The sequence below is a fragment of the Thiomicrospira microaerophila genome (assembly GCF_000934765.1).
Taxonomy (GTDB): domain Bacteria; phylum Pseudomonadota; class Gammaproteobacteria; order Thiomicrospirales; family Thiomicrospiraceae; genus Thiomicrospira; species Thiomicrospira microaerophila.
The window spans coordinates 1-57,671 of the sequence record NZ_JYNN01000002.1; the positions used below are offsets into that span (position 1 = coordinate 1).

Genomic DNA, 57,671 nt, shown 5'->3' on the forward strand with positions numbered 1-57,671 from the left:
CTAGGAGCCTGTTTAGTCCAGCAGGCTCCTGGTTAGTCAGGTGTGTTATTTATTAGTTTGATAGAGTTCGGCAACTTTGTTCCAGTCAACGATATCCCACCACGCGTTAATGTAGTCTGGGCGGCGGTTTTGGTAGCGTAAGTAATAAGCATGCTCCCAAACGTCAAGGCCAAGAATTGGTGAGCCTTTGATTTCAGCAATATCCATTAGAGGGTTGTCTTGATTCGGTGTTGAAGTAACCTGTAGTTTACCTTCGGTGTTGACAATTAGCCAAGCCCAGCCCGAGCCAAAGCGTGTCAAACCTGCTTGAGTGAATTGGGTTTTAAATGTTTCAAAATCGCCAAACGTTGATTTGATGTCATCGGCGAGTTCGCCTTGTGGTGCGCCCATGCTATCGGGCGTCATTAGGTCCCAAAAAAAGCTGTGATTCCAATGGCCGCCGCCGTTGTTACGCACAGCAGGAGAGATGCTGCCCGCATTTTGAATCAGGTCAAGCAAGTCTTTTCCTTCATTCTCTGTTCCAACGATCGCATTGTTTAAGTTGGTAATGTAGGTGTTGTGGTGCTTAGTATGGTGGATCTCCATCGTTTGTGCATCCACCGCGCTTTCAAGTGCATTGTAGTCATATTTCAATTCTGGAAGTATAAAACTCATGTTTGTGTGTCCTTATGTTAAATGAATGAAGCTTTTTTATTTTAATGAATATTTGTTCATAAGTAAATCTTGACAGCTTTGGTCGGAAATTAAAATAAAAATGGATGGGTTATAAGGATTTCTGATGGCGAACTCTTGTTAGGAGTTGGTGCGGTGTTTATCGAGGTTGTGGGTGCTTAAGGGGCTGGTTTTTGTTGGCCAATTGGTGTTTGTGAAATTAGTATGCATGTTTGGGTTAGGTTGTAAATTAGGTTTAAGTATAGTTGTTGTTATCAATAGTTGACTTAATGTATTGATTAAATACTATGGGTTGCATAAGTTATTTCAATTGGTAACAAGGTGGCGGCTTGAGTATGATGGCTCTTGAGTTCGTAACAACCTTTAAATTAGAGGTATCATAAGTATGGCAAATCAAACATTTAATGCCGGTGTACAGGATTACAAGTTAACCTATTGGACACCGGACTACACTCCACTTGACACAGACCTATTGGCTTGTTTTAAAGTTATTCCACAAGCTGGCGTACCTCGTGAAGAAGCCGCTGCGGCTGTTGCTGCAGAATCTTCAACGGGTACATGGACTACTGTTTGGACTGACTTGTTAACAGACATGGAGTTCTACAAAGGTCGTTGCTACAGAATTGAAGACGTACCTGGTAATAAAGACGCGTTTTATGCATTTATCGCTTACCCGCTTGACCTTTTCGAAGAAGGTTCTGTTGTTAACGTACTAACTTCATTAGTTGGTAACGTATTTGGTTTTAAAGCCGTTCGTTCTTTACGTCTTGAAGATATTCGCTTCCCTGTTGCTTACATTAAAACATGTGGTGGCCCGCCTGCTGGTATCCAGGTTGAGCGTGATCGTTTAAATAAATACGGTCGTCCTATGCTAGGTTGTACTATCAAGCCTAAGCTAGGTTTGTCAGCTAAGAACTACGGTCGCGCTGTTTATGAGTGTTTACGTGGTGGTTTGGATTTAACCAAAGACGACGAAAACATCAACTCACAGCCTTTCCAGCGTTGGAGAGATCGTTTCTCATTTGTTGCGGATGCAATCAATAAAGCAGAAGCTGAAACGGGCGAAGTTAAAGGTCACTACCTAAACGTAACAGCGGCAACTTGTGAAGATATGATGGAGCGTGCTGAATATGCTAAAGAGTTAGGTGTGCGTATTATTATGCATGACTTCCTAACTGGTGGTTTCTCAGCTAACACGTCATTGGCTAACTGGTGTCGTAAGAACGGTATGTTGTTACACATTCACCGTGCAATGCACGCTGTAATTGACCGTAACCCTAACCATGGTATCCATTTCCGCGTACTAGCTAAGTGTCTACGTTTGTCAGGTGGTGATCACTTGCACACAGGTACTGTTGTAGGTAAGTTGGAAGGTGATCGTGCGTCTACTTTAGGTTTCGTTGATCAATTACGTGAAGCGTTCGTTCCAGAAGATCGTTCACGCGGTATCTTCTTTGACCAAGATTGGGGTTCAATGCCTGGTGTATTCGCCGTAGCTTCTGGTGGTATCCATGTATGGCACATGCCAGCGTTGGTTAACATCTTTGGTGATGACTCAGTGCTTCAGTTCGGTGGTGGTACGCAAGGTCACCCAGGTGGTAACGCAGCGGGTGCCGCAGCTAACCGTGTAGCCTTGGAAGCCTGTGTTAAAGCACGTAACGAAGGTCGTGAACTTGAGCGTGAAGGTGGAGACATTCTTCGTGATGCAGCGCGTCATAGCCCAGAGCTTGCAGTTGCACTAGAAACTTGGAAAGAAATTAAGTTTGAATTCGACACTGTCGATAAACTTGACGCTTAATTTTCACCAATATTATTAGATTAAGGAGAATTCTATGTCAGTAATGGCTTCAGGTGATTTCCGCACAAAGCGCACCTATGAAACTTTTTCGTTCTTGCCACCTTTAACTCAAGACGAAATTTACGCACAAATCGTTTACATGATTAACCAGGGTTGGGCACCTTCACTTGAGCATGATACACCTGAAAATGGTGGTGCTTACTACTGGGGTATGTGGAAGCTACCTTTCTTCGGTATGCGTGATCCTAACCTGGTTCTTGCTGAGCTTGAAGAGTGTAAACGTGCTTATCCTGATCATATGATCCGTATCGTTGGTTATGACAACTATACTCAGTGCAAAGGTCACGAGTTTGTTGTTTACCGTCCACGTGGTCTGTAATTAGAAAGGCCAACTCTTAGGAGGCTATGCATGAGTGATAATACTCAAGCCTTGTCGGGTCGTGCATTATCTCGCGCGAGAAGACAAGCATTAACAAAGGGCAAAGGCGCAAAGATTGATTATGCTGCTCTTGCTCAGAGTACCTCTGCACCTGTAAAGAGTTCGGCGCCTGCGCGGAGTGAACCTTCGTTCGCTCCGTCTAGTCCCGCAAGATCATTTGATGTCAATCCGCAGCAGGCTATTTTGTCTGCCGGTAGAAAGGCATCGATTGAGCGTCGAAAACAACAGGTAAAAGGTAATTCACGTAACAATACCCAGCCGACTCGTCAGCCTAGAAAGCCGATTGAGCCAGTTATTGAGACGACGCCTACTCAAGCCGTCGCTAACGTTGAGCGCAGTTTTGTTCCGCCTATGAGTGCGAATACAAGCCGTGCAAAAGTTAATCCTGTAAAGTCTAGTGCAACCAATCAACCTAAAGGGCGATTAATTGCGCGTTCATACAGAAAAGCGGCTTGTGAAGGTAAAGCTAAATTGCAAGCGAAAATGAGTCAAAACAGTGCATTAACTTGCATTGCAACCTCAATGGATCCAGATGCAAGCTGTCGTGATATTGCACGCCAAATTCGTGAGCAACGTGCTACACAAGGTAAGGTTAAAGCTACTTCTTCTGCGCGCCCGACAGGTCGCATGTCAAAAAAGCCCGAGAGCAACTCACCTAGTAAGGTTGGGTTTGCGATGACGTCTCACGAACAAGAAGTAAGTGGTACTGTTTTAGCAACTACACAAAAAATGACAGGCTCGGAAGCGGGTTCATGTCGTGTAATTTCTGGAACAGAATATACCGGTCCTGATGAATATCAAGCAAAATGTAGTTTTAAACCTGATCCATCTATACGGAAGGTTGCGATGACCTCGACTATTTCTGGCAGAACAGTGAGTGGTACTGAAGTCGGTTTATCTGAATCAGTTACGGGTACTGAGCCAGGGCAGTGTCGTCATGTAACCGGCACCGAATATATGCCTGCTGATCAAGGTGAAATTTTTTGCGGTACAAGAGCGCCAGCGGGTGTATCTAAAGTCAGTCAATCACGCACAGCGAAGAACCAAGTGATCTCTGGTCCCTCAATGAATAAACGTGAAGACATGACAGGTATGGACGCAGGGGAGCAGCGTCATATCACGGGTAGTCAGTATGTGTTTAATAATTCACCTATTGTCAACAAGCAAACACGTGAAATGCGCAGTTCTATTATGTCGGCACCAAGTAAGGGTGATTCAAACTCTACGGGTGCGGGTAATAATGTTTCAGGTACTAATGTAAATTTTAATGCGCCTGTTACAGGCGATGATGCTGGTTTTTGCCAAAGTTTAACTGGCGGTGAATATCAATCACAGCAAATTCGTCAAGAACGTTGCGGTGACTCACTGACGGCGGCAGTTAAGAAAAGCATCGAATCACAAACTTTCAACGGTCAAAAAATCACCGGCGATCGTGCAGGGCTTGGTGGTAAAATCACTGGAGCAAATGCGGGTTTGTGTAAGAGTGTAACAGGCTCGTCTTATTTAAGTTTTGATGCTACGGAAGGTTGTGCTGTTAACAAGACAGCCCTTAAGCCTGATGCACAAGCAAAATCAACGCAATCCAATGTAGGTCGTCCAATGACCGGCATTCAGCCAGGTCCTTTAGGTTTAACAGGCGCTCAAAAAGGCGTGTGTCAACCCGTGAGTGGTACGGCTTATGTGGGTTCAGATCATGCTTCTGCGTTATGTCAGGTAGGTGCGCCAGCCAGCATGGGCGATTCAGATTTTCCAGTAATGATGAATCAGCAAATGCCGATGATGGCTTTAAGCATGCCAATGCATAATTATGGTTATGTACCCCCTTTGCAACAGCCCGAAAATATTTTGGTAGGTTCTGAGGAGTTAAGTGAAGCGGACAAGGTAGTCTCTAAAATAACCGGAGATGGTTCAGATAGTGGGCATTCCATTACTGGCGATTCTTGGGGTAGAGACGCGAAGGTCAGTGGAACAGGGGGACGTTCGGCTCAAAAACGTAATGTTTCGATTCCTGGTAACCGTTCAGTAATGAATGCAGGCGCGAGCAGTTTTCGACCTAATGAGAACCCAAAAGTAGCAGAAATTAGTCCGATAACCGGTTCCTCTGGTAACACTAGAAATGGTGCATCAGTAACGGTATCTGGCGGTGCTAGAGCTTAATAGGCAAGATTGTTAAGTAGGTTTTTATGAAGCTTAGAGCACCTTCGGGAAGAGTTATAACGAATAAGTTTATAAAGTCTAAGCTTCAAAAAAGACAAGAAAAGTTAAGCTATTCATCCAGTTTTACAAGCCCGCTTGTTTTGAGTGACTTGATTTGGGTGAATAGTCATCTTATAAATGCAGCACTGTTTTTGAAGTTTAAGACTGTGCAGGGAAAAACATCAGATTGTGTGATTAAACAGCTTATTACGTTACTTAATCAAACGCAGTATGATGAGTTTTTTATTGAAAATGCTAAATCCAAAGTTTTTCGTTCTACGGGTATAAAAGTGCCCTCAGACGATTTAAGAGGTGCATGGTTTAGATCTGTTAACTTATGCTCTTTGCAGGCAAAGCTAGTTTTTATCAGCCAGTTAGCCTTTTTAATAGAAAACTCTGTGGATTCAGAACAAACAATGAATCAAGATGGTCTACTTTATTCATTTAGTGGTAAACATTGGCAAGCTAAAGGCTTGTTACCTTCTGGTTTTCAGGAGGGGCGTGCCGTTTTAATTGAGATTGTTTTGAGTGTATTTAGCCAAGTAGATAGCTTGATAAAACAAAAAAAGCCAGTAGATATTAAAGTGTCGAGCGGTAAAGATGTGATATGGATTTCGCTAAACGAACGAGCCGATAAAAAGCTACAGGGGAGGCAACATTCTTCCGATGGCTTGTGTATGATGTTAAGTTCATGTCGGAGTGAACACCTGGTCGAATTGTCACTGGGCGAGCAATCCATAGTCGTTGACCTGGGTTTGCTTACTAGGTTGTTTGTCGATTTTCCTGATGATAACCAGTTATTATTGACTCAAGGATTTGTACAAAAAATGTTAGCGAATTTGGCTTTGGTGTTAAGTTACGATCAGCGTAGATTCATATTTATGTTCGTTCATCTTTTAGCTTTGAGTATTTTAATTAATCGCAAGAATTAACATTCTAGCTGTTGCTTTAAGGAAAGAGTTTAGTTATGAAAATAATGTTGGTTGATAAAGCCATAGTGTCAACAAATCGTATTCCAACGATGGACCATAAACCATTGTTAGTCGTTCGGGATAAGCCGGGCAGTACCCCAATGGTCGCGGTTGATGCGGTCGGTTGTAAGCCGGGAGATTGGGTTTTGTGCGTAGGCTCATCCGCCGCAAGGGACGCAACAGGTACTAAGGCTTATCCGAGTGATCTAACAATTGTTGGAATTGTTGATTATTGGGAGACCGAATAGTGGAGATTCATCAGGTAACGGGTAACTTAATTTTAACAAGTCGGCTTGATAACTTAGGTCACTTACCTGTAAAAGTTTTAAAAAGTGTATCCGGTAGTCGATTGGCTGCGGTCGATCCTATCGGATGCAAAGTTGGCGAGTGGGTATTTACCATCGCCAACTCTGCGGCTCGCACAGCTTCCGGTGATGAGAGAACCTTAACAGATTTGACCATCAGCGGAATAATCGATAACTGGGTAATGGATTAACTTGGTTTTTTTGATGTGTTTGATTTTTAATCATTCACACATTGCAGGACGTAAATAACGTTGTTATTTAACTTTTTTAACAGTTACGAACTCACTTTTTAATGTAATTTGTTAAATTAATCTTTTAGGAGAAAATTATGTCAACTGAATATGGTATTGCTTTAGGTATGATTGAAACGCGTGGTTTGGTTCCGGCTATTGAAGCGGCGGACGCTATGACTAAAGCAGCTGAAGTACGTTTAGTATCTCGTGACTTCGTTGGTGGTGGTTATGTAACTGTGATGGTTCGTGGCGAAACAGGTGCGGTAAACGCAGCGGTTCGTGCGGGTGCGGATGCGTGTGAGCGTGTAGGTGATGGTCTTGTTGCTGCGCATATTATTGCACGCCCTCACAAAGAAGTTGAACCGGTTCTTAACGGTAACCTAGTTCAAGCTTAATTTTAGCAATTTTGATTTTAACTCTGTTACGAACTCAAACATTACAGCGTTTACTATCAATATGGAGATTTTAGAATGGGACAAGAATACGGTATCGCGTTAGGCATGATTGAAACACGCGGTCTAGTACCCGCTATTGAAGCTGCTGACGCAATGACTAAGGCGGCTGAAGTTCGCTTAATTACGCGTGAGTTTGTGGGTGGTGGTTATGTGACCATTATGGTTCGTGGTGAGACGGGTGCGGTTAACGCAGCCGTTCGTGCCGGTGCAGATGCGTGTGAGCGCGTTGGTGACGGTCTAGTTGCTGCACATATTATTGCTCGCCCTCACAAAGAAGTTGAGCCGGTTCTAGTTGCAGGCATTAGCCCAGCTACCCGTCTATAATGTGATTGAACCTAGATGTATTTTCTAGGTTTAAGGAGTAGTTATGACTTATCAGAAACAAGCTAGAGCTAGTGTGATGGCCGGAGTAGGTCAGTATGCTAGACCAGAGATGCGTTCAATGGGGACAATGAATCCTCAAGTTCTTGGCTTTCTCGGGCGTGCGATGAGTCTTGAGTTTAGTGCTGCTCAGCAATATCTTGCTCATGCTGCGCTTTGTCAGAAGCGTACTGAAATGGATTTTGCAGAACAGTTTGTACAGCTTGCAAATGAAGAGTTCCGCCATGCCTCTGAATTAACAGAGCGTATGGTCGATCATGGGGCCTTGCCGTCAGGTTCAATTCTGAGTCCGGCAAAACCGGCTTTTAATATTATTGAAGCCTTATCAATTTGTGAACTCAATGAGTTGCAGTTGATTAATCTTTATGAGCAGGCTTATGGATTAAGCTCAAATCTTGGTATGGTTGCTGATGCGGAATTATTCGGTCGCTTATATGAAGAAGAAGTAGCACAATTAAACCGTATTCGTCATTGGTCAGCTGATTATGTGGCCAGAATGCATGCGCCTCAGCCTATGACCAAAGGTTTTGCAGTATGAGTAGCTGGAAATTATCGAGAAACGGCTTAAGTTTGGAAGTGAAATATGTGTTTGATGGTTATAGTTCGTTAAGAGACTTTTTAGATGAGGTCGCTAATGTAACAGAGTCATTAAACATTCACCCAAACATGAGTTTTGGTCGAGATTATGCCAGTCTTATCATTTATGCAGCCGGTGAAGGCTTATCTGATGCTGAAAAAGCACTTGCTGAAAAAATTGATTTAATTTATCAACAATTTAAGTAGTGTTTATTGGTATTTAAAAGGCTGGCTTGTCCAGCCTTTTTTATGAACAACGCTTTTTTATGAATTTGATGAGAACCTGGTTTGGTGCTTAAAAAGAATGCCAAATCAGCTTTATAAGAAACACTTATTGGTAACACCAAATTAAATGTTTTTAGCCCGACGGCATCGGGTGTTAGCCTGTGGAGCAAAATCGTTGGATTTCGTTGTGAAGCAGGAACCGGTTTTAATTGAAAGGCATGCCGCTATAAAGTTGAAACGCTCGGATACAAAGCGTATTTGAGAAATCCTGTCTTTTTTGGGGGGAGGGTGCCAATGAATTGCAATCAAACTAAGCTAAAAGCTTAATGGATTCACCTAGGTGCTAAAGGATGTTTTTAGCAGTTAAAACCCATACAGTGACTTTACGAAGCTGTTGATTTTGATAAATTATTGGGAATCTTTTTATGGCTACAACAGAATTAGAACAAAAAACAGAACAAAATACGAATCTGTGTGCAGGCAAATCATGCGCTGCATTTCAAAAAAAATACGTCGTACGTGACGTTCAAGCGGGTGTGATTACCGCAGCTATGGCTATACCCCTTTCGATTGGTATTGCTATCATGTCAGAGTATCCCATTCAAGTAGGTTTAGCAACGGTTGCATTTGCATCGTTTATTGGTTGGATGTTTGCCTGGTTTAGACCCGGTAACTTTATTGGCGCACCGGGTATTGCAGCAGGTTTAGCGCCCATTCTTGCCATGGGTGTGTCGATGTTTGGCATAGGGAATATGGCTTTTATTATCTTCTTGACGGCTACTTTTCAGGCCATTATTTGGAAGTTTAATTGGCAGCGTTATATCTTGCAGCTGGTTCCGACTTATTTGGTGGAGGGGTTGCTTGCAGGTATCGGATTAAAAATTGTACTCGCCTTTTTACTTTTTACCTATGAAGTGCCCGTTGAATTTGCATCGGCGGATTCTTTTTTCACGGCTGAGCGTTGGATTGTAATTGGACTGTCTTTAGTTGGTGCCGCCTTGTTCTTATTTCTGTTTAAAAAGTTTAAGGACCGCCAACCTGCGGTGCCTTATTTTGCGCTTATTGTCTATGGGATAGTGGCTTCTTTAGTTTTACCTGTAACCATGTTGCATGTTGAAGATGCCGAGCTTGCTTTAGCTTTGCCCATACCTGATTTTGGTACACCTGCTCTATGGGCTTATGCGATCGGCTTTGCGTTAATGCTCGCTATTATTGATGTGATTGAGCAGGTGATGAGTAATGCGGCGATTGAGAAAATAGATCCGTTAAAGCGTAAGTGTGATAGTAATAACAGTCTACTCTCTATCTGGGTATCCAATATGGGCTCGAGTTTTTTTGGCGGGATGACCAACCTAGATGGGTTGGCTAAAAGCTCGACTAACCGTTTAGCTGGTGCGTATACTAAGTTATCTGTATTGGTGATTGCGTTAGTTATCAGCTTTTTTGTAATCAATATTCAATACCTTGATTTTTTACCTAAATTTGCGCTTGGTATTATTATGATTTTTGTGGGTATCAAAATGATTTTGGGCTTGATGCATGTTGCCCATCACGGGCGCTATGCATTGTTGCTAGCGGTGCTCTGTGGCTTGTTGGTTTATTGGGTAGGGATATTTGAAGGTTTACTGATTGCCTTGGCCGTGCATGCATTTATCAACTTTGTGATCTTCAAAGAACGCGACAATATTGGTACAAATGATATGGTAAGAAACTATATTAATAAGTTTAAAGAGGAAGACGGTTTAAATTAATATTGATAACCTATTTATTTTAGTCAATGATTAGGTAGTGAAATACCAATTTTACTTGATATGTTTTTTAGAATAATATGCTAAACCATTAGGTCAACTGCTTTATTTGGCCTAATAGACTCAGGGGGGGCAAACGCTTTGAGTCTTTCACTATTTTTTTAGGGGGTTAGTATGGGTTTAGATGCAATATTAATACCGGCTATATTGTTTTTTGCCTTGGGCGTGTTCGCTAAGGTCATTAAATCGGACTTAAAATTTCCCGAAGGTTTATCTAAGGGTTTATCGCTTTATCTTTTAATTGCTATAGGTTTAAAAGGTGGTGCGGAGTTAGCCAATGCCGAATTAGGTCTGGCGATAAAATCTATTATGTGGGCCATCGTGCTGGGCTTCCTAACGCCGATTATCGGCTATATGATTTTGCGTTTCCGTGACAAGATTGACAGAATGAATGCGGCGGCCATTACCGCGCACTATGGTTCAGTGAGTGCAGGTACGTTTCTTACTGCGATTGCCTTTTTAGATGTTAGTGGCATTGAGTATGAGACCTACCCGATCATTATGATGGTGGTGATGGAAACCCCAGCTATTATTATCGGTTTGCTATTAGCGGCGCTTGCTCGAAAGCAATTGCAGCAGCAAGAGGCGGGTGAAACGGTAGCGACGCCTTGGAAATCGTTATTACACGAAGCCTTAACAAATGGTAGTGTGGTGCTTTTGATTGGTGCGATGGTGATTGGTGCTATCTCAAGCCCTGAGGCGATGGAGAAAGTGTATCCTTTTTCACATGAAATTTTTATGGGCGTTCTATGTCTGTTCTTGCTTGATTTGGGTATGGAAGCGGCACGTCGAATGAAGGCTTTTAAAGAGGTCGGTGTCACACTGGTTGCTTTTGGTATCATTATGCCGTTAATCGGTGGCACCATTGGTATGGTTGTAGCCGCTAGCTTCCTCGGCTTTGGTGTCGGTGGTACGCTATTGGTCGCAATACTGGGCGCGAGTGCCTCTTATATTGCTGTGCCACCTGCCATGCGCATGGGTGTGCCTGAAGCGAATCCTTCGTACTACCTGACTTTGGCGTTAGGCGTCACGTTTCCATTTAACGTGTTAGTCGGCATTCCGTTGTTTTATAACTTATCAATTTGGTATATAGGCTAAAGGGAGGGGGACCATGAGTTGCGAACAGAGATTAATTCAGATTATTACATCGAATATCTTAGAAAACCGGGTCAAGAAGTTGTTTAAAAAGCTAGGTATTAAATCGTTTACTAGTTTTGGTGTGAACGGTGAGGGTGATACCGGGCTTCAATCTGGGCATTTTGATGCCGATAGCAATGTACTTTTTATGTTATTGCTTTCGGAAGAGAAGATGCTTGAATTGGTCGAAGAGTTAAACAAAGATATTCAAAAGGGTTATCATCACTTTGTGTTTAGTTTGAATGCACAAATGCATACACCTTATAAATGTAAATCTGAAGTTTAATGAAGGTGGCCTGACATGAAGGACGATAAAAAAAACTTATCCAATTATCTTGTCAGGCATCTTACCTTACGACAAATTCAAGTGTTTGAGGCTGTAGCACGTTATCAAAGCTTTACCAAAGCCGCGGACGCTTTACATCTAACGCAACCGACAGTGTCTACTCAAATCAAAAGTTTTCAAGAGTCTTTAGGTGTAGCGCTTTATGAGCAAATTGGGCGCAACATTTTTTTAACCGAAGTGGGTGAGCAAGTTGCACTTGCTTGTCGTGAAATGTTAAGTAACCTGTCCAATCTTGAAATTAAGTTAAATGATTTTAAAGGGAAGCGAAAAGGTCGATTAAGAATTACCGCAGTCACCAGTGCGAAGTATTTTTTACCTTTGGCATTGGGTGAGTTTGTGAAGAGTTATCCAGAGATTGAGCTTGAATTTACGGTCTGTAATCGTGATAGTTTATTGAAGCGGATTGAGGAGAATCTGGATGATCTGTACATTATGGGGCAAAAGCCGCCTAGCAACTTGGATGTGGTTGATATTCCTTTTACCCCTAACCCTTTGGTATTGATTGCGCATCAAGATCATCCTTTTGTAGGGCGACGTGCGATTCCTTTATCAGAGATTGCCAAAGAGCCTATCTTGATGCGTGAAATTGGTTCCGGAACACGCTCTGCGGTAGAGGATAAGTTTCATCAAGCGGGCTTAAAATTAAATGTACGCTTAACATTGGAAAGCACTGAAACCATTAAACAGGCCGTGTTTGCGCATTTGGGTATTGCTGTTGTGCCCATGCATGCGGTGTATTTGGATGGGGCGAAAGGGCCGATATCGATTTTGGATGTAGAAGGTTTTCCACTTGAAAAAGAGTTGAATATTGTGTATCCAACGGGAAAATCCTTGTCGATTATCGCCAGAGCATTTTTAGATTTGTTGCAACAAAAAGGTGCTCAGTATTTTCAGCTCCCTCGCGCTTGAATATTTATAGTTTAATGCTTGAATATCTTGAATGTGATAGACTGAAAACGAGTAAAATAAGCAAATAGTTTGTATAAGGAAAGCTGAATGAGAAATCAATCTATTAATATTACCGGCACAGCGGGTATTGAGTCTTCTAGACAAAGTCGTGTGAGCTTAAATAGTGCATTACGCAATCCATCTGAAGCCGTAACAGGCGTGTCAAGACGTCCTATTGATACCGTGGTAGCCGTTGAACAAAGTTTTTGCGCGCCTATGGATGAAAAATTGGCAACGGAATTGTTCAAAAAATGGAATGAAGCGTTGCAAACGGGTAATCCTAAAGCCGTGGCGGCGCTTTATTCTGAGGACGCGGTATTGTTACCAACTGTATCAAATTTAGCGCGCACTAATTTAGCTGAAATAGAAGATTATTTCGCTCACTTTTTAGAAAAGAAGCCGTATGGCACTATTATTCAGCGAAATGTCAAAAAAGGTTGCAATAAGTTAACGGATGCAGGTATTTATTCATTCCGTTTGACAGATCATACCGGCACAAAAGATGTCGCCGCACGCTACACTTTTGTGTATGAGCATCGCAACGGTGGTTGGAAGATTGCCCATCATCATTCATCGGTTATGCCAGAGTAATTATGCTACGAAAACGCCATTATTCACAAGCAGGCCTGGTTGCTCAGCCCCAAAAAAAGCTGGTGCTTGCTTCGCGCAATCAAGGCAAGCTAGCTGAAATGCAATCTATTATGCAGGGTTATGAGGTATATCTTCAGTCTGAGTTCTTTGAAGAGCAAGCGGAAGAAACCGGTTTAAGCTGTATGGAAAATGCCATTTTAAAAGCGCGCTTTGCTGCTCATCGTACGGGCTTGCCTGCGATTGGTGATGATTCAGGCTTGTTTGTGGATGCGCTACAAGGGATGCCTGGCTTGTATTCAGCACGGTTTGCGGGTGAAAATGCGACTGATCAGCAAAATGTTGACAAGCTTTTATCTGTTATGCGTGATATTCCAGAAGGCCACCGTCAAGCGAAGTATGTCTGTACGATGGCGTATGTTCGTTATGCCTTAGATCCTCTGCCGATTTGTGTGACGGCAGAATGGCCGGGTTATATTTTTCATGAGCAGCGAGGTAACCAAGGTTATGGTTATGACTCGGTGTTTTATTTATTTGGACAAAATGCAACCGTAGCACAGCTGATGCCAGCGCTAAAGCAATCTTTAAGCAATCGTACGGTCGCGTTGCGGGCGCTCTTGGCGCAAATCGATTAATTGACGCCTAAGGTTAAACATTATGATTAAACTTCGAACCTACATTTTTATTAACTCTTTGCAGCCACAAATTGCATCTTATATGGGAACGGCGGCGCAGGGTTTCTTACCTGTCCCAGGTGATGCCTGTTTATGGATGGAGGTCGCGCCTGGTATGGCGGTTCATCGCTTGACAGATATTGCGTTGAAAGGCTCTAATGTGCATTTAGGTCAACAGGTCGTTGAGCGTGCATACGGTTCGATGGTGATTCATCATCGTGATCAGAGTGATGTACTCGAGAGCGGTGAAAAAGTATTAGATTATTTAAACACAGAAGAGTGTTCTCGTCAGAAATGTCATATTATGTGGAATGAGATTATTCGTTCTATTATGCCGGATCATGCCGTATTGATTAACCGAGACAATCGCCGTGGTTCGATGATCCTTCCTGGGCAGAGCATGTATATTATGGAAACGGAGCCAGCGGGCTATATTGTGTATGCGGCTAATGAGGCGGAAAAAGCGGCGAATATTACTTTAATTGAAGCACGTGCTGTGGGGGCTTATGGGCGCCTGATATTAGCGGGAAATGAGGCGGATATTAATACAGCGGCTGAAGCCGCCACAAAAGCGATTCAAAATCTGAGTGGCGTTTAAGATTATCAAACTAGCTTAAAGCTACGGATAAAAAAGCGCTATAAAAGCGCTTTTTTATCGTCAAGCTCGCTAAAAAGTTAATCAGGCCAAACTCGACGTGCGGGCAGTATTTTGGGCTTGTCTTCTGTAGGCTTAGTGTCAGTCGCTTTTTCAACTGGCTTGGCGACTGGCTTTTTAGCCGGTGCGGGTTTTGCTGTAGCCGCAGGCTTTGTTTCTTCTGTTGCTGTTGTGCTGGTGTCGGTTGTATCGTTCATCTTACTGGTTGTCTCCGTTGTTGTTTGTGCGTTGTTTGCAGTGGCCTTGGCGGCAGTGGTTCTTGGTTTGCGTCTAGTGACCATGGATTTCCTCCCATAATTGTTGAATTTCTTCAGTTGCTTTTGTGTTGTTCATTTCGACGACGCCATAACCTAAGCTGATGGCATCACGATAAACTTTACGATCTCGAATAATCGTGTTTAGCAGATGAATATCTTGATAATCTTTTAGGTATTCTTTAGCTTCTTCCACTTCTTTTACCGAGGTGTTAGTTGGTGCGAGGGTGAGTGCCGCTCTTACTTTGAGTTTTGAGTTGTAGTCCTTGCTTAGCGTGATAATTTCTTGCAAGCTTGGTAAAACATCGAGATCTGGCTGTGAAGGTCGAAATGGAATCAATAACACATTCGCGGCTGTCATGCCGGTACGCAACTCTCGAGAGTCGCGGCCACCGGCATCGACGATCACATATTCATAGCGTTTGCCCAAATCCAGAAGTGTGTCACGAATGTTGTCAAAGGCTTGAACGTGATTAACTTTGGGTTTGTCTGTTTCGATGCGGTCCAGTGCCCAGTTGGATGAGGTGGCTTGACGATCGGCATCGACAATAATCACGTCTTTTCCTTGGGTGACCAGCAAGGCAGCAAGGTTAGTGGTGAGTGTGCTTTTTCCGCAACCGCCTTTAATGTTGGCTATTTGTATAATCATTGTTTCTGGTTACTCGATTATGTTTTGTCTGATTATAACTGATTCGGCTGAGTTTTTTAACTGTTAATAGATATTGTCTAGCCTTTCTGGTGGTGGGGGCATGTCACTGAGCTTTTCGACTTCATTGGGTGGTAGTTGGACAAAGTAGCCTTTTGATTCAATCGATTGGTAAACCTTGGCAGCGTCTTCTCGACCCAGTTTGCGGTTCGGGGTAAGCTCGAAGTCGGTGACATAATGGGTTTCACCAAACATGACCTTGAATTCAGCGGGTAAGGCATCTAGTCCTTTTTGTTTGTCAACAAACACATAAAGCTCTTCTTTTTTGCTACTCTTATAGGCTGATACGCTAATTGGGTTCATTGGTTATTCCAGACTCGTTTAAAACGCATAGTTTATCAAACTATTTAGCCCGGATGTTTCATAAATTCGCGTGATGATCGCGCAGGATATTGGTTTCCCAGTGCTTTTTTCGAAGGAGCGCTGTAGTTATTCATACAGCCGACTGAGGAAAAAGTGCTGGGGAATCAATAGACAAGCGAGGGCGCGTGAACTTTATGAAGTATCCGGGCTAGATAACGTTTTAAACAAAATCTTAGCTTATCGCTGTTGGCGGCTTGACCCTTGCTAGGGTATGCATAATAATTGCGCTTATTTGCACAATTTTCAAACTAAGAGAAGACGACTGTCAACAACCCCGGGCTAATGCCCCAAGGGCACGTAGAGCCCGAGGCTTGAGGGAACGATAAGCCTAGTTGACCAGAGGGCTTGATCTTGGATTAAGCAGCAGACGATAATGGGTCGTTAAGACTTACCAGTGGGTGCTTCCTTAGCCCACTGCTCTAAAAGGCGTTGAGAGTCAACAACCCCGGGCTAAAGCCCGAGGCTTGAGGGAAACCAAAAGCCTCGTTGACCAGAGGGCTTGATTTGTATTAAGCAGTAGACGATAACGGGTCGTTAAGACTTACCTTGGGATGCTTCCTTAGTCCCAAGCTCTAAAAGGCGTTGAGAATTCTGGCATAGGGTGCGTGCCGAATCTTGATGTCGCCACTTCGGTGGGAGCCGGTTATCGTCAATCTCGAAGGGAGATGCCGAAAGGCACGTTACTAGTCCCGTAAGGGTAATAATGGGAGGATACCGTGTCGGTATTTGTATTAGCAAAAAACAAGAAGCCGTTAATGCCTTGTTCAGAGAAACGCGCAAGGCTACTGCTTTCTCGGGGGCGTGCGGTGGTGCATTTGATGGTGCCGTTTACGATTCGGTTAAAAGGCCGCACTGACGGTGCAATTCAGCCACTTCACGTCAAACTTGACCCTGGCTCAAAGCAAACCGGTATGGCGGTGGTACTGGAATCCAAGCTGGATTTAAAGGTGTTGTGGTTAAGTGTGATTCACCACCGCAGCCATCAGATCAGTGAACAGCTTACCGCACGACGTGCTATGCGCCGCCGTCGCCGTAATCAGCTTTGGTATCGGCCTGCACGGTTTGACAACCGCACCCGGCCTAGTGGTTGGTTAGCGCCTTCACTGCAGCATCGTGTCGATACCACGCTGGCTTGGGTTAAAAAACTATCCAAGCTAGCACCGGTATCGGACATCGGCTTGGAGCGGGTGAAGTTTGATATGCAGAAAATGGTGAATGGTGATATTGCAGGCGCTGAATACCAACAAGGCACGCTGTTTGGGTTTGAGGTGAAAGAATACTTGCTGGCCAAGCACAAGCATACCTGCGCCTATTGCAACGGAGTAAGCGGCGACAACCGGCTTGAGGTGGAACACGTCCAGCCTCGCTCAAAAGGCGGCGGCAACAGCGTTAAAAATCTGGTTATTGCGTGTCGGAGCTGCAACGAGGCGAAAGGCAGCCAACTTCTTCCAGAATGGAAGCAATCGCTGGGCAAATCCAAGCTGGATAAATCTCGCGCCATCGGGATTGAGAAAACCATCAAGGGCAAGTGGACAGGTTTGCGGGATGCGGCGGCGGTGAATACCACGCGTAATGCTTTACTGCATGAGCTGTTACTGTTCGCAAAAGACAATGTATCGGTCTATACCGGTACAGGGGCGATGACCAAGTTTAATCGCAAGCAACAAGGTATTTCCAAGCATCATGCGCTTGATGCATTGTGTGTCGGTGAGAGCCTCAAGCCGGTTAAAAACTGGACCAAACCGGTACTGGAGATTAAATGCACGGGTCGCGGGAGCTATCAGCGTACACGACTGAACAAGTTTGGTTTTCCACGCGGTTATTTAATGCGCCAAAAAGCGGTGCATGGCTTTCAGACCGGCGATCAGGTTAAAGCGGTGGTTCCCAGTGGGAAAAAGCAAGGTATTTACACAGGCCGTGTGGCGGTTCGTGCCAGCGGAAGTTTTAACATCCAAGCCGCCAATGGTTTGGTTCAGGGCATTAGCCATAAGCACTGCACGTTAATCCAACGTGGCAGCGGTTACGGCTTTAATTTAACAACGATAGCATTAACTCACGGAGAACGCGAGAAACAGGCGGCCTAACGGCCGGCGCTATCCCTCACCGGGCTAAACCCCGGTGTCTCTCGCGCAAAAGCAGGATGAAATCGAATTTTGATAAAAAACTGACTCGCATTTGTGTATTAGGTGGAACGGGCTTTGTGGGCGAGCAGGTAGTAAGGCAGTTATCTTTACAGAATTATCAGGTGCGGATGGTGGTAAGGCGTGCTGAGCGCTTTCGTCATATTAATCTTTTGCCCGGAGTAAAGCTTGTTGCTTTGACTGAGGGTTATGATGAAGCTTTTTTTAAAACCTGTTTTAAAGATGTAGACGTCATTATTAATTTGTTTGCTGACCAAACCTGTCAGACAGAGTCTATTGCCGATGATCAGCTCGTTGAGTTGACGCAGTTAATTAAGCAGGTGGCGGAACAGTCAAAAATTAAACGAGTGATTCAGTTGTCGCAAATTGGGGCGAATGCCAGCCAAGCGGCCAATCCTTGGTTAAAGCAGCTGGGTGAGTCGGATGCGATTACCCATAATATGGCATCGATTTCTACTACGATTATGCGTGCGGGCTTGTTAATCGGTGCGAATGATTATACTAGCGCTTTGTATGCTAAACAGCTTGGGCGTGGAGGTTTGGCGATGATTCCCAATGCTGAAAAGCAAGTCCAGCCTTTGTGGGTAAATGATTTTGCCAAGGCCTTGGTATCTAGCATTAATAATAGCGCTTTGCACAACGCCAGGCTTGAAGTAGTAGGCGAAGAACGCATGACGGTTATGGAGTTGGCGGAATGGGTGAAGACCTTGATGGATTTGGATAAGGCTATGCTTTTGCCAATGTGTCAGTTAAATGCGAAGTTCATGTTGTTGTTGGGCCCGCTTGCTCCGTTTAGAACGGTGAGTGCGACGCAGCAAAAAATCTTGGCGCAAGACTTGATTAGCGAACAAGACTTTGTAGCACATTTCGGTTTTGAGCCGGTTAGTTTAGAGTATGCTCTGTCGAGTTTTGTCGCGAATCATCCGGTTAAGTATCGCTATGATTACTTCAGACAGTTGGCGGGACGTAATCAGGCCGACTTTAAATAATCATGCAAGTCTATTTGGTGGGGGGTGCGGTGCGCGATGCGCTGCTCGATATTCCGATTAAAGATCGGGATTGGGTCGTGGTCGGCGCGCAGGCTGATGATTTGTTAGCACTCGGCTGTAAACAGGTTGGGGCCGACTTTCCGGTTTTTCTGCATCCGCAAACCCATGAAGAATATGCATTGGCGCGCACGGAGCGTAAGTCAGGGCGCGGTTATCATGGCTTTGAGGTGAATGCATCCCCTGAAGTGACTCTTGAGGAGGATTTGTTACGCCGTGATTTAACCATTAATGCCATGGCGCTTTCGAATAGTGGCGAGTTGATTGACCCTTATGGCGGTAAACAGGATTTGCAAAACAGGGTTTTGCGTCATGTGTCCCCTGCGTTTATGGAGGACCCTTTGCGGGTGTTGCGGGTGGCGAGATTTAAAGCACAACTTGCCCCCTTTGGCTTTCAATTAGCGGATGAAACCCATGATTTATTGTGTGAGATGGTGCGTCAGGGCGAGTTAAGTGATTTAGTGGCTGAGCGTGTTTGGCAGGAAATGTCTAAAGCCTTAATGACAACCAGGCCTGGTTTGTTTTTTGCCTGTTTAAAAGATATTGGTGCCTTGTCTGTATTGTTTCCCGCGCTCGATAGCTTGTTTAAGGTTCCGCAGTCTGAAATGCACCACCCGGAAGGCGATGCAGGCGTGCATACCTTGATGGTGCTGGATGCCGCCGCCAGCTTGTCCGATTCACTGGATATTCGTTTTGCGGCATTGGTGCATGACCTGGGTAAAGGCATGACACATCCTTCTTTTTGGCCCAAGCACCCCGACCACGAGCAGGCCGGTTTACCGATAGTGGAAGAATGGGGGCGTTTGTTTAGGGTGCCTAAGTCAACCTTACAGTTAGCTTTGCGCGCGACAGAGTGGCATGGCTGGATTCATCGCGGGGGCTTGTCGATGTCGTTGACGGATATGCTTAAAGTGTTGAAGGGCTGTGATGCGTTTCGTCAGCCTGACAAGTTTGAGCAGTTGTTGACCGTGTGTGAGGCTGACCATTTAGGGCGCAAAGGATTTGAGGATCAGCCCTATGTGCAAAAGGATTTTTGGCTGGGTGCGCTAGATGCCTGTAAAAAAGTAGATCCTTCTGTGCTAGCCGCTGATGGCTTGAGCGGTGAAAAAATGGCGCAGGCGATTGAGCAGCAACGTTTGGCGCGCTTAGATAATTTCAAGACACAGCTGGTGTTAATGGCTAAGTCGGCCGAGCGCGATTAAATGATGGATAATGCGAAATTAACACGGCTTGCTACCTATGCCGCGGTGGCGGTGGCTTTGACTTTGATTCTTGTGAAGCTGGTGGGTTGGTGGGTAACTGACTCCGTATCGATTTTGGCTTCATTATTGGATTCAATGCTCGATGTATTAGCCTCGGTAATGATTTTAATTGCGGTGCGGTATGCACAGGTGCCGCCTGATAGCGAGCATCGCTTTGGTCATGGCAAGGCAGAGCCTTTAGCGGCGCTCGCGCAGAGTGTCTTTATTGCTGGCTCAGCATTCTATTTGTTTATTTATGCCGCTGAACGTTTTTTTAATCCTCGCCCGGTTGAGCAGGTAGGTTTGGGGTTAATGATTATGGTGTTTTCATTAATCTTGACTTTGGTGTTGGTTGGTTTTCAACGTTATGTGGTGCGACGCACGCAGTCAACCGCGATTAAAGCCGATTCACTGCACTATATTTCCGATATTGCCGCCAATGGCGTGGTGATTGTTGGTTTGTTGTTGATGGTCTGGGGTTTGGATTGGGTTGATCCGGTTTTGGGCATGCTGATTGCGTTGGTGATTGCATGGAGCGCTTTTAAGTTAGCCAAAGAGTCGGCTAACCAATTGCTCGATATTGAATTGCCGATTGAAATGCGCGAACAGGTGCAACAGATTATTCGAAGTCATCGGGGTGTTGAGGGGTTTAATGATTTACGTACCTATCGCTCAGGCCCCAATATTTTTATTCAGGTGGATTTAGAACTCGACGACCGTATGCCATTGGTCAAAGCGCATTTAATTGCCGAAGAAGTGACGGATAGAATCAAACAAGCGATTCCACAAGCCGATGTGATTATTCATCAAGAACCGGTAAGTTTACGTTCAGACCCCCAGCACCATCAATGGGGACAGGAATAAACGCTAAATAGCACAACCAGGCCTGGTTGTGCTATTTAGCGTTTCAGAAAGCGTTTAAATACCTGTCTTTAAAGAGGTTTTTTGAAGCTAAACGCACCGCGAATTTGCCCGACTTGATAGCCTGTTGCCTTGTCATTTGGGTAGGCGTCCAGAATCTTTTGTTTTACAGCGGGTGAAATATCAGTGCCATGGCAATGTAGACAAGGCTGGTTTTCACCAATCATCACGGCGCGTATGTAACGATATTCGGCTTTTCCGCCATCATGCACAATCGCACCGTGTTCGAAGGTTTTTGGGTCTTCTCCGGCCGCCAGTTGGGCTTCAAAGCGCTGCAGCATAATCCGTTCCCAAGCATCGGGTTCAGCGTTCGGGGCTCTGTTTTTCATGCTGACGCGATTGATGTCCCAATTGGATTCTTTAGCAATTTGGCGTGCGATTTCGGGGGCTTTGGTCTTGCAGACTTCGATGGCCTCGACCGGCCCGCCCGAGCGCATCGCTTGGCCCAGTGCGGGTTGCAGTTGACCACCAAATTGTTTGACCAATTCACGTGCTTGTTGCAGGTTTTCATCAGCATGGCTGATCGGGCTGAGTGCCAGACCTAGTGAAGCGATAAGTAGGCTAAGTTTCTTCATGTTATTTATCTCCAAGCGTTGTCGTGGTTAACTAAAATCTTAAATTACCACATTCAATCCTAATCCTTTGCCTAAAATCTGTCAAAATATTGTTTTAAAATAATTTAGCATTTTGTATAGGTCTCCTTATATGTCAATCAAATCTCGCGCACTCAAACTTTTGCTTCCTTTGGTGATTGTGGTGTTGGCTGTTGCTGGCTTTCAGTATTTGAAGAAAACCAAGCCGCAAACGCCACCGGCGCAAATTCAAGAGCGCGCTTGGACGGTCGAGCTGATGAGTTTGCATCCTGCTGATTGGCAGCCTGAGGTGGTGTTGTATGGCACGGTGGCCAGTCATCAGCGCATTGTATATCAAGCCCCCTTGGCGGCACAGCTAAGCGCGATGCCGATTAAGGCGGGTCAGGCATTTAAACAGGGTGAGTTGTTATTTGCCTTGGATCAAAAAGAAATCGATTTGTATCGTGTCAACGCGCAAGCAGAACGCAGTGAAGTGCAAGCGCAATTGCAAGCTGAGCAAAAGTTGCAGCAGGTTGAACGTCAGCGGCTTACAAAAGAGCAGGCGTTGCTTGCCTTGCGTCAAGCGGAGTTTAAGCGTAACCAAGATTTGCAACAGCGAAATTTAGCCTCAGAATCGAATGTCGATCAAGTGCGTGATGCGTTGGTGCGTCAAGAGCTAGCGGTAATGAATAGCCAGCTGGCGATTGATCAGCAGCAAGCAAAAATAGCGCAACTTAACGCGCGGCTGGCAAAAGCAGAGGTTAATTTGGCGCGCACAGAATTATCGATTAACCGCTCTGCCCAAATTGCGCCTTTTGATGGCCGGGTGTTGGCGGTGCATGCCGCTGAAGGCGAGACTTTGGCTGCCAATGCTCGAATTTTAGAGGTCTATCCCTTAAATAGCTTGGAGCTAAAAGCCAAGCTACCTGTCGCTTATCGTGAAACGGTTGAGCAGGCGCTTAATACGGGTTTATCCGTGCAGGCGCAGTTCACCCAGTTTGGTGAATCTTTTTATTTGACTCTAGAGCGGTTGGCGGGTGAAACCAGCGCGTCGGGTATTGAGGCTATTTTTAGCCTTGATAGCGATTTGGTCGCCAGGCCTGGTGATCTTTGGTCGATTAATTTGCAATTGCCTAAATTGTCCTCGGTTTATGCGGTGCCTTATAGCGCGGTGTATGGCAATCAGCAGGTGTATGTGGTGGAAGACAATCGTTTAGTGCGTCGTGATATTGCGTTGTTGGGTGAAGTCAGCCACCAAGATCGCAAGTGGGCGCTAGTTAAGGGTGATTTACAAGCGGGCGAGTCGTTGAGTATCACGCGTTTACCGAATGCCATCAGTGGGCTGTTGGTCAAACCACAAATGGCTGATGCGATGCGAGGTCAGCCATGAGCGCCCTGAGTTTTAAACAACACGGCATTATTGGCGTATTCACTCGTCACAAGGTGGCGGCTAATCTGGTGATGGTGTTGATGATTTTATTGGGGGTGGTGGCGCTGTTCAAAATGAACGTGCAGTTTTTCCCCAGTTTTAATTTGGATTATGCGCAGGTGCGGGTGATATGGCCGGGTGCGAATGCGCAGGACGTGGAATCTAGTGTCACGGATCCGGTAGAAAGAGTGTTGCGTAATATTGAAAATCTCGATGAAATGACCTCAACTTCCTCGTTGGGTGTGTCGGTGGTGACGCTGAAGTTTATCGAAGGCACCAATATGATTGAGGCGGTCGATCAAGTGCGCCAGCGTGTTAGTGAGTTGCGCAATTTGCCACAGGATATCCAAAGCCTTACAGTGGAGCGGATTACGCGCTATGAGCCTGTGGCAAAAGTGCTCGTGTTGGGGCAGGAAGGCGAAGAGGCGCAGCTACGCACATGGGTGCGCGATTTTGAAAGAGATTTATTAGCGCGCGGCATTGATAAAGTCGATTTTCGCGGGCGGCCTGCTGAGGAAATGGCGATAGAGTTGGACTTGCAGCAGATTGCGCATTATGGCCTAGGTTTTGATCAGGTGGCGAGTCAAGTTGCTGGGTTGAGTCGTGATCTCCCCGCAGGGCGCATGGGGGATAGCGATAGCGCGCGCGATATTCGGGCCATAGAGCAACAGCGTGATATTCAGGGTTTTGCGGATTTGCCGATTAAGGCGGGGGCGAATGAGCATTTGCGCCTTGGCGATCTGGCGGAAATTAGTTTGCGTCCCGTGCGTGATTCGGCCTATTTAAAAGTGGACGGTCGCCCCGCGATTGAAATGGCACTGCAGCGCGCAGAGTCAGGTAATACCCTCACCTCGTCACGTATTATGCAGGCCTGGTTGGATGAAACACAACCAGGCCTGCCAGCCGGCATTGAGCTAAAAGTCTATGATGAAACCTGGTCACTGGTTAAAGACCGTATTATGCTGTTGGTGAAAAACGGGGTTGGCGGTCTGATTCTTGTCTTGTTGATTTTGTATATTTTTCTCAATGGTCGGGTGGCGCTTTGGGTGGCGATTGGTATTCCCGTTTCGTTTATGGCCACCTTGATGGTGCTCTATTTAGGCGGCGGCAGCATTAATATGATTAGCCTGTTTGGTCTGATTATGGCGCTGGGGATTATTGTCGATGATGCGATAGTGGTCGGCGAAGATGCGCTTAGTCATTACGAACAGGGCGAGGGTGCGATTGAGGCTGCCGAAGGCGGAGCTCGACGGATGTTTACGCCGGTGATGGCGTCCTCCTTAACTACGATTGCGGCGTTCTTGCCCTTAATGTTAATCGGCGCGGAAATTGGTGCGATTTTATTTGCGATTCCGATGGTGATTGTGGCGGTTATTTTGGTATCACTAGTGCAGTGTTTCTTGGTGCTGCCAGGTCATTTGCGGTTTGGTTTAAGCTGGGGGCGAAAAAATGGACGCCCCATTGAAGATGCGCGCTGTCTGCGTTGTCGTTGGGATAGGGCATTTTTATCTTTCCGTCAAAATCACTATCGCCGTTTGATTCGTTCGGTATTAGCGAATCGGGCCACCACCTTGGCGGTGGCGTTTGGTTTGGTGTTATTGACCGTCGGTTTATTAGCCGGCGGGCGCTTAGGTTTTACGTTTTTCCCCGCACCCGAGGGCAATAAAATTAATGCCTCTATTCAGTTTGTCGCCGGCACAGATCAAGCGGTAACGGCCAAATTTGTTGAACATGTTTATCAAGCCTTGCGCGACACGGAAGCGGCGCTAGAACCAGGCTTAATTGATACCGCTGTAGTGGCGTTCAATCAAGGCTCTGGTGGTTCTGGCTCGGTGTTTGGGCAGGTGAATGTTGAGTTAATCGATCCGGATCGACGTCACACCCGTAACGCGACCTTTGTTCGTGAATGGCAAGCGCGCGTGATACCCCATCCAGGGTTAGAAAACTTTAATATCGTAGCCCAAACGGGCGGACCGCCTGGTCGTGATATTCAGGTGCAATTTAGCGGTGCGGCGCCGGCACTATTAAAACAAGCTTCGCTGGATTTTCAGCAAGCCTTGGATGATATTCCGGGGGTTAGTGGTGTGTCCGATGACTTGCCTTTTGGGCGCGAACAGCTAATTTTTAAAATGACCCCTTACGCGCATGCACTAGGTTTTAGTTATGGCGCCATCGGTTCACAACTGAGTTCGGCGTTTTCAGGGCGCTTGGCTCAAATTTATACGCTGGGCGAAGATGAAATTGAAGTGCGGGTCATGTTGCCGCGCGAACGTCAGGCACAATTGGCCATTTTGAATGAAATGCAGCTCACCAGTCCAGCGGGTCAACAAGTTCCGCTAAGTACGCTAGTGGATTGGCAAACCCAGCAAGGATTTGATGTGATGCGTCACTACAATGGTCAGTTAGCGGTGACGGTGTTGGGTGATGTTGATCGAGCGGTCAATAACGCGAATCGGATTTTGGCGGGTTTGCAGCAGGATGTGTTGCCGCAAATTATGGCGGACTATGGCGTCAGCTATAGTTTTGAAGGCACGGCGCGTAACCAGCAAAAAACCATGGCCGATATGTTAATGGGCTTACTCATCGGCTTGGTACTGATTTATATTATTTTGGCCTGGGTGTTTGAGTCGTATGCATGGCCAATTATTGTGATGTTGGCGATTCCGTTAGGATTGGTCGGCGCGATTTTGGGTCATTATTTTTTAGGTATTGGCTTAACCTTGCTGTCGATGTTTGGATTTTTTGGGCTGGCCGGTATCGTTGTAAACAACTCGATTATTCTTGTCAGCTTCTATAAACGCCTGCGCGAAGAGGGGATGGCGATAAATGAGGCTCTAGAAGAAGCCTCTGTTCAACGCCTTCGTGCTGTTTTGGTGACAACCTTAACCACCGTAGCAGGCTTAACACCTTTGCTGTTTGAAACCTCCTTGCAAGCGCAGTTTTTAATCCCAATGGCCGTGTCGATTGCATTTGGGTTGCTGTTTGCTACTTTGTTGATTTTGTTGCTTATTCCCGTGATACTGTCGTTGTATGAAGGCATGGTAAATAAAGTGTCATCTAAACAAGTTTCGGCCTAATGTATCATAATGACCTGTTAGGGCCTTGTGCATTTTGTAAGGCAGTCTGGTTACAAAATGCAAGCCCGCTTTCAATACTTTGTTTTTGCGAATTTGTTGCATGACTTGAAGATTTTCTCATTTTAAGCGACAATAGCAGACTGTTATTTCTGAAAAAGTCTTTTTTCATTCGACACGCTTTTCAGAATCCCGAATTTTTTCAATATTGAGGTAGTTGATATGCCAACTCGTAGAGAACTCGCTAACGCCATTCGTGCGTTAAGCATGGACGCAGTACAAAAAGCAAAATCAGGACATCCAGGAGCCCCTATGGGCATGGCGGATATAGCCGAAGTCTTGTGGAACGGCCACATGAAGTACAACCCAAAAAATTCAAACTGGGCAGATCGTGACCGTTTTGTATTATCTAATGGCCATGGTTCGATGTTGATTTACTCCTTACTTCATTTGACAGGCTTTGATTTGAGCATGGATGACATCAAACAATTCCGTCAATTACATTCAAAAACCGCAGGTCACCCAGAGTATGGTTATGCCGATGGTATCGAAACCACTACCGGCCCATTGGGTCAAGGCGTGACTAACGCCGTAGGTATGGCGATTGCAGAGCGTACTTTAGGTGCACAGTTTAACCGTCCTAACTTCCCAGTTGTGAATCACCATACTTATGTATTCATGGGCGATGGTTGCTTAATGGAAGGCTTGTCGCATGAAGCTTGCGCAATGGCCGGTGCATTAGGCTTAGGCAAGCTTTGTGCATTCTGGGATGACAATGATATTTCTATCGACGGTCATATTGGCGAGTGGATGGAGCAAGACGTATCTGGACGCTTTGAATCCTATGGCTGGCACGTCATTCGTGGTGTAGATGGCCACAATGCAGAAGCCATTGATGCGGCAATCCAAGAGGCCAAGTCAATTCAAGACAAACCAACCCTAATTTGTACCCGTACCACCATCGGTTTTGGTTCGCCAAACCTATGTGGGACGCATGACTGCCATGGTGCGCCACTAGGCGACCAAGAAATTGCCCTAACCCGTGAGAACCTAGGCTGGAATCATGCGCCTTTTGTAATCCCGGAAGAGATCTATGAAGGTTGGGATCACAAAGCAAAAGGCGCGGAAGAGGAAGCGGCATGGAACGAAATGTTCGCCGCCTATGAAAAAGAGTTCCCAGAACTCGCGTCAGAATTCAAGCGTCGTATGTCAGGTGAGCTACCGGCTAACTTTGAAGTCGAAATGGATAAGTTTATTGCTAAAGTGCAAGCCGATATGCCAAATATCGCATCACGTAAAGCCTCACAAAACACCATCGAAGCCATGGGGCCCTTATTGCCTGAAATGTTCGGCGGCTCTGCTGACTTAACGGGTTCTAACCTAACTAACTGGTCTGGAACGGTTAAAGTAAACAAAAACAATGCTAACGGTAACTACATCTCTTGGGGTGTGCGTGAGTTTGGTATGGCACACATGATGAACGGTATGGTTCTTCATGGTGGTTTCAAAGTTTATGGCGCCACCTTCCTAATGTTTATGGAATTCATGCGCAACGCATTACGTATGTCAGCGCTAATGAAAATCGGCACTATTTATGTTTACACCCATGACTCGATTGGTCTAGGTGAAGATGGCCCGACGCATCAGCCAGTAGAGCAAATCGCTACCATGCGCATGATTCCGCGTTTCCAAACTTGGCGTGGTTGTGATGCCATCGAGTCAGCGGTGTCTTGGAAAGTGGCGATGATGCGTGCAGAAGCACCAACCGCTTTAGTATTCTCGCGTCAAAACTTGACGCCAATGCCACGTACGCCAGAGCAGGTTAAAAACATCGAGAAAGGTGGTTATGTTCTTAAAGATTGCGATTGCGCGGGTGCATGCCAAGCGGATTTAGTGATTATCGCAACAGGTTCAGAAGTTGAATTAGCGGTTAAAGCAGCTGATGCATTAACCGAACAAGGTAAAAAAGTACGTGTAGTTTCTATGCCATGCCCTGACATGTTTGATACCCAAGACCAAGCTTACAAAGACTCGGTATTGGTGCCAGGCGTAAAACGCCTTGCAGTTGAAGCTGGGGTAACAGATTACTGGCGCAAATACGTTGGTTTAGAAGGCGATGTTGTCGGTATCGACACCTTCGGCGAATCAGCGCCAGCAGGTGAGTTGTTTAAAGAGTTTGGTTTCACGGTAGAAAACGTGGTCTCTAAAGCACAAGCCTTAATCGGATAAGTTGAATTTAATTTTAAATACAGCCCATAGTTTGGGCACGATATTGGACGCAGTGAAAACCTGCGTTCAGTTTCACAAATAGGAGAAAGCTATGACAATTAAAGTTGGTATCAATGGTTTTGGTCGTATCGGCCGTATGGCGTTTCGTGCGGCAGCAAAAGATTTTCCAGGTATTGAAGTGGTTGCGATTAACGACTTATTAGATCCAGAATACCTTGCCTATATGTTGAAATATGATTCTGTTCACGGTAACTTCCAAGGTGATGTTGCGGTGGAAGGTAATAACATGGTTGTAAACGGTAAAAAAATCCGTTTAACAGCTGAACGTGATCCTGCGAACTTGAAGTGGGACGAAGTTGGCGTTGATCTTGTAATCGAGTGTACGGGTTTCTTCTTAACTGAAGATTCTTGCCAAGCGCACATTCAAGCTGGCGCGAAAAAGGTAGTTCAGTCTGCACCTTCTAAAGATCATACCCCAATGTTTGTTTATGGCGTTAACCACAACGAATATGCAGGTCAAGCGATTGTTTCAGCCGCTTCTTGTACCACTAACGGTTTAGCACCTGTTGCAAAAGTATTAAACGACAACTTCGGCATTAAGCGTGGCTTGATGACAACGGTTCACGCAGCAACGGCAACGCAAAAAACCGTTGACGGCCCATCTTCAAAAGACTGGCGCGGTGGTCGTGGTATCCTAGAAAATATCATCCCATCATCAACCGGTGCGGCTAAAGCCGTGGGTAAAGTACTACCTTCATTAAATGGCAAGCTAACAGGCATGGCGTTCCGTGTACCTACTTCTGATGTATCTGTTGTAGATTTGACCGTAGAGCTAGACAAAGAAGCGTCTTACGACGATATCTGTAAAGCGATGAAAGCCGCTTCTGAAGGCGAAATGAAGGGTGTGCTAGGTTATACTGACGAGTCTGTTGTTTCTACTGACTTCCGTGGCAACCCGCATCCGTCTATCTTTGATGCAGGCGCAGGTATTGCGCTAGACGGTACTTTCGTTAAAGTTGTGGCTTGGTATGACAACGAATACGGCTATACTTGCAACATGATGCGCGTTGTTGAACACGTAAGCAAATAATAAGGAGCCGAGTATGTCTTTTATTCGTATGGCTGATTTGGATCTAAAAGGTAAGCGCGTATTAATTCGTGCCGACCTGAACGTTCCAGTAAAAAATGGTGTAGTGACTTCTGATGCACGTATTCGCGCGTCAATGAAAACCTTTGAAGCGGCGATGAATGCGGGTGCAAAAGTCATGGTTATGTCTCACCTTGGACGCCCTGTAGAAGGTGAGTTTTCGGAAGAAAACTCATTAGCCCCTGTTGCGGCTAACCTTTCTGAAAAGCTAGGCAAAGACGTTCGTTTAATCAAAGACTACCTAGGCGGTGGTTTTGATGTGGCGGATGGCGAACTCGTTCTACTTGAAAACGTTCGTTTCAATGTGGGTGAAGGCAAGAACACGGAAGCATTGTCTAAAAAGTATGCGGCATTGTGTGACGTATATGTAATGGATGCCTTCGGTACTGCTCACCGTGCTCAGGGTTCTACTCATGGCGCAGGCGTTTATGCACCGGTTGCATGTGCAGGACTCTTGTTAACTGAAGAACTTGATGCCTTAACTAAAGCATTGAAAGAGCCAGCACGTCCTTTAGTGGCGATTGTCGGTGGTTCTAAAGTATCTACTAAGCTAACCGTGCTTGAGTCATTATCTACGGTGGTTGACCAGTTGGTTGTGGGTGGCGGTATTGCTAACACCTTCATCAAAGCGGCTGGTCACAATGTAGGTAAGTCACTGTGTGAAGATGATTTGGTTCCTACTGCAAACAAATTGAACGAAATCATGAACGGCCGTGGTGCATCAATTCCTTTAGCACAAGACGTGGTAACGGGTAAGCAGTTTTCTGAGACAGCGGTAGCTGAAACCAAAGACGCATCCGATGTGGCTGACGATGACATGATTTTTGATATCGGTCCTAAATCAGCCGCAGAGTTAGCTGAAATCATTAAAAACGCCGGTACGGTTGTTTGGAATGGTCCAGTTGGCGTATTTGAGTTTGATCAATTTGGCGGTGGTACCAAAACGATTGCGAATGCCATTGCTGAATCCAATGCCTTCTCAATTGCAGGTGGCGGTGATACGCTAGCGGCAATTGACAAGTATGGCATTGAAGATCGTGTGTCTTATATTTCAACCGGTGGTGGTGCATTCCTAGAGTTCTTGGAAGGCAAAAAACTACCTGCGGTAGACATGCTAGAACAGCGCGCGAAGTAAGCGTGTTAACTAACCAGGCCTGGTTATTCAGGTCTGGATTTTTTATTATTTTGGCTTAAGGTAAGTAACAGGGTGTCTCGGGAAGTAAATTGCTGAATTAGACCGGATGGGTCTTTTCCCCAACAAGGGGATCAGTTTATTTTGCGAGCCATCTTACTGAGCCTAAGCCCTTTCATTTATATAAAAAGGATATTGCTTTACTATGAGTTCATTAAGAAGAACAAAAATTGTAGCCACACTAGGACCAGCCACGGATCGCCCTGGTGAGATTGAGCGTATTATTAAAGCCGGTGTTGATGTCGTGCGTATTAATATGTCGCATGGTTCGGTAGAGGACCATCTAAAACGCGCTGAGTTTATTCGTGAAACAGCCACTAAACTTAATCGTGAAGTGGCTATTTTGGTCGATTTACAAGGCCCTAAAATACGGGTTGCACGCTTTACTTCGGGCGTCGTTGAGTTAACTGAAGGTGACAAGTTTGCATTAGATAACAATGTTGACCCTTTGAACGGTAATCACGAAGAAGTCGGTTTAACTTATAAAAACCTGCCTTATGACGTAAAGCCAGGCAATTTATTATTGCTTGATGATGGCCGTATTGTAATGAAGGTCGATCAGGTAGTGGGTGAGCGTGTTGAATGTACTGTAACTGTCGGCGGAAAATTATCTAATAATAAGGGTATTAACTTGTTGGGTGGTGGGTTGTCAGCCAGTGCGCTAACTGAAAAAGATAAAGAAGATATCGTGACGGCGGCTAAAATCGATGCCGATTACCTTGCTTTGTCTTTCCCTCGTTCAGCCGCAGATGTAGAGTATTGCCGCAGCCTGGCTCAGCAGGCAGGTTTAACTTGTGGCATTGTATCTAAAATTGAACGTGCTGAAGCCGTGGCGGATGATGAAACTCTAGATGGTATTATTCTTGCCTCTGATGTTGTAATGATTGCCCGGGGTGATCTGGGTGTTGAAGTAGGTGATGCGCAATTACCGGCTATCCAGAAAAAAATTATTAAGCGTGCACGTCAGTTAAACCGAGTTACGATTACCGCAACCCAGATGATGGAAACCATGATCGAAAACGCGATTCCGACTCGCGCTGAAGTATTTGATGTAGCCAACGCCGTGATGGATGGAACTGATGCGGTGATGTTGTCGGGTGAAACCGCTACAGGTAAATTCCCACATTTAGTTGTTGATGCTATGGCGCGTATTTGTCACGAAGCTGAAAAGAACCGTTCAACACGTCATTCACAACATCGTATTGATGAATATTTTAGTGCCGTTGATGAAACCATCGCGATGGCCACGATGTACGCGGCCAACCACTTTAATGTGAAATGTATTGCTGCGCTTACTGAGTCAGGTAATACACCCTTGTTAATGTCACGTATTAGCTCGGGTATGCCGATTTTTGCGCTTACTCCACATAAATCAACGCGCCGTAAAGTTTGTATGTATCGTGGTGTCTATCCATCGATTGTGGACTACACAGGTCTGACTGACGATGAAGTGCAGCAAAATGTACTAAAACAGTTGAAAACCTTTGGTATTGTTGCTGAAGGGGATTTGGTCATTTTGACACGCGGCGAACAGCGTGGCAATATGGGTGGTACAAACCGTCTTGAGATAGTCAAAGTACCTTAGTTGGTACTTTGAGTTTTAAGTTAATTTTTTAAAACCAACAAAGGAGTATCGCAGATGGCGATGATTACACTTCGTGAATTAATGGATTACGCAGCAGAACACCAATTTGGTATGCCAGCGTTTAACGTCAACAACATGGAACAAGTTCGCGCGATTATGCGTGCAGCGGCAGCGGTTGACTCTCCCGTTATTCTTCAGGGTTCAGCAGGCGCACGTAAGTACGCCGGTGAGCCAATGTTACGTCACATGGTGGCGGCAGCGGTTGAAATGTACCCACATATCCCAGTTGTAATGCACCAGGATCACGGTTCTGACGTTGGCGTATGTCTGCGTGCAATCCAATCTGGCTTTACCTCGGTGATGATGGATGGTTCTTTGATGTCTGACATGAAAACCCCTGCCTCTTATGAGTATAATGCAGGCATCACCGCAGAAGTTGTTAAAATTGCACACGCTGGCGGTGTATCGGTTGAAGGTGAGCTAGGTTGTTTAGGTTCACTAGAAACCGGCATGATGGGTGAAGAAGACGGTCACGGTTCTGATGAAAAACTTGATCATTCAGCGCTACTGACTGATCCAGAAGAAGCGGCGCAGTTTGTTAAAGACACGAATGTTGACTGCTTGGCCGTAGCCGTAGGTACATCACATGGCGCTTACAAGTTCACTTCTAAGCCTTCTGATGATGTATTGAAAATTGATCAAATCCGTAAGATTCATGAGCGCATCCCGACTACTCACCTAGTTATGCACGGTTCTTCTTCAGTTCCTGAAGAATGGTTGAGCATCATCAACAACTACGGCGGCGATATGGGTCAAACTTACGGCGTACCGGTTGAAGCGATTGTTGAAGGCATCAAGTATGGCGTGCGTAAAGTAAACATAGACACCGATCTACGTATGGCCTCTACAGGTGCGATTCGTAAGCACTTGTCTGAAAATCCATCAAATTTTGATCCACGTAAATTCTTCAAAGCAGCAGAAGATGCGATGATGGAAATCTGTAAAGCACGTTTCGAAGCATTTGGTTGTGCAGGTCATGCTTCTAAGATCAAAGCGATCGGTCTAGAAGAAATGCAAGCGCGTTATGCATCAGGTTCGTTGAACCAAGTGGTAAGATAAACTAGATTATTCTAGTTTATAAAGAGCCCGAGCTTGTCTCGGGTTTTTTTATCCCGCATGTTTAACTAGGCCTCTTGCAAAATGAGATACGGGTTTATGGTGTTTATTCCTTTTTTACTGAGGTTTATTTGGCTTTTACTGGTGGCATTTTGTTCGTAAATGCAAACCGATGATTGGCGTTTTGCAAGAGGTCTATTCCCCGCTTTTCGATAATATACGATAATAGGTCTTAATATCAGGTAGAGTGCTAAGTTATTGATTTTATATTATTTGTGGCATAAAAAAAGCCCACATAAGCGGGCTTGATTTAGTGTTCTGGTGGCTACACCGTCTTCCAAACTTTGTCTTTAAAAGCCTTGTTTTAAAGGGTTTCAGGCATATCAATTTCTTCAAGCACGTATTTAAGCACGTAAAATTGTTGTTCGCAATGTTTTTTAGGTAAAAAGAATGTTTGAATCCTAGTTCGGGATTCAAACATAAGACCCATATAACGATGCTTAATACTTAATAAGGTCTTGCGTTGAAACAGCAGGGTATTTTTGAAAAAGTGGGTTTAATTGACCTAGCCACTCTTCACCAAGACCAATCTGACCAAGAAAATAGGCTAATATAATTGACAAGCTATCAAAACTTTCTGGTGCAGTGAAGTGAATATTTTTACTCTTATAGTGGCTGGGCTTTACTCGAATTGGTGAGAAGAGAATTTGACTATGGTGTGCAGCATGATTTCTTAACACTGTTAAAGCATGCAGCCAAGAACGAAACACTTCTGGTTGATCAATGCCAAACTTCATTGAAATGGCTTTGCGATCTGTTGGTTGATTTAAAACTGAATAGGTTTTTGACCAGAAACCAAATGAAACAACTTCACTAATAGCCCAGCTAGGTGGAAGTTCGGGGAATTCGTAATATTTGTAGTAATGGCTTATAAATTCACGGTTATGGGCTTTTGCTGTATCTTTATTGAGCGTTTTGACTATTTTTTCATGTGACCACTCTCGCGTTTCATTAAAAATAGAGGGATTTAAAAACCAATGCGCCCCATGCTTTAAACTCAGAACATTAGACATGCTTGCTCTGACCGCGACTTCAATTCGATCGATCGCATTGATTACCAATAGCCTTAATTCTCGATCAAATTCGTAATATTGCCTTAGTGTGTCGAAGCTAAATTCGTCTGTAAATTGCTTTGTTTCTGAATTTATTCTATGGTAAAGATAGCCTTTTAGGCGGTATGCTCCAACAAACTGAAAATAGTGCAAAGCCAATTCATACTCAGTATCAACAACAACTAACCCTTGTTGAATAAACTTTTTTAGTAGTTTTTCCGGCGTTAAAGCTTGTTTGTTAAAAACACTTCGTGAGGACATAATTTTCATTTATTGGATTGATGGATACAAAAAACCCGCCTTTTGCACTTCTGATTGAACAGAACCCTGACCGAAGCCAGGAAGTGTGGCGGGTATGTTGCTTTTAATTCTATCCATAATAACTAGACGAGTCAATTATTTTGACCACAATTAGCAGGTTTTCAATGCGCTTTTGCGTGAGGCAATAATAAATAGGCAATGGCATAGCACTCGAACCGTCAAGGCGGTGAGGCAACATTTGATTTAACAGTATACGTGCTCGAAATCTAATTTTGCGTGCTAAACACGTAGAAAGCACGTAAAAAGTTTTGAGTTTGTATGAAATCAAATGAGACGCAGTGAAACAACGTGATAGCGAAAAGCCCCTATTTACAAGGGTTTTCAAAGATCTTATGAGCTTTATGAAAGCTCGTGAAGCAGGAATTTGGTGGCTACACCGGGATTCGAACCTGGGACCCCATCATTATGAGTGATGTGCTCTAACCAACTGAGCTATGTAGCCAAAGATGGCGGTATTATAGTTAATTAAATCTTTGTGTCAAGTTTTTTGCTTAAAATTTCTATGAAGTATCAGGGTTAATAGTAACCAGGCCTGGTTGTTATTCTTTTTTGTCGGCGAGCTTTCTTAGGTTGTCGTTTATTTTAAATAGCACGATGAGCAGCTCGCACCAGATTCTGACGCCGAGGGCACCAAATAGGATAATCATTAGGCCAAAGAAAAAGTTTTGTGCAATCATGGTGCCGATACCGGATAGCACGACGCCGGTTAATAGTAGCCAGTAGACGGCGGTGATGATTTTGGGTGTGAGCATGGCATCGAAAAAGAAGATGGATTTAAACATGGGGTTTGTCCTTGTTGGGTTGTTGGCGTTTGATCGTCAGTATGCTAACCCCTATCATGACGAAAATAAAGCCAAATAGATGCGATAGGGTAAAGGGTTCGGCAAGAATCCAGACGGCAAGCCCGACGGTAAATAGCGGGCCAAGGCTGCCGATGATGCCAGTTTGTGCTGGGCCAAGTCGTGCGATGGCTTCGGATATCATGAAGCTGGGGATGACGGTGCTGAAGAGGGCGAGTAAGAAAGTCCATAGCAGTATGTCGGCATTGAGATTGAAGTTGTTGAGATCAAGGGTGATGCCAAAGTAGATAATAACCCAGAGGCAGGCGGCGAGCATCGCCCAGCTGGTGAACCATAGGCTGCCGACTTGGGCAATGATGTGGCGGCTAAAAAGTACATAAAATGCAAAGCTAAACGCGGCTAGGGCGACTAGCAGGGTGCCGAGGGCAACGCCTTCGCCGCCAAAGCGGGCTTCTTGGGCGTAGATGAGCCAGATGCCGATGTAGGAAAAAGCGAGTGCAAAAATGATTTTTCGGGTTAGGGGTTGTTTGAAGAACAGGGCGCCGAGTATCGCTACCATAATCGGGTAGGTGAAGAGTGTAAGGCGTTCGAGTTGGGCGGAAATAAGCTCTAGCCCGAGCAGGTCTAGCCATGAGGATAAGAAGTAGCCGATAAAGCCGAGTGCGATGAGTTTTAGCCAAAGGCTGAGGGGTTGTTGGCGGCCTTTGGTGGGGTTTTTGTGCCAGAGCCACCAGGCGATGAGCGCATACACAGGCAGTGCAAAGCTCATGCGCAATAGCATCACGCTGTCGGCATCGGAGCCGGCGTTGTAGGCGAGTTTGATAAATATGGATTTCACTGAAAAAAGCAGTGTCCCGAATACGGCTAATAAGAAACCTATCCAAAAGTGTTGGCGTGTCAAGCTGGTGTCTCGCTTAAAAGGGGCTATTTTAACCCGGATGTTTCATAAAGTTCACGCGCCCTCGCTTGTCTATTGATTCCCCAGCACGTTTTTCTCAGTCGGCTGTATGAATAACTACAGCGCTCCTTCGAAAAAAGCACTGGGAAACCAATATCCTGCGCGATCATCACGCGAATTTATGAAACATCAGGGTTAAGAGCTTAGGTTTTTTATTGGCTCTATAGCAAAACTTTCATTTAATTTAGACTTGTGTTTTGTATAATGCAGGTTCTTAAAAGTATTTTTTTCACGCGGTAACAAGGAAGCGCTGGCATATGAAATTTCGTTTTCCCGTCGTCATTATTGATGAAGATTTTCGTTCTGAAAACGCCTCAGGGTTGGGTGTTCGTGCATTGGCCGAAGCCATTGAAAAAGAAGGCTTAGAAACTCTGGGGGTAACCAGTTTTGGTGATACGGCGATGATTGCGCAGCAGCAAAACCGTGCATCTTGTTTTATTCTGTCGATTGATGATGATGAGTTTGCCGTTGAGGATCTGAAAGACGATGCGATCGCAAAATTGCGTTTGTTTGTCGGCGAGATTCGTCATCGCAATGCGGATATTCCGATTTTCTTGTATGGTGAGACACGCACTTCACGCCATATTCCGAATGATGTATTAAAAGAGCTGCATGGCTTTATTCATATGTTTGAGGATACGCCGGAGTTTGTGGCGCGCCATATTATCCGTGAAGCCCGTGTGTATCTTGAAGGACTGCCACCGCCCTTTTTCCGCGCATTAACCGCTTATGCCGCCGATGGCTCATATTCTTGGCATTGTCCAGGGCATTCAGGTGGTGTGGCGTTTTTGAAAAGTCCGGTAGGGCAGATGTTTCATCAGTTTTTCGGCGAAAATATGTTACGCGCCGATGTGTGTAATGCGGTGGATGAGCTGGGGCAGTTGTTAGACCACACGGGCGCGGTAGCCGCATCGGAGCATAATGCGGCGCGAATTTTTGGTGCGGATCATTTGTTTTTTGTGACCAACGGAACATCAACCTCAAATAAAATCGTTTGGCATGCGAATGTCGCGGATGATGATATTGTGGTAGTGGATCGTAATTGTCATAAGTCGGTATTGCATTCGATTATTATGACGGGTGCGGTGCCGGTATTTTTGATGCCAACCCGTAACCACTTTGGCATTATTGGGCCGATTCCTAAATCTGAGTTTGATCCTGCGATGATTCGTCAGAAGATTAAGGCGAATCCGTTAGTAAAAGATGTGAATGCGAAGCCGCAAATGTTGACAATTACCCAGAGCACTTATGACGGTATTTTGTATAACGTTGATACGATCAAGAAAATGTTGGGTGAGTCGATTGAGAACTTGCATTTTGACGAGGCCTGGTTGCCCCATGCCACCTTCCATGAGTTTTATAAAGGGATGCATGCGATTGGGCGTGATACCAATCGTTCGGAAGGGCCGATGGTGTATGCGTGTCAGTCAACTCATAAGTTGTTAGCGGGTTTGAGTCAGGCGAGCCAAATTTTGGTTCAGGAGTCTGATAAGCGAGTGTTGGATCGTGGACGTTTTAACGAAGCTTATTTAATGCATGTATCGACCAGCCCACAGTATTCAATTATTGCCAGTTGTGACGTGGCCGCCGCGATGATGGAGCCCCCAGGCGGGCCCTCGTTGGTGGAGGAGTCGATTGCGGAAGCATTGGATTTCCGTCGTGCGATGCGCAAGGTGGATGAAGAGTTTGGTGATTCATGGTGGTTTAAGGTTTGGGGGCCGGATGAATTAGCGGAAGAGGGCATTGGTGAGCGCGATGATTGGATGCTGCGTGCGGATGATGATTGGCATGGTTTTGATAATGTGGTCAACAACTTCAATATGCTGGATCCGATTAAGGCGACAATTATTACCCCAGGCCTGGCGGTCAATGGTAACTTCTCTGATAACGGAATACCGGCAGCGATTGTGACCCGTTATTTGTCAGAGCATGGGGTTATTGTTGAAAAAACCGGGCTTTATTCTTTCTTTATTATGTTCACGATTGGGATTACCAAAGGCCGCTGGAATACCTTGGTGACCGCCTTGCAGCAATTTAAAGACGATTATGATCGTAATATGCCGTTATGGCGCGTTTTACCAAAGTTTATTGCTAAGTACCCGCGTTATGAAAAAATTGGTCTGAAAGACTTGTGTGATGCGATTCATGGTATGTATCGTGAAAACAATGTCGCGCGTTTAACCACTGAAATGTACACCTCGCACATGGAGCCGGCGATGAAGCCAGCGGATGCTTATGCGATGATGGTGCACAATAAGATTGAGCGTGTTGAAATTGATGATTTAGAAGGGCGTATTACTTCGGTGTTGCTGACCCCTTATCCACCGGGTATTCCGTTGCTGATCCCAGGTGAGCGGGTGAATAAGAAGATTTTAGATTATTTGCGTTTTGCTCAAGCCTTTAACCAAAAGTTTCCTGGTTTTGAAACCGATGTGCATGGTTTGGTGCAAGAGGAAAAGGATGGCAAGTTGGTTTATTCGATGGATTGCGTGAAGGTTTAACGCTTTACACGCTTGGTTAAAGCCCGCAGTTGCGGGCTTTTTTCTGTCACTTTAAAACGCGGGCTCGGTGATTCGCGGTTTTTACTCAATTAATTGGGTTATCAGGAGTAAAATTTTGGCATTATTTAAAACAGGTTCGATGATGCTCAATTTTAAGTTTAAGCTGATTGCTTTGTCCTTGGTGTTTGGTCTGCTGCTGGTGATGGGCACGGTGACCACCAATCATATTATGCTTAAAAACAGCTTGATTGAGTATGTGGATCAGCGCGATCAACAGCATCTAAAGCGGATTAAAAACAATATCCAGTTTGTTCTTGAAGAAAAGGAGCAGACTGATATGAGTATGATCGATGTGGTGACCTGGAAAAAAATTGTCACTGTCTCAACGCGCGTCGATTTCACCGAAACCTTTGTGCCGGTCGATATGTTCTTGCAGTACCCTTTTTCTGAATTCAAACAGCGACATCCTGATTTAGCTGAGCAACGATTAAGCTTGGTGGATACAAATCAGCTTTGTGTTTTTGGGCGGCCAACAGAAGAAAAAACGCTGTATATTCCGATTGAAATTAATAATCAAACGGTTGGCTATATTGGTTACAGCCACCGTGCGGAGTTAACTGAAGCCATTGATATCCAATTAGCGGAGCGCCAGCGGGTTTTACTGACCGTTGGCGCGATTATCGTGGTGTTGTTATCGGGCTTGTTGCTCCTGCCGTTTGGTCATTATTTTATCAAGCCGATTGAATCGATTACCGAAGGCATGCGCCAACTAACCTCAGGGCATTTTGATACCCGATTAGAGGTGAGCCGCCGTGATGAAATTGGTCAGTTGCAACAGGATTTTAATCAGCTGGCGATTAGTCTGGAGAAAAACCTAGAAAGCCGCAATCAATGGATTGCGGATATTTCCCATGAGTTGCGCACCCCCTTAACCATATTGCGCGGTGATATCGAAGCGCTGCGCGATGGTGTGCGCCCGCTGAATAACGATAATTTGGATTTGTTGCACAGCGAGGTATTGCACCTTAACCGCTTGGTGGATGACCTTTACCAAATCACACTGAGCGATGTCGGGGGCTTGCAGTACCAAATGGTGCCGTTAGAATTTGGTGTATTGTTAAAGCAGACGCTGGAGCCATATCATTATGTTGCCAGCGAAAAGGGTTTGAAGTTAAAACTGAATTTGCCGAAAGAGCCGATTAAAGTTTGCGGCGATGCGGATCGTTTGCAGCAGATGGTTACTAACCTGATTAATAACAGTATTGCTTACACGGATGCACCGGGTCAAGTGAAGGTGTCCTTGTTCAAAACCAATAAACAGCTTAAACTGGTGTTTGAAGATTCATCACCCTCGGTGAGTGATGAGGCACTAGGGCGATTGTTTGAGCGTTTTTATCGTGCCGAAGCTTCACGCAACCGGCGCTTTGGCGGTGCGGGTATTGGATTAGCGTTAGTGGAGCAGATTGTTCAGGCCCATCAGGGAACGATCAGTGCAGATAAAAGTCCGATGGGTGGGCTATTGATTCAAATTGAATTACCTTTATAGGAGTGGGCAGGATGAATATTTTAATTATTGAAGACGAACAACGCATTGCGGACTTATTGCGCGATTACTTGAAAATGAACGACTATCAGGTTTCTCATTTGAATACCGGTGTGAATGCGGTCGATACGATCAAACAAATCCAACCCGACTTGGTACTGTTGGATATTATGTTGCCTGGCGTGGATGGCTTAGAGATCTGTAGACAAGTGCGTAAAACATCCCAGGTTCCAATTATTATGGTCTCGGCAAGGGTTGAGGAGTTAGATCGCATTTTGGGGCTAGAGATTGGGGCTGATGATTATATTTGTAAGCCCTTTAGCCCACGTGAAGTCGTTGCTCGCGTTAAAGCGGTGTTACGTCGTCATTATGAGTTGCAAGCGCCAACCGATTGGTTACTCGATGAATCGCGTTCACAAGTGCAGTATCAACAAAAAAGTGTGGCTTTGACTTCGGTAGAGTTTGCGTTGTTTCATGTGTTGTTTGAACATCCAGGACAAATTTTTTCGCGTAGCCAATTGATGAGTCGTATCTACCATGATGGCCGGGTGGTGTCCGATCGCACAGTCGATAGTCATATTAAAAAATTACGCCAAAAACTTCACCAGGCCTGGCCAGACGATGAAGTGATTCACTCCGTTTATGGTATTGGCTATAAGTTTGAAATTTTAGACGAAGACGAGCGCCACGCAGACGCTTAGACTTATTGTTTGGTTTTAATGTATTTCCTGTTGCGCAATAATCTGTTGTGCAACATAGCGTGCTTGCGCTAACACGGCGGTGAGTAAATAACCGCCGGTTGGCGCTTCCCAATCGAGCATTTCCCCTATAGCATAACAACCAGGCCTGGTGATGATTTCACTGGTTTTGTTTAAAGATTCAAACCTTAAACCACCCGCGCTACTAATGGCTTCACTGAGCGGTCGTGCTTGGGTGATGGCTAATGGATAGGCTTTTAAACGAGCGGCCACGCGTGCGGGTTCTTTTAAAGCGTTATTATCAAGTTGCTCGCGCAACAGATTCAACCTGAGCGAGTCGATCCCAGCGCGTTTAAAAACGTTCGATAGCGACAGTTTGCCTTGGGGTTTGGCTAGTTTTTGTTCAAGCCTTGAGTGGCTGACATCAGGTAATAAATCCAGCTCCGCGTCTACCTTGCCATCCGCAATCAGGCTATCACGAATCAAGCGTGATGCTTGGTATATTAAACTGCCTTCAACACCCTGTTTCGTGATTAATAACTCGCCTTTTTGTAACCAGGCCTGGTTGTGTTTATCGGTGATTTTTAACGCCACAGATTTTAGCGGTTGTCCCGCGCACTTAGCTTGAAAGATAGCCGACCAGTTGATTTCAAAGCCACCGTTGGCGGCTAAAAAAGGCGCGAGGTGTGATGGTTCAAACGCCTGTGTCCATTCGCCTGTTGAGCCAAGGTGCGGCCAGCTTGCGCCGCCAAGTGCGAGGAGGGTGATATCAGCCTGGCACTGAACAACGGATGAAGGGGTCTGAAAACGCAAGGCACCTGTGTCTGACCAGCCGGTCCAGCGATGACGCATAGCAAACTGAACGCCCTGAGCACGTAAGCGCTTTAGCCAGGCGCGCAGTAGCGGCGCGGCCTTCATGTCTTCAGGATAAACACGCCCTGAACTGCCAACGAAAGTTTGGATTCCAAAGCTTTCGACCCAATCTCGCACGGCTTGAGGTGGAAAGGCGCGAATCCAAGGTTCAATCTCGGTTTGGCGCTCGCCATAAGCACAGATAAATTCATCCAGCGGTTTGCTGTGGGTGATATTGAGACCACCGCGCCCAGCTTGCAAAAATTTACGCCCAACCGAGGGCATTGCATCATACAACGTGACAACCCGACCAGGTTGAGCCGATAAGCGTTCTGCGGCCATGAGTCCACCCGGGCCGCCACCAATAATGGCAATCTGTTTCATTTTTGATTGATCTCGATAATTTTTGACATTATTCGCAATGACAAGCTAACTCAGGTCATTGCGAGGAGCGAAGCGACGCGGCAATCTCTCAAGGGCGCGCACAGTCTGCAAGAGATTGCCACGGCCGTCGGCCTCGCAATGACTGATTTTTTTATCTGGTCGCTGGCGGCAATCCTTAGTAGACTGTGCGGTAAGGTTTGAGTTGTTTATCGGCTAGTCAACGGCATTCCCTAAGTCTAGGCCTTTTAGTTCGCGATAGATGTGGCGTGCATTGCCGGCATAGGTTTGCGCATAGACTTCGCGATGGCTAAACTGCGATTGGTCGATATTTTCGGCATCGCGCAAATCACCGCCGCGATCAATAATCGCCTGCACCTCTTTATGCATCCACTTTAAGTAATCATAGGTGTCACGCTTGACGGTTGCCATGTCGGTTGGCACGCCATGTCCGGGCACAATAATCGTGCCTTTGGGGGTGAAGTCCATCCAGCGCTCAAAGGTTTTTACCCAGGCCTGGGTGTCGGTATAGCTAAACAGCGCTAGCATACGGCTTTCATACGCATTGTCGCCGGGGAAGATAACATTGCGCGATGGAATGTAAACGGTGGTTGAGCCTGGTGTGTGACCCTTGCCAAAGTAAAGCAGTTGAACGGTTTCACCCCCGCCAACATCAATTTCCATCTTGTCATCAAAGGTGGTGTAGTGTTCAGAAATATCATAGGCGGGTGCGGTAAGTTGGTGTCCAACGGCATTTGACCAGCGCTGTTTGATTTCGTTCCAGCTAGCACTAAAGTCGGCATGGGCTTGGCGGTTTGAATAGAAGTTACGCACGCCCATGTCATACCAGTAGCTTGCGCCCAAGTGGGCATGACCTTGGTGGTTTTCAACCGCCACCCATTTAACCGGTTTGTTGGTGTAAAGTTTGATGCGCTCATGCAGCGCTTTTGCCAGTGCGGGGTTGGCACCCCCATTAAATACAAACACGCCATCTTCAAAAATAATAAAACTGAGGTTGTTGTTTAAACCATAGTTACTGGGGTTGTGCCAAATCATGCTGCCTACGACGGTATAGACGCCATTGGTGACCTTGACCTCTTGGGGGATATGGGCGCGAGGGCCTAAATAACCCGCTTGGCGTTCAGCGCGTTCTAATTCGCCAATATAGTGTTGTAGTGCGCGCGCAAGTGGATCTTGGCTAGCTAGTGCAGCACCAGAGCCGAATAACGCGGCACCACCGAGTAAAAATTGTCTTCTTTTCATGGTATCTTCCTTTTATTGTTATTAATATTATTTTAAGTTAGTTGGTTTGGCAGTTGGATCAGCGCAAATAGCTTGCCATCCCGCATCAATCAGTTCCGCTTGGTAGTCGATGATGGATTTGGGCAGTACCCCATCCAGATGCAACTGTATCATTCTTAGCACACTGCCGAATGCCAGCGAGGCGGCAATTAGCAAGTCCATTTGCCGCACTTCACCTTCTCTAATCCCCTGTGCAATCACATCACGCAACAGCATAAAGGGCTTGGATGAGCATAGGCTGGCTGACTCAGGTAAAAAGGTTTGATGGCGTGCCAACAGCATAAAGCTCATCACCGCAGGGTAATCCAAGGTGAATTGAATTAACCAACTCACCAGCGCCTTATAGCGTGAATAACTGCTGACGCAGGGGGCAATCACCTTTGTTTCGCGTTGGTAAACCTCTTCAGTTAAGCGCTGCATTAAGGCTTCAGCAAGACCTTGTTTGTCGCCAAAGTGCTTGTATAGGCTGCCAATGCTGGCCCCTGAATGGGCAACGAGGTCAGGAACGGAGGTGTTGAAATAGCCTTTTTCAACAAACAACACCAGCGCCGAGTTAAGTATCTTAACCTGAAGCTTGGAACCGCCAACATGTTGAAAAAAATCCGCTTGCATTTGCATAATCCGTTACTAGAATGAAAGTTCATTCTATATTTAACCCCTTAACAATAACAAGCTAAATCTCATGCAAAAACTAAGGAAGTGGCCGATTGGCGATTTTGATCAATTGTTAACTTGATAGGTTTATACCCTTCTGCATTCCCACGCACAGCGTGGGAACGAGAAAAGAAGTGTGCATACGTTAGCCCACGTGGGAGCGAGTTAAATTCCAGATATCATTTACATCATTTTGTGCTTTGGGGGATAACTTGATTTTTATTGAGTTGCTTTTTTTGCAGCAACAAAAGCGTTAAAGTCAAACTCTGTAGGCGTCCCAGAGTTTTCACCATCTACTAGTGCTTGGCGTAGTTGAGCCATTTTTAGATGATCTTGGCGTATTAAACTCCTCATGTAATCTGATGCATTAGCATAAAGCCCAGATTGAACGGATTCTTCAACCCAGTTTTTCATCTGATCGGGTAGTGAGATATTCATTGTGGCCATAGTGATTCCTTGTCAAAATGATTTGTGATTAATTAAATGGCAAAGATTGCCAATTGTCAAGCTGTGTTGCTTGATGCAGAGCAATATAAAGCCTGAATAATCGAATTAGGCTTTGTGGGCAGGGCGCGATATAATAGGCGCACTTTTTTATTGAGGGGTAAGGCGGGTGCTTTGTCAGGTTTTTCCACAGGATTATCAACAACAGTTAGATGAGAAGCAGCAGCGTTTAACCGCGCTGGTTCCGCAAGTGGCGGGGTGTTTAGAGGTGTTTGCTTCGCCGCCTACCCATTATCGCCAACGTGCGGAGTTTCGGATTTGGCACACGCCTGAACGTTTGTTTTATGCGATGTTTGATCCGGCTAACCCCAAACAGCCGGTTGAAATTAGCGCCTGCCCGATGGCCTGTGAAGCGATTGATGGTTTAATGCAACCCTTGTTAGCGAAAATTAGCGAAAATGAGATTTTAAAAAACGGTTTATTTGAGATAGATTTTCTCGCTACCTTGAGTGGCGAAATGCTGGTGACACTGATTTACCGTAAAAAGCTGGATGACCCGACCTGGTTGCAAGCAGCGCAAACCCTGCGTGATTGTTTGCCGATTCATCATCTGATTGGTCGAAGTCGTAAACAAAAAATTCTGCTTGATCAGGATTTTGTTGTGGAGAAACTGCAAGCTGACGACCAGGTCTGGTTGTTTCAGCAGGTTGAAAATAGTTTTACCCAGCCGAATGCGCAGATGGCGCAAAACATGCTCAGTTGGGCGCGCGCGCAAAGCCGTCAAATTGTGGCGCAAGCGCCGAGCGATTTGCTGGAGCTTTATTGCGGGAATGGTCATTTTTCAATTGCGTTAGCGGATGTTTTTAATCAGGTCTTGGCGACAGAGATTTCAAAGTCCTCGGTTAAATCCGCGCTGTATAATTTACAAGCGAATCAAATTGAAAATGTCACCGTGGTCAAAATGGCGGCGGAAGAGGTGTCGCTTGCGATGCAAGGCCAAGCCTTTAATCGGATGGCGGACATTGATTTAGCCGCCTATGATTTTCAAACCCTTTTTGTTGACCCACCGCGCTCAGGGCTTGATGACCTAACCCGTGGAATGGCAGCGCAGTATCCGCATATCTTGTATATCTCCTGTAACCCTGAAACCCTTGCGCGTGATTTGAGTGTGTTATTACAAACCCATGAATTACGCGCTGCGGCGCTGTTTGACCAATTTCCCTATAGTCATCACCTTGAATCGGGTGTTTGGCTGACCCGGAAAGCCTTATGATTCTAGCCTGGGCCGGTGCGCTGATTATTGGTGTGACGCTGGGCTTGTTGGGTTCAGGTGGCTCGATTTTAACCGTCCCGGTTTTGGTGTATTTAGTCGGTCAAGACCCCAAAGTGGCGATGGCCGGCTCGTTGATGATTGTGGCATTGATTTCGATTTTTGCCGCGTGGCCCTATGCACGTCAGAAAACCATTGATTGGCGGATGGTCGGCTGGTTTGGCATACCAGGCCTGATCGGGGCGGCGGGCGGTGCTTGGCTGGCGCACTTTATTGATTCAATGGTGCAAATGTTGATTTTTGCCGCGCTGATGTTAAGCGCGGCTTATTTAATGTTTAAGCCGATTGACTTACATGCGCCGCCTAAGGTACGCGCTAACTATAAGATTGTGGCCGATGGTTTGGTGGTCGGTGCCTTGACAGGCCTGGTGGGTGTTGGCGGTGGATTTTTAATTATTCCCGCGCTGATTTTGCTTGGCGGCTTGTCGATGCGCCTCGCGGTGGGCACCAGTTTAGTGATTATTGTATTGAAGTCACTGGTTGGTTTTGTGGTGTATTTAGATGTGCTGGCTGCGCAGGATTTAGCCTTGGATTGGCCGATTATTATCAAGTTTAGTTTGATCGGTATTTTAGGCGGTTGGCTGGGGCATAAAATCAGCCATAAATTCGACCAACAAAAACTGCGCCAATTTTTTGCGCTATTCTTAGTATTAATGAGCCTGTTTATTTTGTATCAAAAACTACCAGGCCTGGTAATGGGGTTGTGATGGACGTTGAAATAAACAAACAAAAACCGGTTAAACCGCCGAAGAAGATTTTGCAGATGGTGGGGCGGGCGATGGCGCAATTTAAGATGTTGCGCGAGGGTGATCGGGTGTTACTTGGCTTGTCAGGCGGTAAGGATTCGCTGGCTTTATTGATGGTGCTTAAGCATTTGCAGCGCCATGCGCCGATTCGTTTTGAGTTGGCGGCCTGTACTATTGACCCGGAAATCCCAGGTTTTGATCCATCGCCGTTAAAAGACTTTGTGGCGAGTTTAGATGTGCCTTATTTTTATGAGTCCGAAGACTTGGTAGCCCTGGCCAATCAATATATGAAAGGCGATTCGTTTTGTAGTTTTTGCTCGCGTCATAAACGTGGCAAGCTTTATACTGTTTGTCGGCGCGAGGGCTATAACGTGTTGGCGTTGGGCCAGCATTTAGATGATCTGGCAGAGAGTTTTATGATGTCGGCCTTTAATGCGGGTCAGTTGCGTACCATGAAAGCCCATTATTTAAACAATGAGGGCGATATTCGGATTATCCGGCCGTTTGTTAGGGTGCGCGAAAACCAAACGCGTGATTTTTCTAAGGCTGCCGCACTGCCGGTGATTCCTGATAACTGTCCGGCTTGTTTTGCCAAGCCGCAGGCACGCCAGCAATTTAAACAGCTGTTGTTAGAGCAGGAAAAAACCAATAAACACCTGTATGCGAATTTATGGACAGCGATGCAACCGCTGATTAGTGATGATAATCATGCGGGCTTAGCAGGCCTGGTTGATGAGGCGTTTGATGAAGAAGAGTAAAAAACAAAAACCCATTCAGGGGGCGTTATTTAAAGCGATCATTCGGTTTTTTTCTTGGTTTCCGTTAAGGTGGAATCACCGTTTAGGGGCGATGATCGGCTGGCTTTTGTGGCGTATTCCCAATCGTGCTAGAAAAATCACGGCCAAAAATATGGCGATTGCCTTTGCGGATTATTCGCCAGAACAGCAGCAGGCACTCGTTAAAAAAGCGCTGATTGAAACCGGTAAAACCTTTACTGAGCTGGGGCCGTTATGGATCTGGTCTCAAGCGCGGTTATTGCCGTTGGTAAAACGGATTGAAGGCGAAGATCCTATCAAGCAGGCTTTCGAGCAAGGCAAGGGCGTGATCGTTTTATCACCCCATATTGGCGCTTGGGAAATGATGGGATGGTATTGGTCGGTGCATTACCAAATAACCAGCTTATATCGACCACCGCGTATCGGTTCGATTGAGGGGTTTATGCGTCATGTTCGTGAGCGCGCGGGCGCGAATTTAGTGCCAACGGATTTAACCGGAGTGAAAGCGCTGCGTCGTGCATTAAAAGCCAATCAGATGATCGGCATTTTACCCGATCAAGACCCTGGCAAAAGCGGTGGGGTGATTGCGCCGTTTTTTGGCCATCCTGCGAACACGATGGTACTGGTGTCTAAATTGGCGGCCAAAGCCGATTGCCCGATTTTCTTTACCTATGCCGAGCGGCTGCCAAGGGGGGAGGGTTATGTATTACACATTAAACCAGCTGACCCTGCGCTGGCGAGCTTGGATGAGTTTGAGGCGGCAAGCGCGTTAAATCAAGGGGTTGAGGGCTGTGTGCGTCATTTGCCTAGCCAATATCAGTGGTCTTATAACCGTTTTAAACATCTTAAACAGCACGGAAGTTAATAAGTCAGATAAGTAAATTTTTGTGTAGAATGATAAATTTTATCGATTAAAGCACTAAAACCTTTGTTAGTTTCGGTTAAGATAATCATATTATTGGGAGAAGGTGTATGCGCGTTTTAGCGGTGGATGATAGCGTTTCAATTAGAGAGTTGGTGCGTTTAGTATTACAAGCGACCGAAGGCGTTTCCTTGGTTGAAACCGCTGATTCAGTTGATCAAGCCTTGTCGATTATCCAGTCGCAACCTTTTGACTTGTTCATTATCGACTGGTATATGCAGCCTAAGTCTGGAGCTATCTTATTAAAAGAGATCAAGGCGCAAACTCAATTTAATCACATTCCTGTTATCGTGCTATCAGCGGATCAGGACCCACAGGCCAAGGCCTTGGCAAAGCGCTTAGGGGCCATTGGCTGGATGACCAAGCCATTCAACCCCAAGCGCTTGCAAGAGCTGGTGCTGTCATACAAAGTGGGCTGATTAAGCGAAAACTCAAGCCCAGCTACGCAGACATGAAGTTAAAAAACCTGTCATTGCGAGGAGCACAGCGACGCGGCAATCTCTCAGTGCGTGTGCAATCTGCATCGATTGCGACGGCTTTCAACCTCGCAGTGCTCGTTGTGCTAACCTGAAGGGATTAATGCGCCTGATCCCAATTATCTCCCTCACCGATTTCAACAATTAACGGCACATTCAGCGTCATCGCGCTTTCCATTAGGCGCTTAATTTCCGGCTTGACCTGTTCAAGTAGTTCGGTTTTAACTTCAAAAACCAATTCATCGTGTACCTGCATCAGCATCCGAATATCCAAACCACTTTGGTCAATCCACTGATCTAAGGTTATCATCGCTTTTTTAATAATATCGGCGGCGGTACCCTGCATCGGGGCGTTAATGGCGGTGCGTTCAGCGTGCTGCTTGCGTGGACCACGCGCTCTGATATCCGGCAGATAAAAGCGTCGTCCAGCAAGGGTTTCCACATAACCATAATACTCGGCATCGGCTTTGGTGGTGTTCATATAGGTTTTGACCCCGGGATAGCGGTCAAAATAACGGTCAATATAGGCTTGTGCCAAGCCGCGATCTATCCCCAACTGGTTAGCCAAGCCAAACGCCGACATGCCATAAATTAAACCAAAGTTGACCGCCTTGGCGCTACGGCGCTGTTCAATGGTGACCTCGGCCAGCGGCATATCAAAGATTTCTGCCGCCGTAGCTTGGTGAATATCCTTGCCTTGCGCAAACGCCTCTACCAGGCCGGCATCTTGGCTTAAATGCGCCATAATGCGCAACTCGATTTGTGAATAGTCAGCGGCGAGCAATTGATAACCTGGCCTGGCGATAAACGCTTGGCGAATGCGCCGCCCTTCGGCGGTGCGAATCGGAATATTTTGTAGGTTGGGCTCAGTAGACGATAAACGCCCAGTTGAAGCCACGGCCTGCTGATAAGAGGTGTGAACCCGTCCCGTTGTGGCGTCGATTTGCTTGGGAAGCGCATCGGTGTAAGTCGATTTAAGCTTGGCTAAACTGCGGTGCTGGGTAATGACTTTGGGCAGCTCGTGACCTTGCTCCGCGAGTTCAGCGAGCACGGGTTCAGCGGTCGAGGGCACGCCTTTCGGGGTTTTTTTAATCACGGGCAAACCCTGCTGCTCAAACAGGATTTCTTGCAATTGTTTGGGTGAGCTAAGGTTAAATTCTTGGCCGGCTAGGCGGTAGGCTTCTTCTTCGAGGGCGGCAATTTTATCAGCCAACTCAGCGCTTTGGATTTTTAATAAATCCTTATCCACCAGCATACCATGACGCTCCATCTTGGCTAAAACAGGTAACAGCGGTATCTCAATCTCGTTCAAGACTTCAACCAGGTCGGGTTGTTGGGTTAATTGCGGATAAAGCGTTTGATGCAGTTGCAGCGTAATATCCGCATCTTCGGCGGCGTAGGGCGCGGCCTGCTCCAATGCAATTTGGTTAAAGGTTTTTTGTGCTTTGCCCTTGCCGGCAATCTCCTCAAACTTAATCGTGCTTTTGTTGAGGTAGTGCTGCGCAAGGTCGTCCATATTGTGACGGCTGGCGACCGAATTCAGCACATAGGATTCAAGCATGGTGTCAAACACGATACCATTTAAACGAATCCCTTGGTTGGCAAAAATATGCCAGTCATATTTAATGTTCTGGCCAATTTTTTGGGGTCGATCCGATTCTAACAGGGGTTGGAGTGCCGCCAGGGTGGCATCAAAATCGAGTTGGCTCGGTGCGTCTTCATAATCATGGCGCAGGGGCAAATAGGCGGCTTCAATTTTACCCCCTTGCTCAAGCGCAAAGCTAAGACCAACTAATTGTGCTTGCATCGAATCCAGAGAAGTGGTTTCGGTGTCGATAGCAAAGTGCTCAGCCTGAGTGAGTTTTTTGAGCCACAAATCAAAATCGGCTTGGGTTAAAATCGTTTGGTAGTCAGCGGACTCTAATGTTTTTGTAACTAGGGCTGGTTGTGTGTCAGCGGTTTTTTCACGGTTTGAGGGCAGGCTTTTAGCACCAGGCCTGGCATGGTGACTTACCTGTTTACTAAAAGGCAATTGACCTTCTTCAAGCTGTTTGAGCCAGTTTTTAAACTCATACTCGCTAAACAAGCGGCTAAGTGCGTCGATATCGGCCTCACGGCGCGCTAAATCCGGCAGATTAATCGGCAAGTCGCAATCCGTTCGAATCGTGGTCAGCTGACGCGACAGCGCCAAATGCGGGATATGTTCGCGTAGGGTTTCGCCAATCTTTCCTTTGATTTCATCGGCATGCGCGACCAGATTGTCCATCGTGTCATAAGCGCTCAGCCATTTCACCGCCGTTTTTGGGCCACATTTAGGAATGCCGGGGATATTGTCCGAGGTATCGCCCATCAGCGCCAAATAGTCGATGATTTGATCTGGGCGAATACCAAACTTTTCCACCACCTTGTCGGGTGTCATTAGGGTATTGTTCATGGTGTTAATCAGCGTGATATGCGCATTCACCAGTTGCGCCATGTCCTTGTCGCCAGTGGAAATCAGCGCATCGCGTTGCGCTTGCGTCGCTTGCACCGCCAGCGTGCCAATCACATCATCGGCTTCCACCCCCTCAATCACCAATAAGGGTAAGCCAAGTGCCTTAACAATCTGGTGAATCGGCTCAATTTGAACCCGTAACTCATCCGGCATCGGCGGGCGATGGGCTTTGTATTCAGGAAAAAGCTCATTGCGAAAGGTCTTACCCTTGGCATCAAATACTACCGCCATGTGCTCTGGCTGATAAGTTTCCAGTAGCTTGCCAATCATATTGGTCACGCCATAAATCGCCCCCGTTGGATGCCCAGCGGCATTCGTCAGCGGCGGCATCGCATGAAATGCACGAAATAAATAGGACGAACCATCAACCAAAATAATCGGAGCAGTAGACGTTTGAGACATGTGAAACCTTAGGATCTAATGAGAGTAACGTGATTTTAGACGAAAACACGGATTGGAATAAAGCTAAATATCCGGGTTAGAGACTATAGAGAAGTTATTGCCAGAGTCCGCAAGCTCAGATGCTTGCCGTTCGAAGCCGGAGCGGATGAATTGTTTTTTTCCGATGATTTATGATTTACCTTCGAAAAAAGAATCAGATGCGCCCCTGCTGGATTCGTCGGAAAAAGTGCAGTACTCTTCTGTGGAGTAGTTTGTTCTGATTGTTCGGTTGCTGAAAGTCAGTTTTCTTCATTTGGCAGGGTTAGTGCTTGTTCGTTTAAACAAATCGGGCTTTAGGACGGTATTTTTGCTATCATAGGCGCCATTTTCAATCGTTTTTTTGTGGGTATAAATGAAAGAGCAGGTTAAACAAATTCATTTTGTGGGGATCGGTGGTGTTGGTATGGCCGGCATTGCTGAGGTGTGTTTGAATCTGGGGTTTGATGTGTCTGGCTCGGATATGAAACTCAATGCCAATATTCATCGTTTGCAAGCACAAGGTGCGCGCGTGCAGTTTGATCATCAACCTGAGTTAATGCAGGCGGCGGATGTGCTTGTGATATCTAGCGCAATTAAGGCCGATAACCCTGAGGTGGTTTGGGCGAAGTCGCAGCGTATTCCGGTGATTCCGCGTGCGGAAATGTTGGCGGAGTTGATGCGGATGCGCTTTGGTATTGCGGTCGCGGGCACGCATGGCAAAACCACCACGACGAGCCTTACGGCGGCGATTTTAACCCAAGGTGGGCTTGATCCTACGTTTGTGATTGGCGGCAAATTGAACCAGGTTGGGGCGAATGCCCGTTTGGGCTCTAGTAAGTATTTGGTGGCCGAAGCGGATGAATCGGATGCGTCGTTTTTACATTTGACGCCGATGATGTCGATTGTGACCAATATTGATATGGATCACATGGAAACCTATCAGGGCGATTTTTCTCGCTTAATTAAAACTTATATTGAGTTTATTAACCGTTTACCTTTTTATGGGTTGGCGGTGATGTGTTTGGATGATCCGTATATTAAGCAGATTTTGCCGGATTTGGCGCGAAAAACCCGCACCTATGGTTTTGATGAGCAGGCTGATGTGCGCGCGATTGAGGTTGTGCCTTGTGGTTTGCAAACGCGTTTTACGGTGGTGACCCAGGATCAGCCGCCTTTTGATGTGTTACTGAACTTGCCTGGGCGGCATAATGTGCAGAATGCCTTAGCGGCGATTGCAGTGGCGTTGGAGGTGGGTGTAAAAATCGAAGCTATTGGACAGGCGTTACGTGAGTTTGCCGGTGTTGGGCGGCGGTTTGAGGTGTATGCGAATCGTGTGATTGGCGGACGTCAGGTTACACTGGTGGATGATTATGGACATCATCCAACGGAGCTGGTCGCAACACTTGAAACCGCGCGGAATGCGTTTGAGGGGCAGCGTGTGGTGTTGGTGTTCCAGCCGCATCGTTATAGCCGAACGCGTGACTTGTTTGAAGATTTTGTGCATGCTTTGTTAAAAGCGGATTTGGTCATCTTGGCGCAGGTATACCCTGCAGGCGAAACGCCTTTGCCGAATTTTGATTCTAAAGCCTTGATTCAAGCGATGCGCTTACGCGGTGAGCAAAATCTGGTGTTGGTGGATGATTTTGCTGAATTGGATGGTCTGGCGGCGGATCTGTTGCAAGACGATGATTTGGTATTGATGATGGGTGCGGGCGATATTGGTGCTTGGGCCAAAGCTTGGCAGGAACGGGAGCGCTAAACATGGCGGATTTTGGGCGTGTGGCGGTGTTGATGGGCGGTGTGGCGGCGGAGCGCGAGGTGTCGTTGCGCAGTGGTCAGGCGGTGTTAAAGGGTTTGCTGGCGGCGGGTGTTGATGCGCAGGCGTTTGATGTCACCTGTTTGACGCAGTTGGTTGAGATAGCGCAGCAGGTTGATCGTGCCTTTATTGCGTTACATGGTCGTTGGGGTGAGGATGGTCAGGTGCAGGCGATTTTGCAATCGTTGGGTTTGCCCTTTACCGGTAGCGCGATGGCGGCTTCAGCTTTGGCAATGGATAAGTTGCGCACCAAGTGGGTGTGGCGCGGCGCAGGCCTGGCAACACCGGGGTTTGTGTATGTGTCCAAAACCCAGCCGCTGGCGCTGGATGCGTTGACGCTGAGTTTTCCGCTGATGGTGAAGCCAAGCCATGAAGGTTCAAGCATTGGTATGCGCAAGGTTTATGATTCGCAGGAATTGGTTGAGGCGGTGAGTGCGGCTCAAGCCTATGATGCGGAGGTGTTGATTGAGGAGTTTATTGAAGGGCGCGAGTTTACGGTAGCGCTCTTGAAGGGTCAGGTGTTGCCGATGATTGAGCTCAAGACCACGCATGATTTTTATGATTTTGATGCGAAGTATCAAGCGAATGACACCCAGTATATTTGTCCGTGCGATTTGGATGCATCGATTCAGCGGCAGATTAGTCAGTTGGTGCTACAGGGGTTTGATGTGCTCGGTGCACAAGGCTGGGGGCGGATGGATGTCATGCTTGATAAGCATAACCAGGCCTGGTTGATTGAGTTGAACACGGTACCGGGGATGACGGAGAAAAGTTTAGTGCCTAAGGCCGCTAAGCAGGCAGGCTTTCGTTTTGAACAGTTGGTTGTTGAAATTTTGCGTAGTTCGCAGGTTGTTCAGTGAGGTGGGTCTGCCATGTTCACTAAACTCAGTTGGTTGTTGGGTTTTGCGCTGGCGGTAAGTTTGATCTTTTATGGTTATTTACAGGCTAAAAGCACAACGCCCGAGGTGTTATCCTACTCCATCGAGAACCCATTGCAGCATGTGAGTTTGGATGAGGTGGATGATGCGCTCTATCCGTTTTTAGTTCAGGGATTCTGGAAGGTGGACTTGCTGCGCTTGCAAACGGCCTTGGAGCAGGTTGCTTGGATTCACCGTGTCGAGGTGCAGCGAAGCTGGCCGTCAAATTTAAAAATAAAGATTCAGGAATACCAGCCGATTGCTAGATGGGGCGAGTCAAGTTTGGTGACAGCGGATGCGGTGGTATTTACGCCGATTGATTTAGCTGGCTTTGAACAGTTGATACAGTTGGATGGTGATTTACTGCAGGTGGAAGGCATTTTGCAGTTGCTTGATCAACTTCCCGAGCAGCTCGAACCCTTGGGCTGGTCGTTGGTGGATTTGCGCCAGCATATAGATGGTGTGTTGAGTGTGGAGTTGGATAACGGATTGGTTTTAAGGGTTGATCAGGCAAATTGGTCAACAAAAGTAAGGCGCTTTGTGCGCGCTTATCCCTTGTTAGCCGAAAAGCTGGTAGAATCCGCACAAGGCTATGATTTACGGAATACGAATGGGTTTGCAATTATCATGCCCAAAAACAGTGATCTAGTGACGAATTAACGCTCAAAAGAGAAGGTTATGGCGCGTAAAAGAAATACAACAAACATGGTGGTCGGTTTAGATATCGGAACGTCGAAAATTGCGGCAATTGTCGGCAAAATTAAACCTAATGGTGATATTGAGGTTTTAGGGATGGGGACTTATCCGTCTCGCGGCCTTAAGAAAGGTGTGGTGGTGAATATTGACTCAACCGTTGAGTCAATCCAGCGGGCGATTGATGAAGCCGAACGCATGTCAGGTTATCAAGCACAGTCTGTTTATGTCGGTATTGCTGGAAGTCATATTAAAAGTTTTAACTCCAATGGTATGGTCGCGATTCGCAACCAAGAGGTGACTGAAGAGGATATTCAGCGAGTGATTGATGCGGCACGCACTCAAGCGATTCCGGGTGATCAAAAAGTGCTGCATATCTTGCCGCAGGAGTACATGATTGACAACCAAGGCGGCATTCGCGAGCCGATTGGTATGTCAGGGGTGCGTTTAGAGGCTAAGGTGCATATGGTGACCGGCTCATTAAGTGCCGCGCAGAATATTACAAAGTGCGTACAGCGCTGTGGTTTAAAAGTCGAGGATATTATTCTTGAGCAGCTGGCCTCTAGTGAATCCGTCCTGTCCGAAGATGAAAAGGAACTGGGTGTTTGTTTGGTGGATATTGGTGGCGGTACCACCGATATTGCGGTCTTCTATCAGGGGGCGATTCGGCATACCTCGGTGATTGCGGTGGCAGGCGACCAGGTAACGAACGATATCGCTGTGGCGCTCCGCACCCCCACCCAGGCGGCCGAAGATATCAAACGCAGGTATGCCTGTGCCTTGCCTCAGCTCATTGCACAGGATGAGGAAATTGAGGTGCCGAGTGTGGGGGATCGCCCTGCGCGTTGTTTATCTCGCCGTACCTTGGTGGAGGTTGTTGAACCGCGTTATGAAGAGCTATTTCAACTCATCCAGGCGGAATTAAGACGCTCTGGGTTTGAGGAGATGATTGCGGCAGGCGTGGTTTTAACCGGTGGCAGTTCACTGGTTGAAGGTGCGGTGGAGTTAGCTGAGGAGGTGTTTAATATGCCGGTACGCTTGGGTATTCCACATGAGGTCACCGGGTTGAAAGAAGAGGTCATTAGCCCGGCCTATGCCACAACCGTCGGTTTATTGATGTATGCGCGGGATAATGGTTATTATCAAGTGGATCACCAGCCTGAACAGCCGTTAACCAATAAAGTGAATTTGTTAAACCGCATGAAAGACTGGTTTAATAAGAGTTTTTAATATTTGAAGAGAAAGATAGAGCGTGAAGCAAAGAACCCTAGCGAACCCGATTAAAGCCAAAGGTGTTGGCCTACATACAGGTCATCAAGCCTTGATGACCCTTCGCCCTGCGCCTGTCGATACAGGTATTGTTTTTCGGCGGATTGATCTTGACCCGGTTGCCGAGTTTAAGGTGTCAGCGGATATTGTGGGCGAAACCATGTTATGTACCACGATTCAGAGTGGTGAGGCAAAAATTGCAACCATTGAGCATTTAATGTCGGCGCTGGCGGGTGTGGGGATGGATAATCTGTATATCGACTTGGACTCGGATGAAGTGCCGATTATGGATGGCAGTGCGTCACATTTTATTTTTCTAATTCAGTCAGCCGGTATTCAGTATCAAGAGGCACCCAAAAAGTATCTGCGGATTAAAAAAACCGTTCGTGTTGAAAACGAATTAGGGGGGTGGGCCGAGTTTCATCCCTATGAGGGTTATCGTTTAAATTTTTCGATTAAGTTTAGCCACCCTGCGTTTAAGCAAACCGCTGAGAGCATGACGCTGGATTTTTCGTCCACCTCTTATTTTAAAGAAGTCAGCCGCGCCCGTACTTTTGGTTTTATGAGTGACATGGACATGTTGCGTTCGCGTAAATTGGCCTTAGGGGCGAGCTTGAATAACGCGATAGGTTTGGATGACTCGGGTGTGATGAATAAAGAAGGGCTGCGTAACAAAGATGAGTTTGTGCGCCACAAGATTTTAGATGCCGTGGGCGATTTGTTTATGTCGGGTTACACTATTCTGGGCGAGTTTACCGCTCACAAATCAGGTCACGCGTTGAATAACCAGTTACTGCGTGAATTATTTAATCAGCCGGATGCT

The 57,671-nt window shown here is 46.1% G+C and carries 54 protein-coding genes and 1 tRNA gene (1 of these 55 running past the window's edge); 41 read left to right on the forward strand and 14 right to left on the reverse strand.

From position 1 onward, the window contains the following. Positions 1 to 45: 45 nt before the first annotated feature. Positions 46 to 654, reverse strand: coding sequence for a superoxide dismutase (locus tag NA59_RS01005; protein WP_044406638.1), 609 nt, complete (start codon positions 652 to 654; stop codon positions 46 to 48). A 403-nt stretch (positions 655 to 1,057) separates the two neighbouring features. Here NA59_RS01005 and NA59_RS01010 point away from each other — a divergent pair, with 403 nt between their 5' ends. The 17 genes from NA59_RS01010 to NA59_RS01090 all read left to right on the forward strand — a co-directional run bounded on the left by NA59_RS01010 (position 1,058) and on the right by NA59_RS01090 (position 14,350). Then, positions 1,058 to 2,470, forward strand: a complete 1,413-nt coding sequence (locus NA59_RS01010; RefSeq protein WP_044406641.1) for a form I ribulose bisphosphate carboxylase large subunit — start codon at positions 1,058 to 1,060, stop codon at positions 2,468 to 2,470. A gap of 34 nt (positions 2,471 to 2,504) precedes the next feature. After that, entirely contained in the window at positions 2,505 to 2,849 is a 345-nt protein-coding gene (locus tag NA59_RS01015) for a ribulose bisphosphate carboxylase small subunit (RefSeq protein ID WP_044406644.1), read from the forward strand. A 30-nt stretch (positions 2,850 to 2,879) separates the two neighbouring features. Next, entirely contained in the window at positions 2,880 to 5,066 is a 2,187-nt protein-coding gene (locus NA59_RS01020; RefSeq protein ID WP_044406648.1) for a CsoS2 family carboxysome shell protein, read from the forward strand. A 26-nt stretch (positions 5,067 to 5,092) separates the two neighbouring features. Next, positions 5,093 to 6,037, forward strand: coding sequence for a hypothetical protein (locus tag NA59_RS01025; protein WP_044406650.1), 945 nt, complete (start codon positions 5,093 to 5,095; stop codon positions 6,035 to 6,037). Positions 6,038 to 6,081: 44 nt separating this feature from the next. After that, a complete protein-coding gene (locus NA59_RS01030; RefSeq protein ID WP_269763820.1) occupies positions 6,082 to 6,324 on the forward strand; it encodes a carboxysome peptide A in 243 nt (80 codons plus the stop codon). Continuing rightward, on the forward strand, positions 6,324 to 6,572 hold the full coding sequence (locus tag NA59_RS01035; RefSeq protein WP_044406654.1) for a carboxysome peptide B: 249 nt from the start codon (positions 6,324 to 6,326) through the stop codon (positions 6,570 to 6,572). Before NA59_RS01030 ends, NA59_RS01035 begins: the two co-directional genes overlap by 1 nt. A 137-nt stretch (positions 6,573 to 6,709) precedes the next feature. After that, positions 6,710 to 7,009, forward strand: coding sequence for a BMC domain-containing protein (locus tag NA59_RS01040; RefSeq protein ID WP_044406655.1), 300 nt, complete (start codon positions 6,710 to 6,712; stop codon positions 7,007 to 7,009). A gap of 75 nt (positions 7,010 to 7,084) precedes the next feature. Next, positions 7,085 to 7,393 carry a BMC domain-containing protein gene (locus NA59_RS01045; RefSeq protein WP_044406658.1) on the forward strand — a complete coding sequence of 103 codons (309 nt, stop codon included), beginning with the start codon at positions 7,085 to 7,087 and terminating at the stop codon, positions 7,391 to 7,393. A gap of 43 nt (positions 7,394 to 7,436) precedes the next feature. Further along, positions 7,437 to 7,988 carry a ferritin-like domain-containing protein gene (locus NA59_RS01050; protein ID WP_044406661.1) on the forward strand — a complete coding sequence of 184 codons (552 nt, stop codon included), beginning with the start codon at positions 7,437 to 7,439 and terminating at the stop codon, positions 7,986 to 7,988. Then, positions 7,985 to 8,233: a 4a-hydroxytetrahydrobiopterin dehydratase gene (locus NA59_RS01055; RefSeq protein WP_044406664.1), complete on the forward strand. Its 249-nt coding sequence runs from the start codon at positions 7,985 to 7,987 to the stop codon at positions 8,231 to 8,233. Before NA59_RS01050 ends, NA59_RS01055 begins: the two co-directional genes overlap by 4 nt. 443 nt (positions 8,234 to 8,676) lie before the next feature. Next, positions 8,677 to 10,002 carry a SulP family inorganic anion transporter gene (locus NA59_RS01060; RefSeq protein ID WP_044406667.1) on the forward strand — a complete coding sequence of 442 codons (1,326 nt, stop codon included), beginning with the start codon at positions 8,677 to 8,679 and terminating at the stop codon, positions 10,000 to 10,002. Positions 10,003 to 10,173: 171 nt separating this feature from the next. Further along, positions 10,174 to 11,157 carry a sodium-dependent bicarbonate transport family permease gene (locus NA59_RS01065; RefSeq protein ID WP_044406670.1) on the forward strand — a complete coding sequence of 328 codons (984 nt, stop codon included), beginning with the start codon at positions 10,174 to 10,176 and terminating at the stop codon, positions 11,155 to 11,157. Between the two features lie 13 nt (positions 11,158 to 11,170). Beyond that, complete coding sequence (locus NA59_RS01070) at positions 11,171 to 11,482, forward strand: P-II family nitrogen regulator (protein WP_044406674.1); 312 nt, start codon at positions 11,171 to 11,173, stop codon at positions 11,480 to 11,482. A gap of 15 nt (positions 11,483 to 11,497) precedes the next feature. After that, entirely contained in the window at positions 11,498 to 12,451 is a 954-nt protein-coding gene (locus tag NA59_RS01075; RefSeq protein WP_044406677.1) for a LysR family transcriptional regulator, read from the forward strand. A gap of 87 nt (positions 12,452 to 12,538) precedes the next feature. Further along, the gene (locus NA59_RS01080; protein WP_044406680.1) at positions 12,539 to 13,081 is read left to right on the forward strand and encodes an SgcJ/EcaC family oxidoreductase; all 543 of its coding nucleotides are present in this window, start codon (positions 12,539 to 12,541) and stop codon (positions 13,079 to 13,081) included. 2 nt (positions 13,082 to 13,083) lie between these two features. After that, on the forward strand, positions 13,084 to 13,713 hold the full coding sequence (rdgB, locus tag NA59_RS01085; RefSeq protein WP_044406683.1) for an RdgB/HAM1 family non-canonical purine NTP pyrophosphatase: 630 nt from the start codon (positions 13,084 to 13,086) through the stop codon (positions 13,711 to 13,713). 22 nt (positions 13,714 to 13,735) lie between these two features. Next, entirely contained in the window at positions 13,736 to 14,350 is a 615-nt protein-coding gene (locus NA59_RS01090; RefSeq protein WP_044406686.1) for a BMC domain-containing protein, read from the forward strand. 77 nt (positions 14,351 to 14,427) lie between these two features. On the opposite strand, the gene NA59_RS01095 is transcribed toward NA59_RS01090, so the two are convergent. The 3 genes from NA59_RS01095 to NA59_RS01105 form a co-directional block, all read right to left on the reverse strand. Continuing rightward, on the reverse strand, positions 14,428 to 14,688 hold the full coding sequence (locus tag NA59_RS01095; RefSeq protein WP_044406689.1) for a hypothetical protein: 261 nt from the start codon (positions 14,686 to 14,688) through the stop codon (positions 14,428 to 14,430). Next, positions 14,678 to 15,310, reverse strand: a complete 633-nt coding sequence (locus NA59_RS01100) for an AAA family ATPase (RefSeq protein WP_044406692.1) — start codon at positions 15,308 to 15,310, stop codon at positions 14,678 to 14,680. Before NA59_RS01100 ends, NA59_RS01095 begins: the two co-directional genes overlap by 11 nt. A 63-nt stretch (positions 15,311 to 15,373) precedes the next feature. After that, the gene (locus NA59_RS01105) at positions 15,374 to 15,670 is read right to left on the reverse strand and encodes a YcgL domain-containing protein (protein WP_044406695.1); all 297 of its coding nucleotides are present in this window, start codon (positions 15,668 to 15,670) and stop codon (positions 15,374 to 15,376) included. 776 nt (positions 15,671 to 16,446) lie between these two features. On the opposite strand from NA59_RS01105, the gene iscB reads away from it, so the two are divergent. Genes iscB through NA59_RS01125 form a run of 4 tightly spaced genes read left to right on the forward strand, consistent with a single transcriptional unit; the run spans position 16,447 to position 21,022 of the window. Next, positions 16,447 to 17,814, forward strand: a complete 1,368-nt coding sequence (gene iscB, locus NA59_RS01110; protein WP_083944828.1) for an RNA-guided endonuclease IscB — start codon at positions 16,447 to 16,449, stop codon at positions 17,812 to 17,814. Between the two features lie 56 nt (positions 17,815 to 17,870). Continuing rightward, entirely contained in the window at positions 17,871 to 18,860 is a 990-nt protein-coding gene (locus NA59_RS01115) for an SDR family oxidoreductase (protein ID WP_044406699.1), read from the forward strand. Positions 18,861 to 18,862: 2 nt separating this feature from the next. Continuing rightward, positions 18,863 to 20,119, forward strand: coding sequence for a multifunctional CCA addition/repair protein (locus NA59_RS01120; protein ID WP_044406702.1), 1,257 nt, complete (start codon positions 18,863 to 18,865; stop codon positions 20,117 to 20,119). Between the two features lie 3 nt (positions 20,120 to 20,122). Continuing rightward, entirely contained in the window at positions 20,123 to 21,022 is a 900-nt protein-coding gene (locus NA59_RS01125) for a cation diffusion facilitator family transporter (RefSeq protein ID WP_044407088.1), read from the forward strand. A gap of 68 nt (positions 21,023 to 21,090) precedes the next feature. Here the strand turns inward: NA59_RS01125 and NA59_RS01130 are convergent, their stop codons facing one another. Continuing rightward, positions 21,091 to 21,654, reverse strand: coding sequence for a Tll0287-like domain-containing protein (locus NA59_RS01130; RefSeq protein WP_044406704.1), 564 nt, complete (start codon positions 21,652 to 21,654; stop codon positions 21,091 to 21,093). Between the two features lie 130 nt (positions 21,655 to 21,784). Between NA59_RS01130 and NA59_RS01135 the strand changes: the two genes are divergently transcribed. From NA59_RS01135 to fba, 7 genes are all read left to right on the forward strand, one after another. Further along, positions 21,785 to 23,041, forward strand: a complete 1,257-nt coding sequence (locus NA59_RS01135; protein WP_044406707.1) for an efflux RND transporter periplasmic adaptor subunit — start codon at positions 21,785 to 21,787, stop codon at positions 23,039 to 23,041. Next, on the forward strand, positions 23,038 to 26,157 hold the full coding sequence (locus NA59_RS01140) for an efflux RND transporter permease subunit (RefSeq protein WP_044406711.1): 3,120 nt from the start codon (positions 23,038 to 23,040) through the stop codon (positions 26,155 to 26,157). The genes NA59_RS01135 and NA59_RS01140 overlap by 4 nt, the downstream gene beginning before the upstream one ends. Positions 26,158 to 26,376: 219 nt before the next feature. Beyond that, positions 26,377 to 28,383, forward strand: a complete 2,007-nt coding sequence (tkt, locus tag NA59_RS01145; protein WP_044406714.1) for a transketolase — start codon at positions 26,377 to 26,379, stop codon at positions 28,381 to 28,383. Between the two features lie 91 nt (positions 28,384 to 28,474). After that, on the forward strand, positions 28,475 to 29,473 hold the full coding sequence (gap, locus tag NA59_RS01150) for a type I glyceraldehyde-3-phosphate dehydrogenase (protein WP_044406716.1): 999 nt from the start codon (positions 28,475 to 28,477) through the stop codon (positions 29,471 to 29,473). 13 nt (positions 29,474 to 29,486) lie between these two features. Beyond that, complete coding sequence (locus tag NA59_RS01155) at positions 29,487 to 30,665, forward strand: phosphoglycerate kinase (protein WP_044406718.1); 1,179 nt, start codon at positions 29,487 to 29,489, stop codon at positions 30,663 to 30,665. Positions 30,666 to 30,867: 202 nt separating this feature from the next. Further along, positions 30,868 to 32,307, forward strand: coding sequence for a pyruvate kinase (pyk, locus tag NA59_RS01160; protein ID WP_044406721.1), 1,440 nt, complete (start codon positions 30,868 to 30,870; stop codon positions 32,305 to 32,307). Between the two features lie 54 nt (positions 32,308 to 32,361). Beyond that, positions 32,362 to 33,426 (forward strand): class II fructose-bisphosphate aldolase, encoded by a 1,065-nt coding sequence (gene fba / locus NA59_RS01165; RefSeq protein ID WP_044406724.1) that lies wholly within the window; start codon positions 32,362 to 32,364, stop codon positions 33,424 to 33,426. A gap of 497 nt (positions 33,427 to 33,923) precedes the next feature. Here fba and NA59_RS01170 read toward each other — a convergent pair whose 3' ends face one another. The 4 genes from NA59_RS01170 to NA59_RS01185 all read right to left on the reverse strand — a co-directional run bounded on the left by NA59_RS01170 (position 33,924) and on the right by NA59_RS01185 (position 36,557). Further along, entirely contained in the window at positions 33,924 to 34,796 is an 873-nt protein-coding gene (locus tag NA59_RS01170) for an Abi family protein (RefSeq protein ID WP_232504004.1), read from the reverse strand. Between the two features lie 425 nt (positions 34,797 to 35,221). Next, positions 35,222 to 35,298: transfer RNA gene (locus NA59_RS01175), tRNA-Met, on the reverse strand. 97 nt (positions 35,299 to 35,395) lie between these two features. Beyond that, positions 35,396 to 35,638, reverse strand: coding sequence for a DUF4282 domain-containing protein (locus tag NA59_RS01180; RefSeq protein ID WP_044406727.1), 243 nt, complete (start codon positions 35,636 to 35,638; stop codon positions 35,396 to 35,398). After that, the gene (locus tag NA59_RS01185) at positions 35,631 to 36,557 is read right to left on the reverse strand and encodes a DMT family transporter (protein WP_052501368.1); all 927 of its coding nucleotides are present in this window, start codon (positions 36,555 to 36,557) and stop codon (positions 35,631 to 35,633) included. The genes NA59_RS01180 and NA59_RS01185 overlap by 8 nt, the downstream gene beginning before the upstream one ends. Before the next feature lie 314 nt (positions 36,558 to 36,871). Between NA59_RS01185 and NA59_RS01190 the strand changes: the two genes are divergently transcribed. The 3 genes from NA59_RS01190 (at position 36,872) to NA59_RS01200 (ending at position 41,359) form a co-directional block, all read left to right on the forward strand. Further along, a complete protein-coding gene (locus tag NA59_RS01190) occupies positions 36,872 to 39,115 on the forward strand; it encodes an arginine/lysine/ornithine decarboxylase (RefSeq protein ID WP_044406733.1) in 2,244 nt (747 codons plus the stop codon). A 115-nt stretch (positions 39,116 to 39,230) separates the two neighbouring features. After that, positions 39,231 to 40,661, forward strand: coding sequence for an ATP-binding protein (locus NA59_RS01195; protein ID WP_232504005.1), 1,431 nt, complete (start codon positions 39,231 to 39,233; stop codon positions 40,659 to 40,661). Positions 40,662 to 40,672: 11 nt separating this feature from the next. Then, positions 40,673 to 41,359, forward strand: a complete 687-nt coding sequence (locus NA59_RS01200) for a response regulator (RefSeq protein WP_044406736.1) — start codon at positions 40,673 to 40,675, stop codon at positions 41,357 to 41,359. 15 nt (positions 41,360 to 41,374) lie between these two features. Here NA59_RS01200 and NA59_RS01205 read toward each other — a convergent pair whose 3' ends face one another. The 4 genes from NA59_RS01205 to NA59_RS01220 form a co-directional block, all read right to left on the reverse strand. After that, positions 41,375 to 42,592 (reverse strand): TIGR03862 family flavoprotein, encoded by a 1,218-nt coding sequence (locus NA59_RS01205; protein WP_044406740.1) that lies wholly within the window; start codon positions 42,590 to 42,592, stop codon positions 41,375 to 41,377. Between the two features lie 213 nt (positions 42,593 to 42,805). Beyond that, complete coding sequence (locus tag NA59_RS01210; protein WP_044406743.1) at positions 42,806 to 43,852, reverse strand: MBL fold metallo-hydrolase; 1,047 nt, start codon at positions 43,850 to 43,852, stop codon at positions 42,806 to 42,808. 27 nt (positions 43,853 to 43,879) lie between these two features. Next, positions 43,880 to 44,503, reverse strand: coding sequence for a TetR/AcrR family transcriptional regulator (locus NA59_RS01215; RefSeq protein ID WP_044406746.1), 624 nt, complete (start codon positions 44,501 to 44,503; stop codon positions 43,880 to 43,882). 261 nt (positions 44,504 to 44,764) lie between these two features. Continuing rightward, a complete protein-coding gene (locus NA59_RS01220; protein ID WP_044406749.1) occupies positions 44,765 to 44,992 on the reverse strand; it encodes a type II toxin-antitoxin system ParD family antitoxin in 228 nt (75 codons plus the stop codon). Positions 44,993 to 45,158: 166 nt separating this feature from the next. On the opposite strand from NA59_RS01220, the gene trmA reads away from it, so the two are divergent. The 5 genes from trmA (at position 45,159) to NA59_RS01245 (ending at position 49,182) form a co-directional block, all read left to right on the forward strand. Further along, a complete protein-coding gene (gene trmA / locus NA59_RS01225) occupies positions 45,159 to 46,262 on the forward strand; it encodes a tRNA (uridine(54)-C5)-methyltransferase TrmA (RefSeq protein ID WP_044406753.1) in 1,104 nt (367 codons plus the stop codon). Further along, positions 46,259 to 47,026, forward strand: a complete 768-nt coding sequence (locus NA59_RS01230; RefSeq protein WP_044406756.1) for a sulfite exporter TauE/SafE family protein — start codon at positions 46,259 to 46,261, stop codon at positions 47,024 to 47,026. Before trmA ends, NA59_RS01230 begins: the two co-directional genes overlap by 4 nt. Continuing rightward, a complete protein-coding gene (locus NA59_RS01235) occupies positions 47,026 to 47,823 on the forward strand; it encodes a tRNA 2-thiocytidine biosynthesis TtcA family protein (RefSeq protein WP_044406759.1) in 798 nt (265 codons plus the stop codon). The genes NA59_RS01230 and NA59_RS01235 overlap by 1 nt, the downstream gene beginning before the upstream one ends. Then, entirely contained in the window at positions 47,810 to 48,706 is an 897-nt protein-coding gene (locus NA59_RS01240) for a lysophospholipid acyltransferase family protein (protein WP_044406762.1), read from the forward strand. Before NA59_RS01235 ends, NA59_RS01240 begins: the two co-directional genes overlap by 14 nt. Positions 48,707 to 48,813: 107 nt before the next feature. Then, positions 48,814 to 49,182: a response regulator gene (locus NA59_RS01245; RefSeq protein WP_044406765.1), complete on the forward strand. Its 369-nt coding sequence runs from the start codon at positions 48,814 to 48,816 to the stop codon at positions 49,180 to 49,182. 157 nt (positions 49,183 to 49,339) lie between these two features. Here the strand turns inward: NA59_RS01245 and polA are convergent, their stop codons facing one another. Then, complete coding sequence (gene polA, locus NA59_RS01250) at positions 49,340 to 52,135, reverse strand: DNA polymerase I (protein ID WP_044406768.1); 2,796 nt, start codon at positions 52,133 to 52,135, stop codon at positions 49,340 to 49,342. Positions 52,136 to 52,526: 391 nt separating this feature from the next. Here polA and murC point away from each other — a divergent pair, with 391 nt between their 5' ends. The 5 genes in view from murC to lpxC are tightly spaced (at most 22 nt apart) and all read left to right on the forward strand, a layout consistent with a single transcriptional unit that may run on beyond the window. Then, positions 52,527 to 53,912, forward strand: coding sequence for a UDP-N-acetylmuramate--L-alanine ligase (murC, locus tag NA59_RS01255; protein ID WP_044406770.1), 1,386 nt, complete (start codon positions 52,527 to 52,529; stop codon positions 53,910 to 53,912). A gap of 2 nt (positions 53,913 to 53,914) precedes the next feature. Beyond that, entirely contained in the window at positions 53,915 to 54,829 is a 915-nt protein-coding gene (locus NA59_RS01260) for a D-alanine--D-alanine ligase (RefSeq protein ID WP_044406774.1), read from the forward strand. Between the two features lie 12 nt (positions 54,830 to 54,841). Beyond that, positions 54,842 to 55,546 carry a cell division protein FtsQ/DivIB gene (locus NA59_RS01265; RefSeq protein WP_052501370.1) on the forward strand — a complete coding sequence of 235 codons (705 nt, stop codon included), beginning with the start codon at positions 54,842 to 54,844 and terminating at the stop codon, positions 55,544 to 55,546. Positions 55,547 to 55,564: 18 nt separating this feature from the next. After that, positions 55,565 to 56,809 carry a cell division protein FtsA gene (ftsA, locus tag NA59_RS01270; protein ID WP_044406777.1) on the forward strand — a complete coding sequence of 415 codons (1,245 nt, stop codon included), beginning with the start codon at positions 55,565 to 55,567 and terminating at the stop codon, positions 56,807 to 56,809. 22 nt (positions 56,810 to 56,831) lie between these two features. Beyond that, a protein-coding gene (gene lpxC / locus NA59_RS01275) for a UDP-3-O-acyl-N-acetylglucosamine deacetylase (protein ID WP_044406781.1) crosses the window boundary here: on the forward strand, positions 56,832 to 57,671 show its 5' portion. Its footprint extends 72 nt past the window's final position; 840 of the gene's 912 nt are visible here — the first part of the coding sequence; its start codon is at positions 56,832 to 56,834; its stop codon lies off the right edge, out of view.

Excerpts from the sequence above, each read along its gene's own strand:
- NA59_RS01190 (WP_044406733.1), top strand. The coding sequence starts at position 36,872 with ATGAAATTTCGTTTTCCCGTCGTCATTATTGATGAAGATTTTCGTTCT.
- NA59_RS01120 (WP_044406702.1), top strand. The coding sequence starts at position 18,863 with ATGCAAGTCTATTTGGTGGGGGGTGCGGTGCGCGATGCGCTGCTCGAT.
- NA59_RS01100 (WP_044406692.1), bottom strand. The coding sequence starts at position 15,310 with ATGATTATACAAATAGCCAACATTAAAGGCGGTTGCGGAAAAAGCACA.
- NA59_RS01155 (WP_044406718.1), top strand. The coding sequence starts at position 29,487 with ATGTCTTTTATTCGTATGGCTGATTTGGATCTAAAAGGTAAGCGCGTA.
- NA59_RS01020 (WP_044406648.1), top strand. The coding sequence starts at position 2,880 with ATGAGTGATAATACTCAAGCCTTGTCGGGTCGTGCATTATCTCGCGCG.
- NA59_RS01055 (WP_044406664.1), top strand. The coding sequence starts at position 7,985 with ATGAGTAGCTGGAAATTATCGAGAAACGGCTTAAGTTTGGAAGTGAAA.
- pyk (WP_044406721.1), top strand. The coding sequence starts at position 30,868 with ATGAGTTCATTAAGAAGAACAAAAATTGTAGCCACACTAGGACCAGCC.
- NA59_RS01265 (WP_052501370.1), top strand. The coding sequence starts at position 54,842 with ATGTTCACTAAACTCAGTTGGTTGTTGGGTTTTGCGCTGGCGGTAAGT.
- NA59_RS01045 (WP_044406658.1), top strand. The coding sequence starts at position 7,085 with ATGGGACAAGAATACGGTATCGCGTTAGGCATGATTGAAACACGCGGT.
- NA59_RS01105 (WP_044406695.1), bottom strand. The coding sequence starts at position 15,670 with ATGAACCCAATTAGCGTATCAGCCTATAAGAGTAGCAAAAAAGAAGAG.
- NA59_RS01015 (WP_044406644.1), top strand. The coding sequence starts at position 2,505 with ATGTCAGTAATGGCTTCAGGTGATTTCCGCACAAAGCGCACCTATGAA.
- NA59_RS01125 (WP_044407088.1), top strand. The coding sequence starts at position 20,123 with ATGGATAATGCGAAATTAACACGGCTTGCTACCTATGCCGCGGTGGCG.
- NA59_RS01245 (WP_044406765.1), top strand. The coding sequence starts at position 48,814 with ATGCGCGTTTTAGCGGTGGATGATAGCGTTTCAATTAGAGAGTTGGTG.
- NA59_RS01030 (WP_269763820.1), top strand. The coding sequence starts at position 6,082 with ATGTTGGTTGATAAAGCCATAGTGTCAACAAATCGTATTCCAACGATG.
- NA59_RS01180 (WP_044406727.1), bottom strand. The coding sequence starts at position 35,638 with ATGTTTAAATCCATCTTCTTTTTCGATGCCATGCTCACACCCAAAATC.
- NA59_RS01025 (WP_044406650.1), top strand. The coding sequence starts at position 5,093 with ATGAAGCTTAGAGCACCTTCGGGAAGAGTTATAACGAATAAGTTTATA.
- NA59_RS01200 (WP_044406736.1), top strand. The coding sequence starts at position 40,673 with ATGAATATTTTAATTATTGAAGACGAACAACGCATTGCGGACTTATTG.
- NA59_RS01080 (WP_044406680.1), top strand. The coding sequence starts at position 12,539 with ATGAGAAATCAATCTATTAATATTACCGGCACAGCGGGTATTGAGTCT.
- NA59_RS01230 (WP_044406756.1), top strand. The coding sequence starts at position 46,259 with ATGATTCTAGCCTGGGCCGGTGCGCTGATTATTGGTGTGACGCTGGGC.
- ftsA (WP_044406777.1), top strand. The coding sequence starts at position 55,565 with ATGGCGCGTAAAAGAAATACAACAAACATGGTGGTCGGTTTAGATATC.
- NA59_RS01240 (WP_044406762.1), top strand. The coding sequence starts at position 47,810 with ATGAAGAAGAGTAAAAAACAAAAACCCATTCAGGGGGCGTTATTTAAA.
- NA59_RS01040 (WP_044406655.1), top strand. The coding sequence starts at position 6,710 with ATGTCAACTGAATATGGTATTGCTTTAGGTATGATTGAAACGCGTGGT.
- NA59_RS01205 (WP_044406740.1), bottom strand. The coding sequence starts at position 42,592 with ATGAAACAGATTGCCATTATTGGTGGCGGCCCGGGTGGACTCATGGCC.
- NA59_RS01095 (WP_044406689.1), bottom strand. The coding sequence starts at position 14,688 with ATGGTCACTAGACGCAAACCAAGAACCACTGCCGCCAAGGCCACTGCA.
- polA (WP_044406768.1), bottom strand. The coding sequence starts at position 52,135 with ATGTCTCAAACGTCTACTGCTCCGATTATTTTGGTTGATGGTTCGTCC.
- NA59_RS01170 (WP_232504004.1), bottom strand. The coding sequence starts at position 34,796 with ATGTCCTCACGAAGTGTTTTTAACAAACAAGCTTTAACGCCGGAAAAA.
- NA59_RS01220 (WP_044406749.1), bottom strand. The coding sequence starts at position 44,992 with ATGGCCACAATGAATATCTCACTACCCGATCAGATGAAAAACTGGGTT.
- rdgB (WP_044406683.1), top strand. The coding sequence starts at position 13,084 with ATGCTACGAAAACGCCATTATTCACAAGCAGGCCTGGTTGCTCAGCCC.
- NA59_RS01235 (WP_044406759.1), top strand. The coding sequence starts at position 47,026 with ATGGACGTTGAAATAAACAAACAAAAACCGGTTAAACCGCCGAAGAAG.
- NA59_RS01135 (WP_044406707.1), top strand. The coding sequence starts at position 21,785 with ATGTCAATCAAATCTCGCGCACTCAAACTTTTGCTTCCTTTGGTGATT.
- NA59_RS01005 (WP_044406638.1), bottom strand. The coding sequence starts at position 654 with ATGAGTTTTATACTTCCAGAATTGAAATATGACTACAATGCACTTGAA.
- NA59_RS01060 (WP_044406667.1), top strand. The coding sequence starts at position 8,677 with ATGGCTACAACAGAATTAGAACAAAAAACAGAACAAAATACGAATCTG.
- NA59_RS01070 (WP_044406674.1), top strand. The coding sequence starts at position 11,171 with ATGAGTTGCGAACAGAGATTAATTCAGATTATTACATCGAATATCTTA.
- murC (WP_044406770.1), top strand. The coding sequence starts at position 52,527 with ATGAAAGAGCAGGTTAAACAAATTCATTTTGTGGGGATCGGTGGTGTT.
- gap (WP_044406716.1), top strand. The coding sequence starts at position 28,475 with ATGACAATTAAAGTTGGTATCAATGGTTTTGGTCGTATCGGCCGTATG.
- fba (WP_044406724.1), top strand. The coding sequence starts at position 32,362 with ATGGCGATGATTACACTTCGTGAATTAATGGATTACGCAGCAGAACAC.
- NA59_RS01010 (WP_044406641.1), top strand. The coding sequence starts at position 1,058 with ATGGCAAATCAAACATTTAATGCCGGTGTACAGGATTACAAGTTAACC.
- NA59_RS01130 (WP_044406704.1), bottom strand. The coding sequence starts at position 21,654 with ATGAAGAAACTTAGCCTACTTATCGCTTCACTAGGTCTGGCACTCAGC.
- NA59_RS01090 (WP_044406686.1), top strand. The coding sequence starts at position 13,736 with ATGATTAAACTTCGAACCTACATTTTTATTAACTCTTTGCAGCCACAA.
- NA59_RS01140 (WP_044406711.1), top strand. The coding sequence starts at position 23,038 with ATGAGCGCCCTGAGTTTTAAACAACACGGCATTATTGGCGTATTCACT.
- NA59_RS01065 (WP_044406670.1), top strand. The coding sequence starts at position 10,174 with ATGGGTTTAGATGCAATATTAATACCGGCTATATTGTTTTTTGCCTTG.
- NA59_RS01050 (WP_044406661.1), top strand. The coding sequence starts at position 7,437 with ATGACTTATCAGAAACAAGCTAGAGCTAGTGTGATGGCCGGAGTAGGT.
- NA59_RS01215 (WP_044406746.1), bottom strand. The coding sequence starts at position 44,503 with ATGCAAGCGGATTTTTTTCAACATGTTGGCGGTTCCAAGCTTCAGGTT.
- NA59_RS01115 (WP_044406699.1), top strand. The coding sequence starts at position 17,871 with ATGAAATCGAATTTTGATAAAAAACTGACTCGCATTTGTGTATTAGGT.
- NA59_RS01075 (WP_044406677.1), top strand. The coding sequence starts at position 11,498 with ATGAAGGACGATAAAAAAAACTTATCCAATTATCTTGTCAGGCATCTT.
- NA59_RS01260 (WP_044406774.1), top strand. The coding sequence starts at position 53,915 with ATGGCGGATTTTGGGCGTGTGGCGGTGTTGATGGGCGGTGTGGCGGCG.
- NA59_RS01210 (WP_044406743.1), bottom strand. The coding sequence starts at position 43,852 with ATGAAAAGAAGACAATTTTTACTCGGTGGTGCCGCGTTATTCGGCTCT.
- tkt (WP_044406714.1), top strand. The coding sequence starts at position 26,377 with ATGCCAACTCGTAGAGAACTCGCTAACGCCATTCGTGCGTTAAGCATG.